We start from the raw sequence: 57,671 nt of genomic DNA, 5'->3' as shown, positions 1-57,671 counted from the left end.
TTCGTGACGGTGCTGCCGCAACTCCAGGCGCTCAACATCATGGGGCTCACGAGCCCGGAAAGTGCCATCCTGTCGGCCGTGATCTTCAACGCGCTCGTCATCGTCGCGCTGATCCCGCTGGCATTGCGGGGGGTGAAATATCGTGCTGTCGGGGCAGGGGCGCTGCTCTCGCGCAACCTGCTGATCTATGGGCTCGGCGGTCTCGTCGCCCCATTCATCGGCATCAAGATCATCGACGTTATCCTGACGGCTTTCGGGCTTGTCTAGGAGGAAATGAAAATGCTCAATCAAGTCAGACCGGCAGTGGTCTCCATGCTGCTCTTTACGCTTCTCCTCGGCGGCGCCTATCCCGCCGTGGTGACCCTGGCGGGTGGGGCAATGTTCCCCGCCCAGGCCGAGGGCTCATTTGTCCGCAACGATCAAGGCGTGGTTGTCGGCTCGAGCCTCATTGGCCAAGCAACGACCAGTCCGCAATATCTCTGGCCGAGGCCTTCCGCGGCTGGGGATGGCTACAATGCCGCCGGCTCCTCCGGCTCCAATCTCGGCCCCCTCAACCCGGCCTTGGCTGAAAGGGGCGCTGCAGACGCCGCAGCCGTTCGGGCCTATGCTCCCCCGGGCGCCGCTATTCCGGCGGATGCCGTGACGACCTCGGGCTCGGGTCTTGATCCGGACATTTCGCCTGAGTTTGCGGACTTGCAGGTCGAGCGGATCGCCACCGCGCGCGGCATCGATCCGGCGCTTGTGCGCGAAGCGATTGCGGCACATACCCAAGGGCGGCTGCTTGGCTTCATCGGTCAACCGCGCGTCAATGTGTTGATGACCAATCTGGCGCTTGATCGCGATCACCCGCTAACCGCAGCAACCCGATAGGAGCTTTCGTGGAAGAGCCGAGACGCCCGGATCCGGAAGCCCTGCTGGCGGAAACGCAGAAGGCCCATCGCGGCCGGCTGAAGGTTTTCCTCGGCATGGCGCCGGGCGTCGGCAAGACCTATGAAATGTTGCGACAGGCTCGCCGCCGCAAGGTGGAGGGCCTCGATGTCGTCGTTGGTCTCGTCGAGACTCACGGGCGCAAGGAAACCGAGAGCCTCCTTCGCGGGCTTGAAGTGCTGCCGCGCGCGCCGATCGATTATAAGGGGCGAACGCTCCTTGAATTCGATATCGATGGATCGCTCAAGCGCCGGCCCGAGCTGCTGATCGTTGACGAATACGCCCATACCAATGCTGCTGGTTCGCGCCACCCCAAGCGCTGGCAGGATGTCGAGGAAATCCTCGCGGCGGGAATCGACGTTTGGACGACGCTCAACGTCCAGCACCTCGAAAGCCTCGTCGATGTGGTGCTCAAGATCACCGGCGTGCGTCAGCGCGAGACGGTGCCCGATAGTGCGCTGTCGCGCGCCGATGATATCGAGGTCGTCGACATCACCCCGGCCGAACTGCGCGAGCGCATGGCGGCGGGCAAGGTCTATGTGCCGGAAACGGCTCGGCTCGCGATCGACAATTTCTTCAAGCCCGAAAACCTGACTGCGCTTCGCGAACTGGCGCTGCGCCGGGCAGCGCAGACGGTTGACGATCAGCTCAACGCCGCCATGCGGGTCAAAGGTCTCGAAGGCCCGTGGGCGGCGGGGGATCGGATCCTTGTTCTTGTGTCCGACGATCCCATGGCAAGCAACCTGGTGCGGCAGGGGCGCCGCCTCTCCGACACAATGGGAGATGCACCGTGGATCGCTGCGCATGTGGCGCGCGGCCGGCGCGACGATGGCGAAGCAGGCACCACCTCGCGGCTGACCGACGCATTGAAACTGGCCGAACAATTGGGCGCGACGACGGTGGTTTTGACCGGCGACGACCTGGTCAAGGCGGTGCTCGCCTACGCCGGCAAAAACAACGTCACCCAGATCGTCATCGGCAAGGGGCCGGATCGGCGGATCCGCGAAATCCTGGGTCTCTCGCTTGCCGCCGAGCTGCTGCGCGCGGCGCGCGGCGTTGCCATCCATGTCGTCACCGAGCCTGGTGAGAGCCAGCCGCGCCAACGCTGGCGCATGGCGCGCAGCTTGCGGCAGGGCTGGACACAGCACCTCATTGGGCTTGTCTATGTCGTGGCGGCGGCGGGGCTAGCCTATCTTCTCGACGTTCGGTTCGAGCGAGCGGATCTGGGCATGATCTTTCTCGCCGCCATCCTTGCGGCAGCGGTCATCCATGGTCTGGGACCGGGTCTCGTTGCCGGCGGCTTCGCGTTTCTCCTTTACAATTTCCTCTTCCTCAGCCCGCGCTACAGCTTTGCCATCGGCTCGCCGACTGACTTGCTGACGCTCTTTGTGTTCCTTGCCGTGGCGCTGGCGACCGGCCTTCTCGCCGGGCGCTCGCGCGATCGTGCCAACGAGGCGCAGCGGCGGGCGGGAGATGTGTCATCGCTGCTTGTCGCCACGCGCGCCTTTTCGCGGGCGCCGACCAAGGCGGATGCGGCGCAGGCCCTTGCCGAACAGGTGACGGCGGCAACAGGGGCGCGCTCCGTCGTGCTGCTGCCGAAGGGAGACGACATTGCGCCCGCGACAGGCGCGCCCGAGCTAACCGCGCTCAACGAGGGTGCCATGGCTGCGGCACGCTGGGCCTGGGAGCGCGGCGATGCTGCGGGGCATGGCACCGGCACGCTGCCGCAGACGAGCTGGACGTTTCGGCCGCTCGACGGCGTGCGCAATCGCACCGGGGTTATCGGGGTCGAGGCGCATTCGTCCCTGCCGGGGTCCGACGAAGAAAAGCTCCTCACCGCACTGGCCGATGGCGGCGCCATTGCCATCGAGCGGGCTGAACTCGCTCTGCAAGCCGTCGAGGGCGAGACCTTGCGCCGTTCCGATCGCTTCCGCTCGGCGTTGCTCAATTCCGTCAGCCATGACCTCCGGACGCCGCTTTCGACCGTGCTTGGCGCCTCTTCGACGCTGATCGAACTGGGCGACAAGCTCGATCCGGCGGTCAAGGACGATCTCGTCGTCTCCATCCGCGAGGAGGCGGAGCGGCTCAACCACTATATCGGCAACCTCCTCGACATGACGCGGCTCGAGGGTGGCGGGGTGACGCTGCGGCTCCAATCTTGCGATGTGGAAGAAGTGCTGCGTGCAGCGGCTGCGCGGCTGAGCCGGCGGCTCGGCGAACATTCGGTGGCTTATGATTTTCCTGCCGCCTTGCCGCGCGTCATCGTCGATCCGGGGCTGCTCGAACAGGCGATCGTCAATATCCTTGAAAATGCCATTGCCTATTCGCCGGATAATACCGAAATCAGCATCGCTGCCTATGAGGACCGGGCCAAGGTCATCATCAGCATCGAAGACGAAGGCAAGGGTATTCCGACCGATGAGCTCGAGCGGGTCTTCGATAAGTTCCGCCGTCTCGAGGAACCGACCGATCGCGGCAAGGGCGTTGGCCTCGGGCTATCGATCACCAAGGGCTTCATCGAGGCGATGGGCGGCACGATCGTCGCAGCCAGCCCCATCCACGGCGACAAGGGCACACGTATGCTGATCGGGCTCAACAAATCGCCGGAAGACGTCTGGAAAGAAAAATGACTCAGGTCAATGCACGGGTGCTCGTCATCGACGACGAGCCGCAAATCCATCGCTTCCTCGGACCAGCGCTCGATGCGGCCGGATTCTATCACCTGCGTGCCGACAACGGCACCAATGGCTTGCGCGAAATTGCGCAGTGGAATCCGGACGTCGTCATTCTCGATCTCGGCCTGCCCGACATGGACGGCAAGGATGTTCTGGCCAAGGCGCGGGCCTTTTATGAGGGGCCGATCATCATTCTTTCGGCCCGCGACAAGGAGGGCGAGAAGATAGAAGCCTTTGAGCGCGGCGCCAATGACTACGTCGAAAAGCCTTTCGGTATCGGCGAACTCCTGGCCCGCATCCGCGTCGCCTTGCGCCAGCGGGCGGGCACGCAGCCGATCGCGACCAAGGTCAGTTTCGGCGATGTCTCGGTCGATCTCGAGTTGCGTTACGTCACCCGGGGCGGCGAACAGGTGCGGCTACCACCCAAGGAATATGCGCTGCTCTCGCGCCTCATCGGCGGGCATGGCAAGGTGTTGACCCACAAGGAATTACTTGTGGCCGTCTGGGGGCCGGCACATATGGACGACACCCAATATCTGCGCGTGGCGGTGGGCCAATTGCGCCAGAAGCTTGAAGCCGATCCGGGTGCGCCAACCCATATCATGACCGAGCCCGGGATCGGCTACCGGCTGATCCTCGATTAAGGTTGCTTTGTGACATGCGCTGAGCGCAGTCCTGCACCCTCAGCCATGCCATTGACCCTATCGCCGGCAAATTTTCCACTCGACGCCACTCCGCTCACCCAGAGGAGATGCGTCGTTGATCAAAATTCTCTATCTCGTACCGAACCTGTCGGACCCGGCTGTGGCGCGTCGCGTCGCTATGCTCACGCTCGGCGGCGCGGAGGTTGAGATCGCCGGTTTCCGCCGGTCCGACGCGCCAGCTGCCGACCTGCCGCTCGATCGCGTCGTCGAGCTCGATATCACTCACGATTCGCGCATGCTGCAGCGGCTCCTGGCAACGCTCAAGGCGCGCTATCGGGTACGCGAGTGGGGTCGGGACTTTTCGCGGCCGGATGTCATCGTGGCCCGCAATCTTGAAATGCTCGCCATTGCCCACGGTCTTGCCCAACTTTGGCCGACACCTCCGGCGCTCGTCTACGAATGTCTCGATATCCACCGGATGATGCTGCGCCAGGACGGTATCGGCCGCGCCATGCGGGCGGTGGAACAGCGCCTCTTGCAGCCGACAAGCCTCCTGCTCACCAGTTCGCCTGCGTTTCTGACGCACTATTTCGACAAGCAGGGCGCGCCCCCGGCGACGCTGGTCGAAAACAAGGTCTTTGCCACCGGCCATGACGGTGTGGGTCGCAATCCGGCGCTCTCGGGTCGTGACAGCCCGATCAGGGTGGGCTGGTTCGGCGCCTTGCGATGTGCCAAGTCGTTGGCAGCCCTCGATGCAGTATCGCGGACTTTGGCGGGGGAGGTAGAGGTCGTCCTGCGCGGCCGACCTGCCCTTGTCGAGTTCGAAGATTTTTATGGCACGACCAACGCGGCGTCGCATCTGTCCTATGCCGGCACCTATCGCTACCCCGACGATCTCGCCGCGATCTATTCGGACGTGCATTTCGTCTGGGCCATCGACTTTTTCGAAGAAGGCCAGAATTCAAGCTGGCTGCTGCCCAACCGCCTCTACGAAGGTTGCCTCAACGGCGCCATCCCGATTGCGCTTGCCGGCACAGAGACAGCCGCCTTCATAGAGCGGCTCGGCATCGGCGTGGTCATTCCCGACATCGCCGAGAAAACGCTCCTCGAGCTCTTTTCCTCGATGACGCCTGAGCTTGTGCGTGAACATGCAATTAAGGTTGGAGCACAGGACAAGCGCAGGTTCCGGTGCGATGCAGCCGAATGCGTGGCGCTCGTTGGGCAACTGGCGCGCCTTGCCGGGGTAAAGCCAGAGCTGGAGATTGCCGCATGAGCGCGCGTGTTGTCATTGTCGTTCCAACGCTCAACGAAAGCCGCCATATCGGGGATTTGCTCGATCGGCTACTCCTCGAAGCCGACGTCCTCGACGCGCGCATCGTCGTTGCCGATGGTGGCAGCACGGATGGTACGCCCGACATCGTCAAGGGGCGCGCCGAGGCCTCCACGCGCATTTTCTTCATCCACAATTCGCGTCGCATCCAGTCGGCAGCGATCAATCTGGCCGTGCGCCAGTTCGGCGACGGCATGGATTATCTCATCCGCATCGACGCCCATGGTGCCTATCCCGAGGCCTATTGCCGGCAACTCGTCGCCGAAGCCGATCGGCGGCAGGCGGGTAGCGTCGTCGTGCCCATGAATACGGTGGGGCAGGCGGCTTTCCAGAGCGCGGTGGCGACGGCGCAAAATTCTCCCATCGGCACGGGCGGCTCCGAGCACCGCATGGGTAAAGGCGGGCACGAGGTCGAACACGGTCACCATGCCCTGATGCGCGTCGACGCCTTCCGTGCCGTCGGTGGATATGACGAAAGCTTCCGTTGCAACGAGGATGCCGAACTCGATTTCCGCCTGCGCGCGGCCGGGCACACCATCTGGCTCACCGACCGCACCGGAATGACCTATTATCCGCGCTCGACCATGTCGGGGCTCTTTCGCCAGTATTTCGGCTATGGCGGGGGCAGGGCGGCCAATATCCTCAAACACCGCATGCGGCCCCGGCTGCGGCAAATGGCGCCGCTCGCCATTCTGCCCGTGGTGCTTCTGGCGGCGCTTTCGATTTGGCACTGGATTTTCCTCATCCCGCTTCTCGCCTGGGGCGTCGGCTGCATCGCGCTCGGCATGGCCGCAGCGAAGAAGCACTATCCCGAATACGGCGTGCCGCTATGGTTCGCGCCGCTCGTTGGCTGGGCAGCGATGATTATGCATTTCGCCTGGTCGTCCGGCTTCTGGCTGCATGTCCTGGCGCGCCCGTTCCGCCGCGAACCCGTGTGAGGCAAGATGGCACGTATTGATATCTGCATCTGCACGTTCCGCCGCCCATTCCTTGCCGAAACGCTGCGCTCTATCGCGGCACTTGAGCGGGGCGCCCATGACGTGCGTGTGGTGATTGCCGACAATGACGAGACGCCATCGGCCAGGGAAATGGTTGATGGGCTAGCCGCTGAGATGCCTGTGCCACTGCTTTATGTGCATGCACCGGCGGCCAACATCTGCATTGCCCGCAATGCCTGCCTTGACGCGGCTGAAGCCGATTTCGTGGCCTTTGTTGACGATGACGAGGTGGTCACGCCCGGCTGGCTCCTGGCGCTTTACGATAGGGCACAGGCGACCGGCGCTGCGGCAGTGCTCGGGCCGGTGCGCGCCATCTATCGCGATGATGCCCCCGGCTGGATGCGGAGCGGGGACTTTCATTCGACTTTGCCGGTCCTCGTCGATGGCACGATCCGCACAGGCTATACCTGCAATGTGCTGATCCGCTGGACAGAGCGGTTCCGCGGCCTCCGGTTCAATCTCGCGCTCGGCAAGACGGGCGGGGAGGACACCCATTTTTTCTATCGCCTGACCGGGCGCGGCGGCACGATCGATTACGCGCTCCAAGCGGTGGTGGAGGAGCCCGTGCCGGCCGAGCGCGCCACGATGGCCTGGCTCGTCCAGCGCCGCCTGCGCTTCGGCCAGACCCACGGCATGCTGATTTCGGCCCCGGCGCTGCGCGCCTTGCCCGTCGTCGGCGCCAAGATCGTTTTTTGCTGTCTCATGACCGGCCTCACGGCCTTTTCACCGGTGCTGCGGCGCCGCAACTGGCTGCGGGCCGTGCTCCATATAGGCGTCGCCGGCGGCATCATTGGCATGCGCCAGGCCGAGCATTATGGCCGGCCGGCCGCCTCCTGAGCCCCCAAAGGCGGAGTAGTCCATGCTCGAAAAATCCAGCTTCCCCGAATCTCTTTCGCCGCAGCCGTCGGACATCAAGACGATCGATCTCGATCGCATTTTCTCCCTGATGCGCCGGCAGGCCCTGGTCGTCGGGCTCTGCATCGCCGTTACCGTTGCGCTGGCCGTGGTCTACTTGACCCTCGCGCCACGCAGTTATCTCTCGGCCGGCCAACTTCTGATCGACACCAAGCTCGAACAGGTGACGAGCGGGGAGGCGGTCGCAACGAGCGCAACCGATCTTGAGGCGAGGGTGCTCAACCAGATCGAAGTGCTGCGTTCGAGCCGCGTCGCCAAGGCCGTAGCACAGGCCGAAAACCTGATGACCGACCAGGAATTCCTCAATCCCCCGCCGAGCTTTTCCGAGCGCGTCAAAAGCCTGATCGGCATGGGACCCGCGCAGCGTCCCTCCATGCTCGAAGCGAGCCTTGACGAGGTCGCCGGCATGTTGCGCGCCAATGTGCAGGTCGAGCGCATGGGGCGTTCTTCCATCATCCGGGTTGGTTACGAGGCAGCAACGCCCGAACTGGCGCAGCGCATTGCGCAAGCCTATGCGGAAGCGCTGCTGCAGGATCAGCTCAATGCCGAGCTCGAGGCTACGGGCGCCGCGGCCGACTGGCTGCAGCAGCGGCTCGCCGAAATCGGCGAAAACCAGCGTCAGGCGATCCTCGCCATTCAGCAATATCGCGAAGAAACCGGGCTTTCGGTAGGCCAGGATCGCAACCTGACCGCGCAACGCATCGAAACGCTATCCAATCAGCTGGCCGAAGCGCAGGCGGAAACGGCGCATCTGCGTGCGCTATCGGCGCAATTGGCAGCGGTGGTTGAAGCGGGACCGGCATCGGCATCGGACTATGTGGCGCTCCTCGGCAATGCCCAATCGGATCCGGCCGAAATCGCGCTTCTGCGTAGCCAGGCTGCGACACTGACGAGCCGGATCGCCGAAGTCGAAGCCAGCTTTGGCGCCGATCATCCACAACTCGCCAATCTGCGCGCTGAGAAGGCTGCGCTCGACAGCCGCATTTTCGCGCTCCTGCAAAATCTCGACGGGCAATATCGCACACAGCTCGCCATCGCCCAGCAACAGGAAGCGGGGTTGCGTGCCGATATCGATGCCGAAGGCCAGAGCGCCGGCGCCATCAGCCAGGAACAGGTGCGCCTTAACGAGCTGCAACAGCGGTCCGATGCGCTTGGCGCGCTCTATAACTCCTACCTGACGCGCTATGAGGAAGCCGTGCAGCGCCAGAGTTTCCCTATTCCGTCGGTGCGCATCGTCACCGATGCGCTGCTGCCCGAAGCGCCCGCGAGCCCACGCACCACGGTGATCCTCGCAGCAGCCATTATCGCGGGCTCCTTTATGGGTGCGGTTTTAGGCCTCCTCAATGAATTGCGTGAGCGTGGCTTCCGCACCGGGGCGCAGGTGCGACAGCAGCTGGGCCTGCGGTTTCTGGGCTATTTGCCAAAGCTTCAACTCGGCCGCGACGATAGTCCTGACCTCCGCCGGCGCACCATTCGCACTCTGGTGCGCGGCGCCCTTGGGACCCGCATGGGACGGCGCTGGGGCGCGCCCTATGCCGAGGCCCTGAAAACCACCCGTCTCGTCCTGCAGCCGGTCGCCGATCGCGGTACGGCGGTGCTGGGCGTTGTTTCAGTGCTGCCTAATGAGGGCAAATCGACCTTCGCGGTCTCCTTCGCCGAGATGCTGGCGGCGATGGGATCGCGCGTGCTCTTGATCGACGCCGATATCGGACCGGAAAAGACCGGCCTGCCGCAGCGCCTCCTGCCTTCGCAGCAAGGCGATTGGCGCGACGCGACCGAGACCGATCCAGACAGTGGTGTCGTTTCCCTTTCGGCGGCAGCGCCGCAGGCGGGTGGTGGCGATCTTTCGAGCATTGCCATGCAAAAGGTCTTTGCCGAAGCGCGCGGCCAGTTCGATTATGTAATCGTCGACCTGCCGGCTCTGGGACCCGTGGTTGACGCGCTGACGCTGCTGCCCTTCACCGATGCCGGCCTGCTCGTCACCGAATGGGGCCGCACCCCCCGGCGTCTCGTCCGCGGCGTGCTGGAGCGCGAGCCGGAATTGGCCGATCACCTCGTGGGCGTTGTGCTGAACAAGGTCGATCTCGGCACTCTGCCCAGGTTCACCGACGTCGGCGGGCTTGAACGGTTTGCCTATCGCGCCGAAGGGAGAGCCGAGCGGGCGTTGGAAACGACGTCCCGGTAATCCCAACTTTCTCCTACAACCGTGTCACCCCCGCGAAAGCGGGGGTCTCTGTTTTGTACAAGAGGTTAACGGTCTTTGCGCGCATGACATGGGCTTAGCGCCACAAGATCGGCAAACCCGGAAATGAAAACGGCGCCCGCAAGGGCGCCGCTTGTTTGTCATGAGCGTTGTTTATTCGGCGGCGACTTTAAATCCGTCCATCAGGGCGGTGTGGAGCCCCATCTTGGACAGCGCCGTTAGGAACTCATCGGCTATGTCGTCGCGGTCTAGCGCATAGGCGACATTGGCCGCTAGGAACCCGATCTTCGAGCCGCAGTCAAAGCTCTGGCCCTCATATTTGACCCCGACGAAGGGCTGGGTGTGCATCAGCGTCTGCATGGCGTCGGTAAGCTGGATTTCGCCACCGGCGCCGCGGGGCTGATCGGCGAGGAGGGAGAAGATTTCCGGCTGCAGGATATAACGGCCGGAGATAATCAGGTTCGACGGCGCTTCTTCCTTCTTCGGCTTTTCGACCATTTCGGTGATGCGGAAGCCGCTGTCGGTGCCGGCCCCGCGGCCAACAACGCCATAGGAGGAAACGTCCTGGTGTGGCACTTCCTCTACGGCGATCACGTTGCCGCCAGTCTCCTCATAGGTTTCGATCATCTGCTTGAGGACGCCGCGCTTGCCTTTAAAGAGCATGTCCGGGAGGAGCAGGGCGAAAGGTTCGTTGCCGACGATTTCGCGTGCGCACCAGACGGCATGACCGAGGCCCAGCGGCTCCTGCTGTCGGGTGAAGCTCGTGCGCCCCGCTGACGGCAGGTCCTTCTGCAACGCTTCGAGGGCAGCGGTCTTGCCGCGCACTTCCAGCGTCGTCTCGAGTTCGAACTGGCGATCGAAATGGTCTTCGATGACACCCTTGTTGCGGCCGGTCACGAAAACGAAATGGGTGATCCCGGCTTCGCGCGCTTCATCGACCGCATATTGAATGAGCGGGCGATCGACGACCGTCAGCATCTCTTTCGGCATGGCCTTGGTGGCCGGCAGGAAACGGGTTCCGAGGCCGGCAACGGGGAAAACTGCAGTCTTGACGCGTTTTACCACGGCGCTCTCCTGATTGAGTGAACAACAGGAGAATAGGATCATGTGAATCTGGTTGCGGCCAGCCGAAACGGCATAATGCTTTGCATGGCTCGATTGCAGATTTGCTATCGACCGCATTTGCCCGATTTTGATGAAATTTGTCATGGTCCGGTCATCTTGCAGGATATCTGTCAGACGAAAGAGAGAAGTATTATTGGCCTCAGCACAGTTTTTTCTCCGGTCGCCACGCGGCAGATAAGTATAAATGCGGTTGTGTTCACACCACCGTTATCGCCCAGAGGCGCAGACGCACTCGTGATGGCGTGGCGTATTTTATTCTCTGGTTGAGGGGTGTATTTACGAAGCGATGATAGGAGCATGGCTGGAACGACTATGCCCCATCCAAACGCCGCCCGAGCGGCAGCACGGAGGACCCCGTGAACGGTGATCGGCCGCAAAAAGGCAGTGCGCAGAAAGCGCCCATCGCCGGGGACACCCCGAGCGAACGCACGGCCTTTCCTTGGCCCTGGGGGCTTGTCGCTATCGGCGTTATGGCCATTGCCTGGGTAGGCATCTACCTGATCTGGCAGGGCGCCGTCTTCCTGTTCAATCTCTGAATTTTTTCGGCTTTTTCGCGCCTGTTCTCTGCGCGAGTACTTACGGGCCTGACCGAAGCGCGCTCTGTCGGCGAAATAGACAATAAATCCTGAACGAGGCGCCGGCACTCAACTTAAGGCACTGATTTGCCTCACGTTGGGCTTGCCTCTTTGGGGTGATTTTGTGTCGGGGCGGCTGCATGACAGCCATGCGCTGCAAACGTTGCCACTCATTTCCGATCATGTTCGTCTTCGCTCATGCCGGCAGCGGATCGTGCTTCGGTCCATCGGCATGCAAAGCGGCGTCCCCGGGCCGGGCTCGGGGTCAAATCAGATTTATGAGCCACAACCCCCGTATGAGCGTCCCGACGCTCTGCGAACCCCTTCGCACGTCCAAGCTCATTCTGCGTGAGAGAACGTCAATGTCGATCATCAATGCCGAAGTCGGCTCCTCCGACTATCCATCCAAGGCCGGAATGCCCCGCGGGGGCTTTGCCAAGCGGACCTTCGACGTGGTCGCTGCTTCGACCATGCTGGTCTTTGCCCTGCCGGCCATGTTCTTTATCGCCCTCATCATGTTTTCGACCGATCGCGGCCCGATCTTTTTCGGCCACGAACGTATCGGTCACAATGGCAGGCGCTTCCGGTGCCTCAAGTTCCGTTCGATGGTGGTCAATTCGCAGGAAGCCCTGCGGCGACATCTCGAGCTCTTTCCCCAGGCGCGCGCGGAATGGGAAGCAACGCAAAAACTGCGCAACGATCCGCGCATCACTCCACTGGGCCGGTTTTTGCGCGTCACGAGCCTTGATGAGCTCCCCCAGCTCATCAATGTCATCCGCGGCGACATGAGCCTTGTCGGCCCGCGTCCGATCGTTCAGGACGAAGTCGTTCGTTATGCTGACGAAATCACGCACTATGCGGCAGTCCGGCCGGGCATCACCGGGCTCTGGCAGGTCAGCGGCCGCAGCGATGTCGACTATGACCAGCGCGTCCAGCTCGATACGCTTTACGTTCGCCAATGGTCGTTTGCCGGCGATTTGCTCATCCTGATCAAGACCGTCAAGGTCGTGCTCTTGCGCACCGGCAGCCGATAGGAGATCGCAATGTCCATTCTTTCCATGCGTCCTCGCGCCTTCCGCACCCGCAATCCCGGGCGTGACGCCGAAACCGATGCCGTGCGCATCGAAACCGTCCGCAATGCTATCCTGATGGCCGTGGCCGATGCACGGCGCGAACGCGAAGGGCTGCAGCAGCGGATGGATATGTATTATGCCCGCGCCGCCACCATGCTCGATGTATCCGCCGAATATAGCTCCCGCCCGGATGCCGACGAGGCGGTGATACGTTCGGCCGAGCAGAGCGCCTCGCATGCGCGGCGCCGGCTCGCCCAGCTCGACGAGCAGATCGGCCGGTTCAACGATCTTCTGGGCGAGCTCGATGGCAAGGCAACGTCCGGATCGTCCGACGATGCGGGCGTCGCCTGAGGCGCCGCAATGGCTTTCGCCCCACTATCCGGCCGGCCACTGATCTCTGTGGTGATGGCCAATTTCGAGGCCGGCGAGAAGATCGTTCATGCCTTGCGCTCGGTTCTGCGCCAGACGGTGGGCGATCTCGAGGTAATCGTCAGCGACGATTGTTCGCGCGATGGCAGCCTCGAGCATGTTCGGCGCCTGATGGCCGAGGATGAACGCATTCGCCTTATCACTGCCGAGCGCAATGGCGGGCCGGCGCAGTGCCGTAACCGCGCGCTCGAACTGGCACGGGGCCATTGGATTGCTATTGTCGATTCCGATGACATCATCCACCCGGAACGCTTCGAGCGATTGCTGGCGGCTGCCGCCGAACATGGCAGCGATATCGTCGCCGACGACCTCCTCTTGTTTTTCGAAGACGGAACGGCGCCGCGCCTGATGCTGGGCGAGGACGTGTCGCACACCTTTCTCGTTTCGACGGAGCGCTGGGTTTTGGCCGGCGTCGATGGAACGCCGGCGCTAGGCTATCTCAAGCCGCTGATCCGGGCCGATCGGCTCCAGGCGCTGCGTTATGACCAGGAGCTGCGCATCGGCGAAGATTACGACCTCCTGCTGCGGCTGCTGCTCGAAGGCGCCAGCATGCTGGTCGTGCCCGAGCCCTATTATCTCTACCGGCGCCATTCCGGCTCGATTTCGCACCGGCTTTCGGTGCCGGATATGGAGGCGATGCTGGAGCGCCAGGTGGACCTGGTCGAACGCTATGGTCCCTTCAACAGCCGATTGACCGCTGCATTCGAGCTGCGTCTTGGGGCCCTTCGCCAGGGCCTTGGCTATGAGTATTTGGTTCGGAATATAAAGACGCGCAATGTTTCTGCCGCACTGGCGCTGCTGCTGCGTCATCCGGGCTATTTCGAAAAACTCTGGGCCTCGTTCGCCGAAGGTCGGCAAAAACGCTCGGCGCCTCCAACTACACCGGCATCGCCGGTCCTCGAACTTGGCGCGAACGGCACCGAGCACCCGGTGCCAGCTTATGTGCCGACAACCTCGACTGATTGGACGGCGCCACGCCAGCGAAAAGTCTGGCGCGATTTGGCTGCGCGTCGCGGGGCCGGCGCGGTCCGCTGCGTCCCCCTCGATGCGGCGGGACGCTACGCGGCAGGATTTATTCCAGAAGCCGAAATCGCCTCTGAACCATTGGTATTCGAGGCCGCGTCGTGAACCGCCTCAGTTTCAACCTTGCCACCATGCTCACCTTCGGCGCTTTTGCAGCGCTCGTGCTCAACGCCATGTTCGGTCCATTGGCGGCGCTGACCTTTATGGCCTGCGGCGCGTTCCTGCTTGTCAGCAATGTCCACCAGAGCCTCGATAGCCTCCAGCGCTGGTGGCCGGTGCTGATCTTGCCGGCCTGGTGCATCCTAACCGCGCTCTGGTCGCAATATCCGGCCAATTCCTTCCGTTATGGATTGCAGCTCACATTCACGCTCGTCGTCGCTATCGCCATAACCGGGCGTATCTCGACCGCGACGCTGATGCGCATGATGTTCGTGGTCTATGGCATCGGGGTTATCGCCAGCATCCTTTTCGGCCGCACCGGCACGGGTGGTGCCTGGCTCGGCGTCTTTGGCAGCAAGAATGCCTTTGCCGCTCACATTGCCGTCTTCATGCTGATCGCTGTGGCTGTCGCGGCGGATCGGTATTCCCCCTGGTTCTTGCGCGCGCTGGGACTTGTCGGCGCTGCGGCGTCCGGCCCGCTCCTCGCGCTGGCGCAATCGGCAGGCGCCATCCTGATGGTCGCCCCATGCCTTGCGATCATTCTTCTAACGCTACTGACCACGCGCCTTAGCGGCATGCAGAAGCTGTTTCTTGCCGTCATGCTCGCCATCGGCCTTGCCGCCATGGCGCTGCTCGTCATCGTTGCCGGCGATACCCTGATGGCGGAGGTACTTGAAGGCTCAGGTAAGGACGCGACGCTCACCGGGCGCACCGACCTTTGGGCAACCGGGCTCGGCTACATCGCCGAGCGTCCGTTCCAGGGCCTTGGCTATCGCTCCTTCTGGGTTGTCGGCTTCGCGCCGGCCGAGGAGCTCTGGGCCATGTTCGACGTGCCCTCCGGCGCCGGGTTCAATTTCCACAACACCTATATTTCAAACGCCGTCGAGATCGGCCTTTTCGGCCTCGGGCTCCAGATCCTGATCATCTATGGCGGCGCCCTGGCGATGGGTGCCTATACCTTCTTCCGCCCCAATGCGCCCAATGCACTGCTCCTTGCGCTGCAGATGCTGATGATCCTGCGCAGTTTCATCGAGGTGGAGGTGTTCTTCGAATTCTCCATCCGTTCGATCATGGGTGTCGCCACACTCATCTATGCCGGCCAGGGCATTTTTGCCCTCCGCGCCCAGGCGCCCAGCCAGACAAAGCCCCGTCCCAGAGGATTACTGAGCCATGTCAGAGTACCAGCCCGGCCTCGTTCACTTCCGCACGCCAACCTATAAGCGCCCCGATGCGCTGCGCCGCGCGCTTTATTCGATGATCGATCAGTCCTGGCCGCATTGGATCTGCGATGTCTATGACGACGATCCGGAGCAGGCTGCACGCAGCGTCGTCACCGCCATTGGCGACCGGCGTATACGCTATCACGCCAATGCGCCGCAGCTTTTTGCCTCGAAGAACATCGACCACTGCTTTTCCGCTGAGAATCCGCATGGCGCGGAATATTTCTGCGTGGTCGAGGACGACAATTTCATCCTGCCCGATTTCTCAACCGCCAATATCGCGCTGATGGCAGAGGAGGGCGTCGAGATCGTCCTCCGCAACCAGGTCTTCGAATATGCGAGTGGCACGGCGGAAGCGCGGCTTTCAACGGTCGGCGTGCTCGATGAGACATTCACTGAAGGCCGCTACGCGCCCGGCGATTTCCGGCTGTCGCTGCTTGCCGGCATCGGCGTTTCCAATGGCGGACTCTTCTGGTCGGTGCGCGCCAAGTCGCCGCTTGAAATCCAGTATCCCTGCACGGCAACGCTGCAGGAATATCTGCGCACCTATTCGATTATCGAACCCATATACGTTGCCATGCACCCTTTGGCGATCTGGGCCGAAAATGCCGAGCAGACCACCCGCAATGCCGAGCTGAAGGCGGGTTATCTCCGCCGCGAGCTCGACCTCAAGCGTGCGGTACAAGCGCTTCGCCGCCGCGTGTGGCAGGAGGCGACGCCGGAACAACGCGCAAGCTTCTTGACCGACCAGCGCTTTGCCACGCCCATGGCCACACGTGCCATGAATGTCGGTAAAGCCCTGATCGATCAGAAGCTCTCCGGCCACGTGCCGGTCCGCGAGGCGGCAAGGCTGCGCCTCCGCGGGCTTATGATCCGTATGCTCGGGCGGATCACGCCGGATTTCAAGCGCTTCGTCGCCTCGCGCGACGTGCTGCGACGGGGCCTGGGCCGGGCATGAGCGTTATTGCTCCGACCGGAAGCGGCAGGCTCGACCACCTCAAGTCGGGCCGGGCATCGGCTGCTATCAAGGGCACGATGTGGTCGCTGGTCAGCAGTTTCGCCCCGGCGCTGCTCGGTTTTTTGGTATTTCTGGCCACATCGCGAGTATTGAGCCCCGCCGAGTTTGGCATCGTCGCCTTTGCCGCGAGCATTGCAACGGTCGGTCTGGCCATTTCGCCTGCTGGCTTTCGCGAGGCACTGATCCAGCGCCAGTCGATCACGCCCGTGCATATCGACACCGTGTTCTGGCTTTGCCTCGGTGCCGGCTTCCTGGTTTTTACAGTTCTCTGTGCCGCGGCGCCGTTCGTTGCGGGCTCCTCCGGCGATCCGCTCCTTGTCTGGCTCATTCCATTCATTTCGGCACGCGTCATCTTTGACATGGCGGCGGCTGTGCCCAATGCGCTCCTCGTCCGCACCATGTCTTTCCGCATGCTGGCGCTGCGCACCACGGCAGCCTCACTCGTAGCGGCCGGTGTGTGCCTCGTCCTGCTCTGGCTTGGCTTCGGATTATGGGCGCTTGCCGCCTCGCAACTGGCGTCCTCGATCGCTACCTGTGTCGGCGCGCTGATTGCCGCACGCTTCCTGCCCGGTTTCCGCTTCGATTGGCGAGCGCTGGGCGACCTCAAGGCCTTCGGTCTCTTTTCGACCGGCAACCACTTCATCACGACGATCAGTGTCGACCAACTCCTCATCGGCGCGCTTCTCGGCCCGGCCGGGCTCGGCATCTATGGCTTTGCCCGCCGCATCTTCCAGATCCTGACCGACCTGATTTCAGGCGCGCTGAATCTCGTTTCCTATTCGCTTCTTTCCTCCATGCAAGGAGAGCCGGAAAAGCTCCGATCCGCCTACCTTCTTGGCACCTTTGCCTCCTCGGTCGTCGCTTTCCCGGTCTTTGCGGGGCTGGCGCTGGTCGCCAAGGACTTGGTGCCCGTCGCCTTTGGCGATCACTGGATCGAAGCAGTGCCCATCGTCCAGGCGTTCTGCGCGCTCGGCATCCTGACCGCGGTCGGCATCCTCCAGGCCTCGCTCATCCGCAGCCAGGGCCAGGCCGATCTCTGGTTCTACTACGTTCTCAGCAAGCAGGTGGTCACGGTGCTATACGTGTTCCTCTTTGCCGGCTGGGGCCTTCTTCCTCTGGCCATTTCGCTCGTTATCCTCAATGTTCTGATGTGGCTCCCGAGCCTCCATATGGTCGTCCGGCTCCTCCGTATCTCGCTCTTGGCCTACCTCGGCTCCTTCGCGCTGCCGGTCCTTGCAACGCTTGTGATGTGGGGTGCAGGCTATCTGGTGCAGATCGAGCTGGCCGATGCCGACACCACCCTCCGCCTCATCACGACAATAGGCGCCGCAGCTCTGAGCTACGGCGCCGTGATCATCGTTTTTGGCCGGGATCGGCTGGTTAGGCTCTTGGGCTTTCTGCGCCGTCGTTAAGCGGCGAGCTGGCGGCTCCGGACAAAGCTTTCGACGGCTTCCTGGGCCCGTTCGGTGACTTCCATGATGCGGGCATCGGCGCTGAGTTGCGGCGGGAGGCGTGCCATGTCTCGAAGATGCCGCGCGGCGATGCTGGTCAGAACGCGGTTGGGAATGGCGGCCAGCGGCGAGGCGTTGAATTTGCCGACCTTGCCCAATCGTCCGCCACGGCCGGTACGTCCGATATAATATTCGAGGACGCTCGTGGGTTTGAGGTCGTTGAGGCGCACGTCAACATCGAGCGCGCCGGCCCAGTCGAGCCACTTCTTGTGGTGCCCGCCATAGATCGGCTTGGCGCCGATCCAGGGCGTGCGCAGCGCATCGGCAACGATAGCGCCGTGCATGGCTTCGGTAATGAGAAGCTTTGCGCCACGGATCTGACTGAGGACCGTCTCGACGGGCGCCGTGGCATCGATCAGTGTCATGCCGGCCTCCTTGCAGGCTTCAGCCCAGAAGCCGCGCTCGAGGCTTTCGTAGTGCGGCATGAAGGCTATCCCGACTCGTTCATCGGGTGCTGGCAGGTCCATGGCGCGGAGCAGGATGGCGCTGTCGCAAACCGAGAGGGATTTGTCGATGCCGAGCGTCTTGGCCGTGTTGGGGCCGCGCACAAAGCGGATGTCCCAAGTGCCGTCGTGCACGTCGGGCAGGCCCATATAGCCGGCGTAGCCCGAACCCATGACGAATTTGCGCGACTGTGCCGGCAGATGGTCCCCGATGATCGAGCCGATGCCGACGAATAGCTCGCTTTCGTCATCGTCGAGGAAGTTTTGCGGCAACAGGGCGGGCCAGACATGAAGGTTCAGCTCGTCGCCGAAATTGGGCACATGGCCGCGAAAGAACACCAGCTTCATCGTGTCGTCCCTATTGTTGGCAGAGAATGGAGGCGTCGAAGGCGCAATTTTCGCCGAGCGGAGTGAAGGCGACCCAATCGACTTGCATGGCTATGGGCGTCGTCACTGGGGTGAACGATCCCATCCAATCGGTCAGCGTGTCGCTTCCCCAAAGGCTGAAGAAGATCCGCTGGGCATTGCTGGGAATGGTTTTGGGGTCGTCCATGGTCCGCACGAGTTCGCCATCGATATAGAAGCGGATTCGATCCGGCTCCCAGGTAAAGGCGAAGGTCGTAAAGTCCGTGTCGGAAGGCTGGGGCAAGGCGTGGGATTGTCCGCTGCCGATTTCGCCATCGCCGCTTACCCCGTTGACGAACGTAGTCGTTTCCACATGGCTCGTGTCGCGGGTCAGAATTTCGAAGTCGATCTCGTCATGCGGCTTGCCCTGCTGAGGGCCGATATAGGTGAAAAATGCAGCGTTGAGCCCGGAACCCGACGGGGTCTTGAGCCGCGCCTCATAGGTGCCGAAGCCGTAGGCTTTTCGGGTCTGGATCTCACCGCACCGATATTGCCGGTTGCCCTTGGGTACGGGCGCAAAGCCCACTTGCAAGGCCCCGTTCTGTGCCTTCACCTGATCGCTCGACCAGGTGCAGTTCTGATGGGCGCCATTGCTCCAGCCGTCCGAGACGTACCAGCGGGCTTGGTCGAGCTTGTCGAAATCGTCAAGAAACGCTTCTTGCGCGAACGCGGGCGAGGCAAGAAGCGCCAGGGTGGCGGCGAGAATTTTAGCGCAGGGCTGCACGATTGCCTCCTGTGGTGGTGCCGAGCGCGAGCTTTGCGACAATGACGTCGCCGGCGCTGACGGGCGTATTGGGTTCGGCGGGAAGCTCTTCGCCATTGCGGATGATGGCGTAGCTGTAGTGTGGGGCATCGTCGCCGGGCAGCGCCACGCCGGTATAGAGCGCGGCTTCTTCGACAAGACCCTCCTGTGTCGCGATTTTCAGCGCCAGCGCACCGATCTGGCCATCGACCGTCTGCCGCTCCTGCGACAGGTCGGAAATCCGCTGGTCGGTAAGGCGCGCCTGTTCGCGCTCGGCGGCAGCGATATCCTGCTGCGCCTGGAGCGTTGCTGTCTCGGTGTCGAGGAGGCGCGATTCGAGATCGGCCACATTGGTCTGGAGCGAGGAAACGCGCGAGGCGAGCGCGAGGCCATCGTCGGAAAGGGCGGTGATCTTGTCGAGCTGGTCGCGCGCGGCTACGAGCTGGGCCTCGGTGCTGGTCTTTTTTTGTCCAAACGCCTCGATCTGGCTGTTGAGCAGACCCACTTCATCGCTGAGCGAACTTGATTGCGCGTCGGCCTGGCGCTTTTGTGCCGCAAGAATTGCCGTTTCAGCCGCAAGCAGATTTTCGAGGTCCGGATTGCCTTCAAGCTCCGGCGGCACGGCGATTTCGGTCTGGTTTGCGAGTTCGGCGTCGAGCCGGGCGCGCCGAACGAGGAGACGATTATATTCGTCTCGCAGCACTTCGAGCGCGCCGCTCGTTGTCAGCATTTCCCGTTCAGGCCGAGCAGAGGCCTCGGCGCTGCGGCGTTCGCCACCGGCGAGCGCTAAGGCTTTGACCACGGTCAGGTTGGGGGCGAAAGGATATTCGCCTGGTGTTGCGACATCGCCGGAAACATAGATCGGGCCGTATTCGGCCACTTCCACGGTAACGGCAGGCGCGGTGGCAAGACCCAGGGATTGTTGCAGCGCCACGCTGAGGCTCGCGGCGAGATCGGTGCTGGTCAGGCCCGCGCTTTCGGTGGGGCCAACCATCGGGAAATTGACGTTGCCATCGGCGCCGACCACATAGTCCCCGCCCAGCGCGGTCCACTCTTCGAACGCCGAGTCGGCAGCCTTCCACTGCACCACCTTGATCGAGAGCTTGTCCGACACGCCGAGCAGATACGGTTCCGCACCATGTGCAGCGGCGGTCGCAGCGACGCTGACGAAACAAAGCGAAGCAAAACGTAGGGCAGAAAAAATCCGGTGGGTGGCGATAGTCATGTCCCCATCCTTGCGTCTGATCATCGAACTAGGATCGTCGCCATCGATCGTGCCCGCAATGGGGCAGGGGCGAAGCGGCATCAGCTGCCTACCGGCAAGGCTCGCGGATCAACTATTTGATTTTATTGCGTCTTCGGCGCCGAGATTAAGGTTTGCCGGCTCACTCAGGGCAGACATGCGCGAGCGGGTCAGCTCCAATCCGCTCTCGCGCCGCGTGCGCTGCCGCGGGCGGGGCATTCCCGAAATCGGAGCAAAGCCGCGCGAGCCGAGCCGGCGCTTCTGCTGAGGCGTGAGAGCGGGCCAGACGGCCATTTTGCCCGCCTCATCCAGTTCGCCGAACTCGTCCTGATGCGCGATGCTTCGCGTCTGGACTTCGAAAATCCGTGGATCGATGCGCTCTTCGAGTTGAGCGATAGCTGCAAAGAGCGGAGCGGCGTAGCGCGGGGACAATTGAAGATTGCGTTCGAAATAAACGACGATTTCGCTGAAGGTCACTTCCGGCAGGGCCGGCTGAACCTGACGAATCGCGTCCTGGCAGGTCTTCTGCTTCTGTCGCGCCGTAAGCCCGTGGATATTGGCCCGCGTCGAACGGAGATCGAGCCGTTCCCCATCGAGAATTCCGCTTACCGGGTACCGCCCGACGCAGCGCTGGCAAATCCAGAGTGTCTCGCCGTTGCGCTCGACTTCATAAGTCAGGCGCTGCCCGTCCTGCCCGCAGAAATCGCAGGTGGCCGACAGGGTTACGTCGTCGGCAATGTCCCAGGTATAGGTCCATTCCTTCGGGTCGCCGACGCATTCGTTCAGCGTATAACGGGGACGGGACATTGGCATGCATTTGCCTCTCAGTGCGTTGCGCGATCCCGATCACGGGAGCGTTACCTACGACATCATAACCGGGGCAACCTCTGGGCAAGATGCCAGACAACTGAGTCAAAACCGGGGTGATTTGGTGGCTTGGCCGCCCTCGAGCCACCGCAACCCGGGCGTAAGGACATGGTGCGCAAGCCAAATGCCAATCGGCAAGCGCTGATCCATTCAGCAGGTGAATGCGGGGCATGAGGTGAGCGGGTTGGTTCTATCTAGCCCGGCTGCGCAGCATTTTCCGGACGACGCGGTTGTCGAGCACCAGTTCTTCGACCACTGCGCCGGCGACGTGAAGAAGGATTGCGGGGATAAGCACCAGCCGCCCGAGTTCGTGCAGAACGCCCGCAAGCTCGATGCCGAAAAACCAGGCCATGGCGCCGGTAACAGGCATCAGAAACATGAATCCATAAAGCAGCCAGTGCGTCGCAAGGCTCAGAAAACCGACCAGTGGACTAAGATTGCCTTCCGGCTCCGGCACGCCGTGCCAGAAGCGGAGGCCAAGGCGGAGAAGCGCAAGAAAGAACACGAGAATGCCGATCACGGCGTGAAAGATTGCGCCGGCATTGTCTGGGATAGTGCCGCTCGATAGCCGCTGCGCGAAGGCCTGCTGCATGTCGGCATTGATCGTGAGCTGGATGACGATCAGCGCCGCGATGGTCCAATGAAGGAAAATCTGCAGCCGCGAATAGGTCTTGATCTGAGCCATGCTGTTCCGCGGCAATATTATCCTCTCAATGGAACTCGCTTGCGGCTTTGGCGTTCCATCGAGGGTAATTTCCGTGGGGGTGCATGGGGCAGGTTTTCGGTCAGCGGTGGTTTGTGCGCGGCGCAACGCTTGTTGCTTCGATACCGCTTCTTGCCGCCTGCTCGAGCGAACAGAGCATGCTGCACCCCGCCGGGGAAGACGCTGCAGCAGTCGCAAACCTGTTTTGGGTCATGGCCGCTGGCACGGTGGTTATCTGGCTCATCATCATGGGCATTACCGTTTATGCGGTTCTGGGCAAGAGGCGGCCCAAGACCGAACGGTTTGCCGATCGCTTCATTCTCGTTGGCGGCGTTGCCTTTCCCACCATCACCCTCGCGGCCCTCCTGATCTTTGGCCTCGCGCTATTACCCGATTGGGTGCGCGCCGAACCACCGGACCTGCGCATCCATGTCACCGCCGAGCAATACTGGTGGCGCGTTGCCTATGAGGGGCCGGGTGGCGAAAGCATCCAATCGGCCAATGAAATCCACCTGCCGGTTGATAGCACCGTGGAGTTCGTGCTCACCTCGACCGATGTCATCCATTCGTTCTGGATCCCTTCGCTCGGCGGCAAGATGGACGTCATCCCAGGCCGCATCAATCTCTGGCGCCTGCGCCCGACCGATGAGGGTATTTTTCGCGGCGTCTGCGCCGAGTTTTGCGGTCCGTCGCACGCACTGATGGCCTTTCCCGTCGTCGTTCATTCAGCGGACAATTTCGCTGCCTGGCGGGAGGGTGAAGCCGCGTCCGGTATCGCCCAGGGCAATGAGGCCTTTATCGCGACCGGCTGTGGCGCCTGTCACACGGTGCGCGGTACCGCGGCGAGCGGACAGGTCGGGCCCGACCTCACCCATTTCGCGAGCCGTCGCACCATGGGCGCCGGCACCATGCCGATTAGCGCGGAAAACCTCGCCCGCTGGCTGATCGACCCCGATCACCTCAAGCCCGATGTGCGCATGCCGGGCTACGAAACCCTTTCCGAAGACGACCGGGCTGCGCTGGTCTCCTACCTCATGGCCCTCAAATGACCGTGGATAAAGACGCCGAAACCGCACAGCTCCAGCGGGTCTGGGATAATCCCAAGGGCTGGCGCGCGCTGTCCGACGTCAACAACTCGGTTATCGGCCTCTGGTATATCGCCACCGCCTTTGCCTTCATGCTGTTCGGCGGCGTGCTGGCGCTGATTATCCGCGTGCAGCTTTTCGTCCCCGATAACACGCTGATCTCGGCTGAACTTTACAACCAGACCTTCACCCTCCACGGCACGGTGATGATGTTCCTCTTCGCCGTGCCGATCTTCGAGGCCGTGGCAATCCTGATCCTGCCCGGCATGCTCGGCGCGCGCGACCTGCCGTTTCCGCGCCTCTCGGCCTTTGGCTATTGGTGTTATCTCATCGGCGGCGTCTTCGTTTGCGGCTCGATCTTCTTCAATGCCGCGCCCGATGCCGGCTGGTTCATGTATCCACCGCTCTCGACCGAACAAAGCGGCATCGGCGCCGATATCTGGCTCCTGGGCCTTTCCTTCATCGAGGTTGCTTCGATCGCAGCGGCCGTCGAACTCATCGTCGGCGTCCTCAAGTGCCGCGCGCCGGGCATGCATATCAACCTGACCCCGCTCTATGGCTGGTACGTGCTGGTGGTCGGCGCCATGATCCTCTTCGCCTTTCCGCCGCTGATCGCCGGCGACATTCTCTTCGAAATGGAGCGGCTTCTCGGCTGGCCGTTCTTCGACGTTACCCGCGGCGGCGACCCGATCCTCTGGCAACACCTCTTCTGGATTTTCGGACATCCGGAAGTCTACATCATCTTCCTGCCGGCCATCGCGCTGCTCGCCATGATCGTGCCCACCTTCGCCCAGCGCCCGATCACCGGCTATTCCTGGATCGTGCTTTCCGCCCTCGGCACCGGGTTCTTGAGCTTCGGGCTGTGGGTCCACCACATGTTCACGACGGGCCTGCCGTCGATTTCGCTCGGCTTCTTTTCGGCGGCGTCCGAAGCGGTGGCGATTCCCACCGGCATCCAGATCTTTGCCTTCATCGCAACGGTCATGCTCGGCAGCGTCGTCCGCTCGGTGCCCATGCTCTTCTGCCTAGGCGCGCTCGCCGTCTTCATTATTGGCGGATTGACCGGCGTCATGGTTGCCGTCGCGCCATTCGATTTTCAGGTGCACGACACCTATTTCATCGTCGCGCATCTCCATTACACCCTGATTGGCGGCATGCTTTTCCCGGTCATGGCGGGCATCTGCTATTATTACCCGCTGATCATGGGCAAGCCGCTGTCGCGAAAGCTTGGCATCTGGTCGTTCTGGCTGATGTTCATTGGCTTCAACACCGCCTTCCTCCCCATGCACCTGACAGGCATGCTCGGCATGCCGCGCCGCGTCTTCACCTATGGCGCCGATCGCGGCTGGACCGAGCTTAACATGCTTTCGAGCGTCGGTGCCTTCGTCTTCGCCGCCGGTTTCTTGCTTCTTGCCTGGGATTGCCTCCGACCCAAAAAGCGCGAGCCGCAGGTCAAGCGCAATGTCTGGAATGCCGGCACGCTCGAATGGGCAGCACGCTATGGCGACACCTGGGGCATGCGCTCCATTCCCGAGGTCAACAGCCGCTATCCGCTCTGGGATGATCCCGATTTCATGCGCAAGATCGATGCGGGCGAGGGCCTGCTGGCAGACGCGCAGGAAGGGCGGCGAGAAACGCTCGTCACCAGCACGCTCGATGCCCGACCGGTGCAGGTGCTGCGTGTCGGTGGTCCCGATTGGCTGCCGATGATCGCCGCCATCGGGCTCGGCGCGGTCTTTATCTTCATGACCTTCAAGCTCTGGCTCCTGACTGCTGCCGGTGGCGTCCTCTTTCTCGTCGCCGTTCTGCGCTGGCTCTGGGTCGGCACAGCCGAAATCCCCGAAAAGGACAGCAAGCATATTGGTCAGGGCATTGTCTTGCCGCTCTATGTTTCGGGCACGCGCTCAACCGGCTGGTGGGCCATGTTCATCACCATGACCGGCGACCTGACGGCTTTTCTCGCCCTGCTTTTCGGCTACTTCTTCTTCTGGACCATCCACCCCAATTTCCCCCCTGTCGGCATCGAAGGCCCGGGTTGGTTCTGGCCGCTCGTTGCGGGCCTTCTGATGGGCCTCTCCTGGGGTTCGACGCTTGCCGCACGCTTCGTCAATGGTTCGGGCAAGCCCGCCACGGCGCGGCTTCTTCTTGTTCTTGGCATGCTCACCGCTATTCTTGGCGGCCTTGCCCTGATGGCCGGCCCATGGACGACAGGTCTCGACCCCACAAGCCATGCCTACCCTGCCATCGTCTGGGCGCTTGTGGTCTGGATCGTCGCACATCTGGCAACCGGCGTGCTGATGCAGGGTTACTGCTTTGCCCGCTCGCTCTACAAGAAGATGACCCCGACCTATGATGCCGACCTGTGGAACGTCACGCTTTTCTGGCATTTCGTCGGGTTTTGCGGCGTTCTCTGTGCTCTCGTCATCGGCGCCTTCCCGTTGCTGACATGAGGGGAAACCGCGCCCACAACGAGATCGAACGCGAGACCGGCTCGGGTACCGATCTTTGGAGTGTCATCATCGCCCCTGGCATCTGGGCGGTGCACTTTCTCGTCTGCTATGTCGCGGCGGCCATCTTCTGCGAAAAGTTCGGACGTGATGCCGATCTTGGCGGCATTCGCCTCACGGTCATAGGCGCTACGCTGATCGCGCTTCTCGGCATCGGCTGGTCGACAATTCGCCTGTGGCGCGTGCGTGGCCGGAGCCTGACCGATGACGATTTTGAGTATGAACACAACACCCCTGAAGAACGGCACCGGTTCCTGAGCCATGTCGCGCTGATGCTTTGCGTCCTCTCGGCCGTCGCCGTGCTCTATGTCACCATTCCCATGCTTTACCTCACGACCTGCCGATGACCGAACCTTCCGGCAAAGAACAGGAGATCAAGCGCAATTGGCGGCCGCTGCTTGGCGGCTTTCTCACAGCGACGATGCTGTTTCTGGCTCTGCCGCTCACTGGTCTACTCGAGATCAATGCGCGGCCGGGCAGCAATGCGGTGGTCGATTGGTATAAGCAGACTGCGGCCCGGCAATCGATCGCCCTGCGCTCCGCCTTTACCGAGGTGCCCCCGCTCGATGATCAGGGCATGGTCATTCGCGGCGCGGGACATTACGAGCTCGTCTGCGCCGATTGCCATGGCAGCCCAGCGGGGCCGCCCGAACAGATCGCGCGCGATCTCTCTCCACCACCTCCGCCGCTCAACCGCTGGCGCCCGGAAGCGCGGCTCTTCGAAACGGTCAAATATGGCATGCGCCATACCGCCATGCCCGCCTGGCCGACGCATCTTCGCGACGACGAAATCTGGGACATGGTGGCCTTCCTCCGGCAGTTGCCCAGCATGGACAGCGCGACCTACGCCGATTTTGCTTATGGCGGTGCCGCGCCCGGCTCGTGCATGGCCTGCCATGGTGAGAATGGGGAGGGCCGAGGCAACGCAATGCCCCGGCTCGACATCCAGACGCCAGCCTATCTTGCACATGCGCTTGCAGCGTTCCGCGACGGCAGCCGCCACAGCGGCACGATGATGGCTGCTGCTCGCCAATTGACGGACGATCAGATCGCCGGCCTTTCCGAACATTTCGGCCGATCGGTCGCCGCAGCGCCCGATGATGGTCCGCAACTGGGGGAAGAAATCGCCACCCGCGGCGTGCTCGAACGCGATATTCCGGCTTGCGACTCCTGCCACGGTGCGTCCGCCCGAGCAGATTTCCCGCGCCTTGCCGGGCAGTCCAAGGCCTACCTCGTCACCCAGCTCGAACTCTTCCAGCATCTCGGCGCCGAGCGTGGCGGCCGTTTTGCCCACATCATGGCCGAGGCGGTCGAAGATTATCTCGAAGAAGGGCCGCACCGCTTGCGGACCGAAGAACTCGAAGCGGTGGCTGACTATTACGGCAACTGATCAGGCATTGGCCCAACCGCCGTCTACGACGAACTGCTGGGACGAGATCATGGCGCTGTCGTCTGCCGCCAGAAACAGCGCCATGCGCGCCACATCGTCCGGACTGACGCGTCCGGCCAGCGCCTGATTGGCATCGATCTGCCTTTCGGCGGCCTCGTCGACCCAATGGGTCAATTGCCGCTCGGTCATGACCCAGCCGGGAACGAGCGAATTGACGCGGATGCCGTGCTTGCCCAGTTCGCGTGCCATGCCGCGTGTAAGGCCATGGGTTGCCGCCTTGGCGGTTTCGTAGACCGGGATTTTCGGGGACATGATCATCCAGGAAATAGAGCCGGTATTGATGATCGAGCCCCGTCCGGCGCGGATCATGCCCGGCGCCACAGCCTGGATGGCAAAGAAGGCGTGCTTGAGATTGACCGCCATACGCTCGTCCCAATAGGACGACGTGACATCCTGCCAATCATGGCGCTGGTCGTGGGCGGCGTTGTTGACCAATGCCAGTGTGTCGCCGTGCGCAGCAGCGAAACCAGCGATCGTGGCTTTATAGGCTTCGGTATCGGTGATGTCGCAGCGCTTGAAAAGCACTGTCCTGCCGGCTCCGGTAAGTTCATCGGCCAGCGCCGTACCGCGTTCGTCCTGGATGTCGACGAAGCCCACCTTGGCGCCCTGTGCCGCGAAATTGCGCACCAGCGCTTCGCCGATGCCGGAGGCGCCGCCTGAAATCACTACGGGCATTCCGGCAAGGCTCGGATAGCGGGCGGTTTCGCTCATCGATCAAGGCTCCGGTCGTTCAGATGAAAAGATTGGCGTGCCGGGTTTCGAGATCCGGCAGGTCGTCGAGAATGCTGCCAAGATGCGTTGTCATCGCCGCCTTGGCGCCCTCGATATCATGGGCATCGATGGCGTCCATGATTGCCTGATGTTCGCGCACGCGGCGCGCCATGTCGGCCTCGCTTTGCAGCGTCATATTACAAACCCGGTCCATATGCGTCTTCATGTCGGCAATGGCGATCCAGGCGATGCCGACCCCGGCACCTGTCGCGATGGCGATGTGGAAGGCTTCGTCATGTTCGCGAAAGCCCGCATGGTCGAGCTTTTCCGCCGCTTCCTGCTGCTTGACCAGAAGGCTGGCGATCCGCTTCCGCTGCCAGGCATCGAAATTCTGCGCCGCTTTGGCCACGACGGCGATCTCGACCGATTGGCGCACGAAGAGCGCTTCGGTCATTTCCTTGGCTGAAATGCGCGCGACCACCGTGCCGCGGTGCGGTCGAATCTCGATGAGCCGGGAATTTGCGAGACGGATCAGCGCCTCGCGCACCGGCTGGCGCGAAACGCCGAGACGGGTGGCGATATCTTGTTCGGAAAGGCGCGTGCCGGGCAGCAGTTCAAGCTCGATGATCGCGCGCCGCAGGTCTTTTTCTATAGACGCGGCAGCACTTTCACCGCTCTCAGCCGTCTGCATTTCCAGAGTCATACTACATCTCGCCCACGCCATTGACAGCTTGGGTCAATGCGCCATACGGTACCATACAATTCCATACAGGACGCGTCGGAACGGGTCCAGCAGTGTTTCGGGGAGGTGGATCAGTCCGCCATGGCCATGCTCAGTCAATCCAGTTTTCAGGACAATTTCGCAGTCCCGAACCTTAGTGATCCGCGCCTTCAGAGTAAACGCGCCTATCGCATGGTGATCGACGGAAAGTCCGTAGAAGCGGTGTCCGGCAAGACCATCGAGCGCGAAAGTCCTGGCCATCGCGGCAAAGTTATCGGCGTCTGGCCAGCCGGCTCGACCGAAGACGCTTCCAGCGCCATCGGCGCCGCCCGCACCGCCTTCGACAACGGGCCGTGGGGTCGCATGAGCGGGGCCGAGCGCTCGACCATTCTCCATGCCATCGCCCAAGGCATTCTGAAACACCAGGAAGAGCTGGCGCTGATCGAGTGCCTCGAAACCGGCAAGCCGCTCAATCAGGCCCAGGGCGAGATCGGGTATTGCGCTGATCTCTGGACTTATGCCGCCGGCCAGTGCCGCGGGCTCGAAGGCGATACGCACAACGCCATCGGCACCAACCGCCTCGGCCTCGTCCTTCGAGAGCCGGCTGGCGTCGTCGGCATCATTACCCCATGGAATTTCCCCTTCATCATCGTTTCCGAGCGCGTGCCGTGGGCGCTAGGCGCCGGCTGCACGGTGGTGGTGAAACCGAGTGAGTTCACCTCGGGCACGACTATTCGTCTCGCCGAGATCGCGCTCGAGGCAGGCCTGCCACCCGGCGTCTTCAACGTCATCACCGGCTATGGCCCCGATGTCGGGCAGAGCCTTGCCGAAGATCCGCGTGTCGACATGGTCGCCTTCACCGGCTCTGTCCGCGTCGGCACGCAACTCGCCGGCATCGCCGCGGCCAACGTCAAGCGCGTCGGGCTTGAACTGGGCGGCAAGGGCCCGCAAATCGTTTTCGCCGATGCCGATCTCGAGGCGGCCGCCGATGGCGTCGCTTATGGCGTCTTCCACAATGCCGGCCAGTGCTGCATTTCGGGCAGTCGCTTGATTGTCGAAAACTCCATTCGTCCCGCGCTGCTCGAACGCCTGCTCGATCTCTCGCGCCGCCTGCCTTTCGGCGATCCGCTCGCTTCGATCACGCGCTATGGAGCCATGGTCTCGGTACCCCACCTCGAAAAAGTCGCGGGCTACGTCTCGGCCGGTCTCGAAGATGGCGCCGAACTGCTGCTCGGCGGCGACAAGATCGACGAGGGCTCGGGCAATTTCTTTGCGCCCACCGTCTTTGACAAGGTGCGCCCCGACATGCGCATCGCCCAGGAGGAGATTTTCGGGCCGGTCCTGGCCACCATTGGCTTCGACACACCCGAGGAGGCGGTCGCTCTCGCCAACGGCACCCCTTTTGGCCTCTCGGCCGGCGTCTGGTCGCGCGATCTCGAAACCGCGATCCAGACGACGCGAAAACTGCGCGCAGGCCGCTGCTGGATCAACTCCGTCATCGACGGAACGCCGGAAATGCCCATCGGCGGCTACAAGATGAGCGGCGTCGGCCGCGAACTCGGCCGCTATGGGTTCGACGAATATTCCCAGTTCAAGGGCCTGCACATGACCCTTGGCCGCGGGGAGCCCTGGTTCAGTCACTGACACCGGGCAAAGCCAGCGGGCCTGAGGAGACCCGCTTCATCTTTCAAGGGAGGAGAACCCAAATGAAACTGACCACGAAGGCCGCCTTGCTGGCCGGTTGCGCATTGTTCGCAATCGTACCCGCCGCCCTGGCGCAGGATCAGGAGCCGGTCAAGGCGACCATGATCATCTATCTCGATCCGAGCGTGCAGTTCTTCAATCCGGTGGTCAAAGGCGCGCAAGACGCCGCCGCCGCGTTCAATGTCGACCTCGACGTGCAGTATGCCAACAATGATCCGGTGCGCCAGAACGACCTGATCGAAAGCGCGGTGGCCACGGGTGTCGATGGCATTGCCGTCGCCATTTCGTCCTCGGATGCCTTCGACGACAGCATCTGCGCCGCGGTCGAAGCCGGCGTCGTCGTCATCGGCTTTAACAATGACGATCTCGAAGGCGCCGAAGGCAATTGCCGCCAGGCCTATGTCGGCATGAACGAATTCGACAGTGGGTATGAGCTTGGTAATCGCATGATCGACAAGTTCGGCCTCAAGGAGGGCGATACGGTCTTCAATCCGCGCGAAATTCCCGAGGCGAGCTTTGCCGTGGCGCGCGGCGGCGGCATCGAAAAGGCCATGGCCGAGCACGGCATCAAGGTCGAGACCGTTCGCGCGGGCCTCGACCCGGCTGAAGCCCAGAACATCATGGCCCAGGCCCTGATCGCCAATCCGGACATCAAGGCCGTCTTCGGCACCGGTTCGGTGACGTCCACGGTCGGCGCCGGTGCCATCAAGGATGCAGGCGTCGACGTGCCCTTTGGCGGCTTCGATCTCGCGGTGGAAATCGCCGATGCGGTGGAATCCGGCGCCATGTTCGCAACCATGGACCAGCAGCCATACCTGCAGGGTTATTATCCGATCGCCCAGATCGCCATGGCCGCCCGCTACGGCCTCACCCCGACCGATGTCGATACCGGCCAGGGCGCCTTCCTCGATCAGGCCCGCATCGCCACGGTGAAGCCGCTCATCGGCACCTATCGCTGACCACTCGGCTCCGGCTCATGGGCCGGAGCCCTTCATCTTTGGATAGAACCGTGACCGAAATGACCCACACGCACGCCGCTGCGCCGTCGCGCTCGGCCCGGGATTGGCTTTATCGCCTCCTCAGCATGCCGGCAGGCGCCATTCTCTTGGTGTTTCTCGTCGTGCAACTCGCCTGTATTCTGGCAGGCCTGTTGTTCCCCGACGACTTCCGCTACCTCTCGTCGGCGAATATGGGCATCATGATGCGCTCGGTGCCGGTGCTTGGCTGCCTCGCGCTCGGGGCCGGCGTCCTGATGATCGCCGGTGAGTTCGATCTCTCGATCGGCTCGGTCTATACGCTTACCGCCGTGATCATGGCCATGCTGGTCGGCCTTGGGGTCGATGCCTTCCTCGCCGCGCCCATGGGCCTTCTCGTCGGAGCCGTCATCGGCCTTGGCAATGGCTTTCTCACCCTCCGCTTCAACCTGCCGAGTTTTATCGTCACGCTCGGGGGCCTTCTTTTCTGGCGCGGTGCGGTGCTGCTGATCAACGGCGCGGTGCAGGTGCGGTTCGATCCCAATCCAGTCTTCAATGCGCTGCTTTCGGGCACGATCCTCGGCATCAATGCCGCCTTCATCTGGTTCGTCGCGCTTTGCTTCGGCTTCTGGGCGGTTATGCATCGTCATCGCCTCGGCAATCATATCTTTGCCACCGGCGGCAATCGCGCCGCAGCGACCGCGATCGGGGTCAATACCGGCCGCATCAAGATGATCGCCTTTGCCATTGCCGGTTTCTTGGCGGCCTTTGCTGGTATTCTCGCGACGACCCGCGTCGGCTCGGTGCAACCGGGACAGGGCGCCGGGCTCGAACTCCAGGCCATCGCGGCCTGCGTCATCGGCGGGCTGTCCCTGCGTGGCGGGCGCGGATCGATCCTCGGCGTTTTCCTTGGGGTGATGCTGATTTTTACCATTACCGACGTGCTCCTGCTGATGCGGGCGCCGGGCTTTTATCTCGATATGTTCATCGCAACGCTTATCGTCGCCGCTTCGATCTTCAATCACGGCCTCGACCGCCGGGGAGCCGAGTCATGAGCCTTCTCGAACTCCACAGCATCAACAAGACCTTTGGTCCGCTGAAGGCCTTGAGCGATCTCTCCTTCGCGGTCGGGCACAGCGAAGTGGTTGGTCTTCTTGGCGACAATGGCGCGGGCAAGTCGACCACGGTCAACATGATCTCCGGTATCCACCGGCCGACCTCGGGCTATATTTCGGTCGATGGAATACGACAGGATTTCGCCAATCGCCGCGACAGCGCCGAGGCGGGGATCGAGACGATCTACCAGAATACCGCGTTGGTCGATTGCCTATCCATTTCGCGCAATATTTTCCTTGGTCGAGAACTGACCGACCGCTTCGGCTTTCTCGACCTCAGGAAGATGCGCGACATCGCCATGCAGGTGCTCGAAAGCGCCGTCCACATCTCGGGCATCGATAGCCCCGACAAAATGGTGGGCGACCTGTCGGGTGGGCAGAAACAGGCAGTGGCCATCGCCCGCGCCGTTTTCTTCAAGCGCCGGGTGCTGCTGCTCGATGAACCCACTTCGGCACTTTCCGTGCGCGAGACGGAAGCGCTGCTCAACCAGGTGCTGAAACTCAAGGCCGAGGGCGTCTCAAGCGTTCTCGTGACGCACAATCTCTATCATGCCTACCAGGTCTGCGACCGGTTCGTGATCATGAGCCATGGCACGAAAGTCTTCGATGTCGCCAAGGCCGATACGACCATCGAGGAGCTGACGCAGCACGTAGTCCTTACGTGATGCGTTGAGTGGGACGCGGCTCCCTCCGAGCCGCGTCCCGTCATGCTTAGGCGACGCCCTTGCCGCCGGTGGCGCCGAAGACTTCTCCGGTGATGTAGCTGCCCTCCTGGGAGGCGAGCAGCACATAGATAGGCGCCAGCTCGACAGGTTGACCCGGCCGGCCAAAGGCGCTGTCCTTCCCGAATTCCTTGACCTTTTCGGGGAACTGTCCGCCGCTCGGCTGCAGCACGGTCCAGAACGGTCCGGGCGCTACGACGTTGACGCGAATGCCCTTTTCGATGAGCTGTTCGGCCAGGGCCTTGGAATAGGCGACGATGCCTGCCTTGGTGGTCGCATAGTCGAGCAGGTGCGCCGACGGGTCATAGGCCTGGATCGACGATGTGGTGATGATCGAGGCGCCAGGAGGCAGATGCGGGACCGCAGCCTGCGCCAGCCAGTGCAAGGCGTAGAGGTTGGTCTTCATCGTCTTGTCAAAATCTTCGCTCGTCACTTCGTCGATCGATTTGCGCGCCTGCTGCCGCGCGGCGTTGATGACGAGAATGTCGAGGCCGCCGAGTTGCTTGACGGCATCGGCGATCAGCGTCTTGCAGAAGCTTTCATCCGTGAGGTCACCGGGCAGAGCAAAACCCTTGGTGCCGGCTTTCTCGATATAGTCGACGACTTCCTGCGCATCGCTATCTTCGGAAGACAGATAATTGATCGCCACATCGGCGCCTTCGCGGGCAAAGGCGATGGCTGCCGCCCGGCCGATGCCGGAATCGCCGCCGGTGATCAGGGCCTTGCGGCCACGAAGACGCCCGAACCCAATGTAGCTTTCCTCGCCATGGTCCGCAGGTGGATCCATTTTGGCAACGATGCCAGGGCTTTGCTGCTCCTCCTGTTTGGGAAAGGGCGGAGCAGGATATTGGTGTCGCGGGTCCTGCATGGTCAGGCGATCGGGCATATTGGCCTCCTTGTGGTTTTCGGGCCAATGGGCATCCGCCGCCGAATGTTCCCTCCGCATTCAAACTCTTTTTGAACCCTTCGGGGGGAGCGACGCTTTTCTCCCTGAACTTGGAGGAGCGCGATGAACAAGGAATATAGCGGGGGCTGCCGATGCGGCGCGGTGCGCTACACCCTGCAGGGCGAGCCGTTCAAGGCCGGGCTTTGCCACTGCACCGAGTGCCGCAAGGAAACGGGCTCGGCATTTCTCTATTACGCAGATTGGCTGCCCAGTCAGATCCTCGTTTCCGGCGACTACGCCACCTATGAAGGCCGCAGCTTCTGCCCCAAATGCGGCAGCACGCTCTTTCACCTGGGCGACAAGCAGGCCGAAATCGCCGTCGGCTCGCTTGACGAAGCACCCGCCGCGCTAATGCCGCTGCGGGAAGGCTGGATCAAGCGACGCGAACCATGGCTGGTCGCGGTGGTCGGGGCCGGTCAGTTCCGTGAAGATACGGACGTTTGAACCGGCAGCCCATCCACTCCGGCAATCACGTTCTTGCGGTACCAGTCCAGCCGCCACCCTCGGACCTGACCCGAGGGTTTTGCACTTCATCCCTGCCGGTAATCGATACCTGCGCGGGTGGACAGGGGGCCCTCGATCAGCGCAGTCCATTCGCTGCAATGAATGAGTCCAGCTTACCCTGCTGCGCTGGCGTCAGCGGCCAGGCTGAGGGCGGCCGCGTCGGGCCGCAATCGCGCCCCAGCGCCTTGAGCGCGGCCTTCACGCCGGTCACGTTGGTGCCGTTCATTTCCTCGGCGCGAATATCTTCAAAGGCGCGCATGCCGGCAACGAGCTGGTTGGCTTCGGCATAATTGCCGGCCTCAAGCGCGGCATGGATGGCGAGGGACCGCTCGGGCCAGACATTGATCAACCCGGATGTAAAACCGCGCGCACCGACGGCATAAAAGCTCGGTGCCCAGACTTCGGCGAGCCCACCGACCCAAACGATCGAGGGATCGCAAGCGGCCTTGGCTTCCGCTAGTTTCAAGGGATTAGGCGTTGCCCATTTGACGCCCTTCACCCCCGGCACGGCGCAAAGATCAGCAATGGCCTTGGTGCCGATGGCATCGTTGCGGAGGTAAAGCATCATCGGCAGTCCGCCCGAGGCGTCGGCCACGGCCTTGATATAATCGACGACACCGCGCGGCGAAACGAAGGGATCGGGCGGCTGATGGATCATCAGCGCCGTAGCGCCGGCATCCGCTGATGTTCTCGCCAATGCCACGGCATCGCGAATGCCGCGGCCGATGCCCGCCAGCACAGGCGCTCGCCCGGCAACGAGACGGACAACCTCGCGCACCATGATCGAGGCTTCGTCCGTCGTCAGCGCATAGAATTCGCCGGTATTGCCATTGACCACCGGCATATGGAGCCCCGCAGAAAGCGCGCGATCGATAATCGGCACCAGCTTTTGCGGCGCCACATCGCCCTTGTCATCATAGGGGGTGACAAGAATGCCGGAAATGCCGGTCAGGGCTTGGTCGAGTGTGAGTGGCATTCCTTTGGTCCCCTTAGTTTAGAGCCGCCCCGTGAATATGAGAGTGCTCAAAATTTTTCCGCCCGTCACCACCGGGCTTGTCCCGGTGGTCCATGCGAAGGCGAGGTGAATTGCCCGGACAAACCGGGCAATGACGGCGGGACGGACTTCTGCGATCTGAACCTCAAATCTATCAGCAGCCCCTCAATAAATATCCGGCTCCCCGGCCGCCGGCCCAAAACCGCGCTCGAGAAAGTCGAAGTCGCAGCCCTTGTCCGCCTGGGTGACGTGCTTGGAATAAATCCATCCCCAGCCGCGCTGGAAGCGCGGTTCCGGCGGCGTCCAGGCGGCGCGACGACGGCTCAGTTCATCCTCCGAGACCAGCATGTCTAGGCGGCGATTTGCGAGATCGAGCTTGATCAAGTCGCCATTGCGAAGGAGCGCCAGCGGACCGCCGACATAGGACTCCGGCGCCACATGTAGCACGCAGGCGCCATAAGAGGTGCCGCTCATGCGCGCATCCGAAATGCGCAGCATGTCGCGATAGCCCTTTTTGATGAGGGCTTTTGGAATGGGAAGCATGCCCCATTCCGGCATGCCGGGACCACCCAGCGGACCAGCATTGCGCAGCACCAGCACATGGTCTGGCGTGACGTCTAGATTTTCGTCGTCGATTGCTGCCTTCATCTCGGGATAGGAATCGAAAACCAACGCCGGGCCTTGATGCTGGTAATATTTCGGGTCGCAGGCGGCCGGCTTGATCACTGCGCCATCGGGGCAGAGATTGCCGCGAAGCACCGCGAGCGAACCCTCGTGATAGACGGGGTTCGAGAGCGGCCGGATCACGTCGTCGTTATAGACCACCGCCCCTTCGAGATTTTCGCCCAGCGTCTTGCCGTTGACCGTCATGCTGGTCAGGTGCAAGCGGTCGGCGATCTGGGTCATCAGCGCGCGAAGGCCACCGGCGAAGTAAAAATCTTCCATCAGGTAGCCCTGGCCATTGGGCCGGACGTTGGCGAGCAGCGGGGTTGTTCGGCCCAGCGCGTCGAGATCGTCGAGATCAAGATCGACCCCGGCGCGGCGGGCCATGGCGATGAGGTGCACGACGGCATTTGTCGAGCAGCCGGTGGCCATGGCAACGATAGCGCCATTGCGGATCGCAGCGTCGGTGACGATGCGGTCTGGGGTAAAGTCCTCCCAGGCCATGTCGACGATGCGCCGCCCGCAATCGGCCGCCATGCGCTGGTGCGCTGAATCAACGGCGGGGATCGAGGAGGCGCCGGGCAGGGTGAGGCCCATGGCGTCGACGATGGCCGTCATGGTCGACGCCGTACCCATGGTCATGCAAACGCCAGCCGAGCGGGCAATGCCGCCCTGAAGGCCCTGCCATTCGTCGTCAGAGACATTGCCGGCGCGGCGCTCGTCCCAAAATTTCCAGGCGTCTGAGCCCGAGCCAAGCGTCTTGCCGGCATAGTTGCCGCGCAGCATGGGACCCGCGGGCAGGTAGATCATTGGCACATTGGCGGTGATGCCGCCCATGACGAGGCCCGGCGTGGTCTTGTCGCAGCCACCCATCAGCACTACGCCATCGAGCGGGTGCGAGCGGATGGTTTCCTCGGTCTCCATCGCCAGCATGTTCCGATAGAGCATGGATGTGGGCTTGGTGAAACTCTCGTCGACCGAGAGCGTCGGCAGCTCGACCGGAAACCCGCCTGCGGCCAGTACGCCGCGCTTTACCGCTTCGACCCGCTCGGGGAAATGGCTGTGGCAGGCGTTGAGTTCGGACCAGGTATTGAGGATGCCGATCACGGGCTTGCCCATGAAATCGGCCTCCGAATAGCCAAGCTGCATCAGCCGCGAGCGGTGCCCAAAGCTGCGCAGATCGTCCGGCGCGAACCAGCGCGCCGAACGCAGCTGATCGGGCGTCTTGCGCATCGCCCGGTCTCCCGCCTAGAGCTTGACCAGCGTTCGCACATCGACCGGCAGGCCGGTCGCGAAGGACTGGTTCGCCGCGATTCCGGTCAGGATCGAGAGCGCGCCATCGCGATGGTTTGCGCCATAGCCGGGGCGGGGCGTCGCATTGCCGAAGATTTCCTCGAGCATGATCTTGTCGCCGCCACCGTGGCCGCCTTCGCCAGCCGGGACGTGCACGACGCGGGATTCGCCGTGGAGCGGGAAGTGGTAGAGATCGACACCCTTGGCCGCGCCCTCTGCGGTCGAGGTCGAGCCGGCATTGATATAGGAGGTTTCGCGCACCATCAGTTCAAGCCGGCCGCCGGTGCCGTTGATGGCGACGTTGAACCCTTCCCAAGGGGCATAGGCATAGAGCGAATAGGTCATCACCGCCTTGTTGCGATAGCGGACCATGACGTTCATCGTGTCCTCGATGGAGATGCCGTCGCCAAAGACGTTCTGGTCGCGCTGGTAGCCGTCTTCCTTTTCGGCATCCCAATAGAGCGCCTTCTGCGTCGGAGTTGCGGTCAGGTCGATGGCGAAGGGATCGTTCTTGGCCGCCTCGACGCCGGTCGTGCGCGTATAGGGCGTGAAGACGCCGCGTTCTTCGGCATTGGCGCGGCCATAGAATTTGAGGTCGCCCATGGCAAAGACCGTGTCGGGCTGCGAGCCGAGCCAGAAGTTTACGAGATCGAAATGGTGGGTCGACTTGTGCACCATCAGGCCACCGGAATTGCGCTTGTCGCGGTGCCAGCGGCGGAAATAGTCGGCGCCGTGGCGCGTATCGAGCAGCCATTCGAAGTGGATCGAGGTTGGCGTGCCGATGGCGCCTTCGGCGATCAGCTCACGCAGGGCCGAATTGTGCGGGGCATAGCGATAGTTGAAGGTCACGCGAACATTGCGGCCGGTGCGCTCGACGGCGTCGAGGATTTCCTGGCACTTTTCCTTGTCGACCGTCATCGGCTTTTCGGTGATGACGTCGCAGCCGAGCTCCATGGCGCGAATGATGTATTTGTGGTGCGTGCGGTCGACCGAGGTGACGATTACATAGTCCGGCTTGGTTTCGGCGATCATGCGCTCGAAGTCCGCGGCCTTGTAGGTCGGCACGGCTTGCCCGCCCAGTTCCTCGACGAAAACGCGGTTGGTGTAGTCCATACGCGTCTGGTTGGTGTCGCAGAGCGCCACCATGCGCGAATTGTCCTTATGGGGTCCCAGAATGGCCTCGTAGAACATCCTGGCCCGTCCGCCCGTGCCCACGATTGCATAAGTCTTGGCCATTTCCGCTCCTCGTAATGCCGTCAAGAACCGCTGCGAATGACTCATCATTTCGCCGCGCGGTTACATGTACCATACAAGATTGGCGGCGTGCACTCGTTCTTTTGGGCAAAAGGAGGCGACATTTCCGGGTCGGCAAATGCGAGCGAAAAGAGTTGTTTACGACCCTCTCAAGCATGGTCATTGCCCGGCTTGTCCGGGCAATTCATCTCTGAAGAAGCATGGACCATCGGGACAAGCCCGGTGGTGACGATGGCGGATGGGATGGTTAGTTGGTGCGCGCCAGGTGCCGGTTGAAGTAAAGCGCGAGCAGGGTGCAGACGGCGCCCGAGAGAAGATATGCGCCCGAGGAGATAAGCCCAAAGGTGCTCGAAAGCGCCAGCGCCACCACCGGTGCAAAACCGGCGCCAAAGAGCCATGCCATGTCCGAGGTCAGCGCCGAGCCGGTGTAGCGGTAAAGGCGCGTGAAATTGGCCGCGACGACGCCCGAGGATTGGCCGAACGAGACGCCCAGCAGAGCAAAGCCGACCACCATATAGATGACTTCGCCCACGGGACCTGCGCCGAGCAGCAGCGGCGCGAAGATCGAGTAGACCCCGATCATGCCCGCCGAAACCCCGAGCAGCCACCGCCGCCCGAACCGGTCGGCGAGGACGCCCGAAAGCACCACCGCGCCGAGCCCGACAAAGGCGGACGCGATTTCGATGATCAGGAAGTTGACCGGCGCGTCCTCGGTATAAAGGAACACATAGGAGAGCGGGAACACCGTCACCATGTGGAAGAGCGCGAAGCTGGCGAGCGGGGCGAAGGCGCCGATAACGATATTGCGCCAGTCATTGCCAATCGTTTCGCGCACGGTCGAGGGGATCAGTTCGCCGCTTTCGAACAGCGTCGTATATTCGGGCGTCACGACGATGCGGAGGCGCGAGAACAGCGCCACGACGTTGATCGCAAAGGCGACGAAGAACGGATAGCGCCAGCCCCAGGCAAGGAAATCCTCGGCGGAAAGCGAAGCCGAGAGATAGGCAAAGAGTGCGCTTGCAACGATTAGGCCGATCGGAGCACCGAGCTGGGGCACCATGGCGTACCAACCGCGCTTGTGCTGTGGCGCATTAAGCGCGAGCAGCGAAGCCAGCCCATCCCAGGCGCCGGCCAGCGCCAATCCCTGGCCGACGCGGAAGATCACGAGAATGACGACGGCAAGCCAGCCCACCTGGTCGTAGCTCGGCAAGAAGGCCACGGCCACGGTGGAAACGCCGAGCAACATGAGCGCGATCGTCAGTTTGACGCCGCGGCCATAATTGCGGTCGACCGAAGAGAAGATGACGGTGCCGATCGGCCGGGCAACAAAGGCCAGTGCGAAGACGCCGAAGGACAGGAGCGTGCCGGTCAGTGGGTCGGCAAAAGAGAAGATCACCGAGGGAAAAACCAGCACCGAAGCGATGGCATAAACAAAGAAGTCGAAGAACTCCGAGGTGCGACCAATAATCACACCGATGGCGATTTCCCCCGCATCGACCGGTCGGTGGCCGATGTTGACGTTGCGTGCGTCGCGCTCGGCGGATGTCTCAGGGACCTCGGTGGTCGAGTTTGCCATGTCACTAAGCTCCTGCTTTCGTTCTGTTTTTCGGCCGGCCCGAAAAATCTGTTGAGCGCGCCGCAGACCCTGATAGGCTCGTCTCGGGGCTTCTCTTGCATCATACAACACTTGCTTGCGAGTGGACAAAATGTCCGATGGCGCACGAATGGCGATGGGAGTAGGCCGCACTCATCGCGCAGTCTTCCTCCCAAGGGCCGCAATGTCACGTCCGATCAAGTTCTCCCTGGTGCCAATTTTGGCACTGCTTCTCGCCGGCTGCAGCTCCGATGTGATCTCGCCCGCCGGCGATATCGCCATGCAGCAACGCGACCTGATTATCATCGCCACGGCGCTGATGCTTCTCATCATCATTCCCGTAATGGTGCTGGTCGTCCTGTTCGCGCGAAAATACCGGGAGGGCAACAAGGCCGCCAAATATGAACCCGATTGGGATCACTCGACCCATCTTGAGCTCGTGATCTGGGCGGCTCCGCTCGCCATCATCATCTGTCTCGGGGCCGTCACCTGGGTGTCGACACATCTACTCGACCCATACCGCGAGCTCGGTCGCATCGCGCCGGGTCAGCCGGTTGCGGCCCAGGTTGAACCGCTCGAGGTCGAAGTCGTCGCGCTCGATTGGAAGTGGATGTTCATTTATCCGCAATACGACCTCGCGACCGTCAATGAACTGGTCGTGCCGGTCGATCGTCCGATCAGCTTCAAGCTGACCTCGTCGACGGTGATGAACTCGTTCTACATCCCCGCCATGGCCGGCATGATCTATGCCATGCCGGGCATGCAGACGCGCCTTCATGCGGTCATCAACGTTCCCGGCGAATATAAGGGCATTGCCGCCCATTATAGTGGTCATGGTTTTTCGGGCATGCACTTCGTCACCAAGGGCGTGAGCGACAGTGAGTTCGATGCTTGGGTCGCCGACGTGAAGGCATCGCCCGACATGCTCGATCGCAACCGCTATCTCGACGTTGCCAAGCCGAGCGAGCATGTGCCCGTCATGCACTTTGCCGGCGTTGAAAGCGGGCTCTATACGGCCGTCGTCAATATGTGCGTCGAGCGCGACAAGATGTGCGTGAGCGAAATGATGTCGATCGATGCCCAGGGTGGTCTCGGCCATGCCGGCGTCGACAATCTCGCGCCCGCGCTCTATGGCGGCGGCGAAAAGAACCGCGCGCCCTTCGGCCCGCAAAAGACCTACGTCGCTGCGATCTGCTCGACCGACGAAGCCATCGCCATGACCGGCAAGCTCCCGGCCATCGCTGCGCCGGACAGCACGCCGCTGCTGGGCCGTGGCCTATCGCGCTCCGAAGCGATTGCGACCGTCAACCAGCCCGCCCTTGCCTGGCTTGCCGGCAAGATCGCCTCCCTCGAAACCATTGCGGCTGAAGCACTATGACAAACGAATTCTGGTCATTCATCTTCGGACGCCTCACCTGGGACGTCCTTCCTCTCCACGAGCCCATCGTCGTCGTCACCTTCATCGTCGTGGCCCTTGCTGGCCTCGCCGTCGTTGGCGCGCTGACCTATTTCAAGCTCTGGGGCTATCTCTGGACTGAATGGTTCACGAGTGTCGACCACAAGAAGGTGGGCATCATGTATATGGTGCTCGGCCTTATCATGCTGCTGCGCGGCTTTGCCGACGCCTTGATGATGCGCCTCCAGCAGGCCATGGCCTTCAATGGCTCGGAGGGCTATCTCAACGCCCACCACTATGATCAGCTGTTCTCCGTGCACGGCGTGATCATGATCTTCTTTGTCGCCATGCCGCTGATCACCGGCTTCATGAACTATGTCGTGCCGCTGCAGATCGGCGCCCGCGACGTCAGCTTCCCGTTCCTCAACAACTTCTCGTTCTGGATGACGGCTGGTGGCGCCGTTCTGATCATGGCCAGCCTTTTCGTCGGCGAATTCGCGCAGACCGGCTGGCTGGCCTTCCCGCCTCTTTCCGGCATCGAGCAATCGCCGGCCTCGGGCGTCGATTATTACATATGGGCGCTACAGATAGCGGGCGTGGGCACAACCCTCTCCGGGGTCAATCTTATCGCCACCATCATCAAGATGCGTGCCCCTGGCATGACGCTGATGAAGATGCCGGTCTTTACCTGGACCTCGCTCTGCACCAACGTCCTCATCGTCGCGTCTTTCCCGATCCTGACCGCCGTGCTGACGCTCCTGGCGCTCGACCGCTATGTCGGCACCAATTTCTTCACCTCGGACTTCGGCGGCAGTTCGATGATGTATATCAACCTGATCTGGATCTGGGGTCACCCCGAGGTCTACATCCTCATCCTGCCGGCCTTCGGCATCTTCTCGGAAGTCGCCTCGACCTTTTCGGGCAAGCGCCTCTTCGGCTATACCTCGATGGTCTACGCGACCGTGGTGATCACGGTGCTGTCCTATCTCGTCTGGCTGCACCACTTCTTCACCATGGGCTCGGGCGCGAGCGTCAATTCCTTCTTCGGCATCACCACCATGATCATCTCGATCCCGACGGGGGCGAAGATCTTCAACTGGCTCTTTACGATGTACAAGGGCCGGATCCGGTTCGAACTGCCGATGATGTGGCTCATCGCCTTCATGCTGACCTTCAGCATCGGCGGCATGACCGGCGTCCTGCTCGCCGTCCCGCCGGCCGACTTCGTGCTGCACAATTCGCTGTTCCTTGTGGCGCACTTCCACAATGTCATCATCGGTGGCGTCTTGTTCGGCATCTTTGCCGGCATCAACTACTGGTGGCCAAAAGCCTTCGGCTACAAGCTCAATCAGTTCTGGGGCAAGATCTCCTTCTGGCTCTGGAATGTCGGCTTCTGGCTCGCTTTCGGTCCGCTCTACGTGCTTGGCCTCATGGGTGTCACCCGGCGCCTCCGCACATTCGATGATCCATCGCTCCAGATCTGGTTCATCATTGCCGGCATCGGTGCGCTGGTCATCGCCGGCGGCATCGCCGCTATGGCCATCCAGTTCGCCGTCTCGATCCTTGGCAAGAACAAGGAATGGGACACGACGGGCGATCCGTGGAATGGGCGCACGCTTGAATGGGCGACGTCCTCGCCGCCGCCGCAATACAACTTCGCCTTCACTCCCGTCATTCACGACAATGACGCGTGGGCGGACATGAAGAAGCATCACGCGCAGCAGCCGACCAAGGATTTCCTCGAGATCCATATGCCGCGCAATACCGGAACGGGCGTCATCCTCGCCGCGCTCAGCGTCGTCCTTGGCTTTGCCCTCATCTGGTACATGTGGTGGCTCGCCATCCTGAGCTTTGTCGGCATCATCGGCGCCGCCATCATCCACACCTTTAATTACGACCGCGACTATCACATCCCGGTCGAGGCGATTGCCGAGGTCGAAGACCGCCGCATGCGCCTCTTGAGCGGAGCGCAGTAACATGAGTTCGCAAGTTCAGACTGCCGACGGCGAAGCGCCGCAGTATTACGAGCTGGTGCCCCAGCACCATTCCGCCCATGGGTCGACCCAGATCGGTTTCTGGATCTATCTGATGAGCGACTGCCTCATCTTCGCTTCGCTTTTTGCCATCTATGGCGTGCTCGGCGCGAACTATGCCGCCGGGCCGTCGCCGGAGCATCTGTTCAACCTGCCGCTCGTCGCGGTCAGCACTGCGGCACTGCTTCTGAGCTCCATCACCTATGGCTTTGCCATGCTGGACATGGAAGAGGGCAAGCAGCGGGGCACGGTCCTCTGGCTCGCCATTACCGGTCTTCTGGGCGCGGTTTTTCTGGGGCTGACGCTCTATGAATTCTACCACATGATCCATGAAGGCGCCGTGCCGCAGCGTTCGGCCTTCCTTTCGGCCTTCTTCGTGCTCGTCGGCACGCACGCCCTCCACGTGACCTTCGGCATCATCTGGCTCGTGACGCTTCTAGCCCAGATCGGGTGGAAGGGTCTTATCCCGGCCAACAAGATCCGGGTGCAGTGCCTCTCGATGTTCTGGCACTTCCTCGACGTCATCTGGATCGGCGTCTTTACGGTGGTTTATCTCATGGGGATGCTGCGATGAACGCTCAAACTACGGACAGCCTGACGGCCGCTGAAATGGCCCATGCCCACCCCAATCCCAATGCCCATGCCTCGGACAGCAATCACGGCACGCGCCGCTCATACCTGATCGGTTTTGCCCTTTCGGTTATCCTGACCGCCATTCCGTTCTGGCTGGTGATGGCCGATGTCATCGCCGACACCATGATCGCTACCCTCGTGATCATGGGTTTTGGGGTGGTGCAGATCCTCGTCCACATGATCTACTTCCTTCATATGAACACCAGGTCCGAAGGCGGGTGGACCATGATGGCGGCGATCTTCACCATCATCGTTATCGTCATCGCCCTCTCGGGCTCGCTGTGGGTGATGTACCATCTCAACACCAACATGATGCCGGGTCACATCATGAACCCTGCGGATATGCTTTGATCCCATGACCGATCAATTGGACCAGGGAGGCAAGAAGAACTCCCTGGGCCTTCTTGCCTTCGCGCTTTTTGCCGGCCTCTGCGCCGTGCTCTTTACCGGCCTCGGCATCTGGCAGGTCGAGCGTCTGGGCTGGAAGAACGAGCTGATCGCAGCGGTCGAAACCCGTGCGCATGCGGCGCCGCTCGATCTCAACACCGCCGATTGGTCCGCCATCGATCCCGAGACGATCCAGTATCAGCGCGTCTCGGTCAATGGCACCCTGTTGACCCCAACCATTCTGACGCAGGCCGTTACGGCCGAGGGGCCCGGCTTCTGGGCGATGACGCCGCTACGTCTTCTCGACGGCCGCACCGTCCTCGTTAACCGCGGCTTTGCGCCCAAGGACACCGACGTGTCTCTCGAAGCCGAAACACCTGCGACGATCACCGGCCTTCTGCGCGTGACGGAACCCGAAGGTGGGTTCCTGCGCACCAATGACCCGGCCGCCAATCGCTGGTTCTCGCGCGATGTCGCCGCCATCGGAGCAACCCTGGGGCTCGAAAACGTCGCGCCATTCTTCATCGACGCCGACAGGGCAGGGGATGACTATCCGCGCGGCGGGCTGACGGTCATCAGCTTTTCCAACAATCACCTGATCTATGCGTTGACCTGGTTCGGCCTCGCGCTCCTCTGCCTCTTCGCGCTCGGCTATCTTGTCCGCGAGCGGCTTCTCAGGCGGCCTTGAGGAGGGGCAACGTCACCTCGAACAGCGCACCACCCTCGGGAGCGCTGGCAACGCTGATGCGTCCGCCATGGCGCTTGACGATATCCCCCACAAGGCTCAACCCCAGCCCGGCCCCCGTCGGCGATTGCGAAAGGCGCCGGAAGGGCCAGAAGATTTCCTCGCGATGCTGCGGCTCGATGCCCGGCCCGTTGTCCGAGACGCAGATGCGCCCGTCCGCGGTCACTTCGACGCGGATCGCCACCTTGGGCCCGCCATGGGACATGGCATTGTGCACGAGATTGGCCACCGCGCGCGACAGCGCCGACGCATCGCCGCGCACGGTCACCGGCGCCTCGGGCGCGACGAATTCGATATCGTCGCCCGCATCGATCGCGAGCGGCGCCAGGTCTGCGGTCACTTGTGCCGCCATGTCGACGAGATCGACCGTCTCGAAACTGTCGGGTGATTGCGCCATCCGATGCAGGTCGAGCAATTCGTTGGCCATGCCCGCAAGCCGCGCTGAATCCCGCTGCAATTGCCGCTTCTCCGGCCCATCAGGCAGGCTTTCGAGCCGCGTCTGTAAAATGGCGATCGGCGTGCGCAATTCATGCGCCGCATCGGCCAGAAACCGTTGCTGCCGCGCGATGCCGCCGTGGAGGCGATCGAGCACGTCGTTAAAGGCCCGCACCAGCGGCACGAGCTCGAGCGGCACCTCTTCATATGAGAGGCGCACATCGCTCTGCCCGATATCGATCAGCGCCGCATCCTGGGCGATCTTCTCCGTCCCGCGCAGCGAGCTGCGAATGAGCGAGGGAATGGTCAGGACAGTCGTTGCGGAAAGCAGGAAGATCAGTCCCAGGAACGCCGGATTGCCGAAAGCTTTGCCGACGATACCAAAACTCAGCGTCGGTCCCCCACCCGTCATGACCCAAAGCCGCCCGATATCGGTATTGCGCGAGCGCACGATGGCATAGGGCGAGTTCGGATCGCCGATATCGTTGATATTGGCCGAGGCGACATGCACCAGCGTTTCCGGATGCTGCATGGCCGGCGGCGGCACATCGCCATTGGTCAGCATGTTCCCTTCGCCATCAACGACCAGGAACCAGAACGCGGGGTATTTCCCGATGGTTTTTTCGAGGTCGCCGGTTGGCGCCAGTTCAAAGCCGCCATCGGTCCCGCGCTCGATCGAGCGTGCAATGTCATCCACCGCGCTTTCATCGAGATTTTGCTGCACGCCCATGGCGAGCAAAAGCGGCACGGCGGCAAGACAGGTGAAGCCGACGAGCACGGCGATCTGGATGCTGATCAGCCCCTTGGTGAGGACGCGGCGCAGCGACAGCGGATGACGCTTCATGCCACGGCCCGCAAAAGATAGCCGATGCCGCGGATCGAATGGATTTCGACGCCCGCCGGGGAAAGCTTGCGCCGTAGCCGGGAAATATGAGCATCGAGCGTATTGGAGGCGATTTCGTCGTCAAAGCCATAAACAGCCTCTTCGAGCGAAGAGCGCGCAACAGTCCGGCCGGCGCGCTTGACCAGCACTTCGAGCGCCAGCACTTCGCGCCGCGTTAGCGTCAGCGGTTCGCCGGCCGCCGTTGCCGTGCCGTCGCCGAGATTGAAACTCAGCTTTCCGACGCTGATGGCCATGTCGGCGAGCACCGCCGGGCGACGCATCAGCGCCCTGATGCGGGCGACCAGTTCGTCGACGAGAAACGGCTTGGCGAGATAATCGTCGGCCCCGGTTTCGAGGCCTTCAATCCGCTGCTCGGGCGCGCCGAGCGCGGAAAGCACGATGATCGGCAGACCCGCCTGGGCGCGCCGCACATCGGGAATGATCCTAAGCCCATCCCCGTCCGGCAACTTGCGATCGAGCACGACGACGGAGTGCACGCCGCTCTGCACCGCTTCCAGCGCCATTTCGAGGGTCGAAACATGATCGACCAGAATATCGTGCCGCTCGAGCGCGCTGATCAGCGCCCTTGCCAAATCGAGCTCGTCCTCGACGAGAAGAATTCGCATTGCTACCTCTAACTGGCCTTGCTTATGCATCCCATTCATTGCCATTGCATTGCGTGAGGCAACAAAGCGCGCTCGCAATGTTGCGGCAATATGCGAAATGGAAAAGGAGCGCCATGCGCGCAACTTTACCGTTCCTTGTCACAAGGGGTGGGGCAGCGCTGACCACTTCCGACTAGGCCACCGACAGGCCGATGACCATCGATCGACCCGCTAACCAGCCAGGATCAGAATGACGACAGCCCACGAAAAGCCCGAATGGGCGCAGAGCAAGCGCGAAAAAGCCAATGCACGCCGGGTTGCCGAAGGGCTCAAGCCCAAACGGCGCATCCTGCCCTGGATCGTGCTGGCGCTCGTGGTTGCAGGCATCGTTGCCTTCTTTGTACTCCGTCCGCCCGCTCCCGCGCCGGTCACCGAGACGGCTGATACAGCGCCGACAGTGCGCCAGATTCTCAAGTCCGAAGTCACCGAGATCGCGCCGACAACGCTGCGCCAGACAGCAAAAGTGACAGGCTCTCTCGTTCCTGCCGAGCAGTCTGTGGTTGCCGCAGAAGCCGCAGGTCGGGTGTTGAGCGTTTCCGTGCGCCCGGGCGATAGCGTCCAAGAGGATCAGACGCTCGTTGAAATAGATCAGGCCAATCTTGCATTGCAGCTCGACCAGCAGCGCGCCACGGCCGATGCGACCCGTGCCCAGCTCGTTTCCTCCCAGCAGCAGCTCGAACGCACCGAAGAACTGGCCCGTCAGGGGCTTGCAACACCCTCCGCGCTCGAACAGGCGCGGTCCGCTACGGCGGCGCTGCAAGCCAATCTGGCGGCCCTCGAAAGCGCCGTGCAAACGGCCGAACTGGCGCTCAACAATACAACGGTTCGCGCCCCGATCACCGGCATCGTTTCCGAGCGATCGGTCGATCCGGGCCAGACGATCAGCGCCGGCACGCCGCTCTTCACCCTCGTCAATCTCGACAATATGGAATTTCAGGCCTCGGCTTCGGTCAATTCGAGCGCCCTTGTTTCGCCTGGCCAGCCGGTTACCGTAAGTGTCACCGGTCTCGACAATGAAACTTTTGACGGCGAGGTCACGCGCGTTAATCCTGTAGCCCAGGCGGGTACGCGAACGGTACCGATCTACATTTCGCTCGAAAACAGCCAAGGCAAGCTGCGCGGCGGCATGTTCGCCACTGGCGAGATCACCGTTGCCGAAAAAACCGATGCCATCGCTGTGCCCGCGACGGCGCTGCGCGAAGATGCCGAAGGCTCGTTCGTCCTCAAGCTCGACAATGGCACACTCGTCCGCCAGGCCGTCACGCCAGGCACGACGTGGGATCGCGGTGCTACGGTTGAAGTCGAAGGTCTTGCCGCCGGCGACGTGGTCGTCACCGCGCCACTGACCGAACTTTCTGCCGGCGAAGCCTATGAACAGATCGAGGGCTAGACAGTGTTTCTGACCCGCATCAGCGTCAATCACCCCGTGTTTGCCACCATGATCATGGTGGCCATCGTGGTCTTCGGCTTCTACTCTTATCAGCGCCTGCCCATCGAACAGATGCCGGACGTCGATTTTCCGGTCGTCGCCGTGGTCGTCAGCTATCCCGGCGCCTCGCCCGAAGCTGTCGAAGCCGACATCGTCGAGCCGATCGAAGAGGCAGTGAACACCATTGCCGGTCTCGACACCATCCAGTCGACGGCCCAGTCGGGCCAGGCTCTCGTGCTGATGATCTTCAACCTCGAAGAAGATTCGCAGCAAAAGGCGCAGGACGTTCGCGACAAGCTCGATCCGGTCAAGGCCAATCTGCCCGACGGGGCAGGGGAGCCGCAGGTGCTGCGTTTTGACCCGTCAGCCCTGCCGATCCTGTCGCTCGCCGTCAGCTCGACGACGCTTTCCGACCGCGACCTCACGGCGCTGACCGAAGACGTCATCGTCAAGCGCATTTCCAATATTGCCGGCGTCGGCAGCGCCAGCGTTGTGGGCGGCGTGCCGCGCCAACTCAATATCAATATCGATCCGGACCGCTTGACGGCCTTTAACATCACGCCGAGCGCGGTGACCCAGGCCCTGCAAGCGGCCAACAAGGATCTGGCAGCCGGCTCCATCACGCAGGGCAGTATCGTCCAGTCCATCCAGGTTCTGGGTCGCCTCGAAGACCAGCAGGACTTTTACGATATCGTCGTCGGCAACCAAGAGGGCCAGCCGGTTACCCTGCGCGATGTCGCAACCATCGAAGATGGTACCGGGGAAGCCTCGAGCCTTGCCATCCTCAATGGCGAGCGCGCGTTGGCGGTCGATATCCTCAAAACCCAGGGCGCCAATACCGTCGGCGTTGCCGAGGAAATCCGCCACACCATCGATGACCTCCTCGCCAACGAACTGCCTCAGGGTGAGGTCAAGATCGAGGTCGTGGTCGATAATGCCAAGCCCGTGGAAGATTCCTTCCATGCGGTGCAGAACATGCTGATCGAAGGCGCGCTGCTCGCCGTCGTCATCGTGTTCCTCTTCCTCAATTCCTGGCGCTCGACCGTCATCACCGGGCTTACCCTGCCGATTTCGATCATCGGCACCATGGTGGCGCTCAGTTTTCTGGGCTTTACGCTCAACATGATGACGCTGCTGGCCCTGTCGCTCGCCGTCGGTATTCTCATCGACGACGCCATCGTGGTTCGTGAAAACATCACGCGGCACCTGCACATGGGCAAGAGCCATAGGCAGGCGGCCTTCGACGGCACCAATGAAATCGGCCTCGCCGTCATGGCAACGACGCTCTCGATCGTCGCTGTGTTCTTGCCCGTTGCCTTCATGGACGGCATCATGGGCCGGTTCTTCCTGCAGTTCGGCGTCACCGTTTCCGTCGCTGTCTTGATCTCGCTCTTCATCGCTTTCACGCTCGATCCGATGATGTCGAGCGTCTGGTATGATCCTGCCGCCAATCCCAACGCCAAGCGCGGCCCGATCGGCAAAGCGGTGCAGCAGTTCGATCGCTTGTTCGAGTGGATCACCCAAGGGTATCGCCACGTCATCCGCTGGGGTCTCAAGTGGCGCAAAACCGTGCTGCTGATCGCGCTTCTATCCTTCGTTGGCAGCTTCTTCCTTTTTCCCCGCGTTGGCGTCGAATTCATTCCCGCGACGGACAATGGCAATTTCACCATCAACGTCGAAACGCCGGCAGGTTCGAGCAAGGAATATACAGCTGCAAAGATGCGGCAGGCCGAAACCATCATTCGCGCCTTCCCCGTTGTCCAGACGACCTATTCGACCGTCGCCGGTGGCCTTCAGGCCTCCGGCCAGAATTCGGGCACGATGACCGTTACCCTCGTCGACAAGGAAGAGCGGGACATCACGCCGATCGAATTCATGCCCGAGGTGCGGCGCGCCCTTGAAGCCGTGCCCGGCGCCACTTTCGAAGTGGCAGCGGCCTCGGGTCTCGGCGGCTCCTCAGCCCCGGTCTCGATCACGCTTTATGGCGACAGCTTTGTTGTCCTCAAGCGTCTCGGCGACCAGCTGATGCGCGAACTGGGCAAGATCGATGGGCTGATCGACATCAAGTCCAGCCTTGATGACGCGCAGGCCGTCGTGGGCATCAATATCAATCGCGACCTTGCCGACAATCTCGGCGTGTCGATCGCCCAAATCGCCTCGACCATGGCGCCCCTCATCAGTGGTGACGATGTCTCCGATTGGACCGCACCAAATGGTCAGGTCTACTCCGTGGTGGTTCGCCTGCCGGAAGCCTTGCGGAACGATATCGACGCCATCGGCAACCTGCCGATCGCCACCGGCCAGAACGGCACCATCACCTTATCCCAGGTCGCCGATGTGGTCGAAAGCACGGGCCCGGCAACGATCAACCGGCAGGACCTGCAGCGCGGCGTCACCATCGAGGCCAATGTCGAAGGCGTTGAGCTGGGATCCATAACGCCGCAATTGCAGCAGGCGATCAACACCCTCGATTTCCCGACGGGCTATCGTTCATCCTTTGGCGGCGACGTCGAGCAGATCCAGGATGCGGCCGGTGCGGCGGGGTCGGCATTGCTTCTGGCGGTGATCTTCATCTATCTGGTGCTCGCCAGCCAGTTCGGCAGCTTCCTGCAGCCGATCGCCATCATGGGCTCGCTCCCCTTGGCGCTGATCGGCGTCATGGTGGGCCTTCTGGTCGGTGGCTCGACGCTCAACATGTATTCGGCCATCGGCTTCATCATGTTGATGGGTCTTGTCGTGAAAAACGCGATCCTGCTCGTCGACAATGCCAATCAGCATGTGCGCGATGGCTGGAATCTCTATGAAGCGCTGGTCGAAGCGGGCGTTACCCGCTTCCGCCCGATCATCATGACGACCCTCGCCATGATCTTCGGCATGCTGCCGCTGGCCCTGAGCCTGCATGAAGGCTCAGGCCAGAACGCGCCCATGGCCCATGCGGTGATCGGCGGGCTCATCAGCTCCACCGCTCTCACCCTCCTCGTCGTGCCGGTGCTCCTCACCTATATCGACAGCTTCAGCCGCTTTACCCGCCGCTTCACGCCCAGGGCCCCGGATGACCACGAGCATGAACACGCCGAGGCCAAGCCGGCGGAGTAGTTTTTGGGACACACTGCTCCCCACATAGCCCGGCGAAAGCCGGGCTATTTAGTTTTGGGCTGGATCAGCTCCCAAACTCGATGCAACCCATCCCCCTTTGGGGCGAGGTTGGGAGGGGGCCTTACACCCGGCCCGGAACCTTGAACGCCGCGCGTTCCGCCGTCGCCCTTTCCCGGCTCACGCAGCCCAGCGCATGGTCATTGACCAGCCCCATGGCCTGCATGAAGGCAAAGGCCGTCGTCGGCCCCACAAAGGCCCAGCCGCGCTTCTTCAGCCCCTTCGACAGCGCAATAGCCTCCGGGCTCGTCGTCTGGCTCTGCGGGGGAGGGGCCTCGCCTTCGGGCACCTCATAGCGCCAGACGAAAGCCGCGATCGACCCCGCCTCGGCAATCAGCTCCTGCGCGCGCTTGGCATTGTTGATCGCGGCCGCAATCTTTCCCCGGTGCCGTACGATGCCCTTATCCTGCAGGAGCCGCTCGACATCGGCTTCGGTAAATTGCGCCACCGCATCGATCTCGAAATTGGCAAAGCCAGCGCGAAATGCCTCGCGCTTGTTGAGGATCGTCCGCCAGCTGAGGCCGGATTGGAATCCCTCGAGGCAGAGCTTTTCGAAAAGCCGGCGATCGTCGCTGACCGGAAAGCCCCATTCGTGATCGTGATAGGGCACAAATTCGGGTGCCCCCGCGCACCAGCTGCAGCGCTCATGCCCATCCGGGCCGGGCAAGGTTCCGCTCATTCCGTGTTCCCCGATCGATAACCTATTCCGCCCGAAGGCTATCTCAATGCTAACGTGATGCTACCCAAAGAGCATCCGAAACCCCGTTGCACAACGCGCCCCCTTCGACTAGTTTGCGCCCATTCCTCGGGGCCCGTCCCCGAATCCGGCCTGCACCCGTAGCTCAGCTGGATAGAGCGCTGCCCTCCGAAGGCAGAGGTCATGAGTTCGAATCTCGTCGGGTGCACCATACTTTCAATGACTTAGCGGACCGAACTGTTTTCGGCGCACATTTTCCGCACAGTTTCATGTTCACGCTTCGGCCGCACGTTTTTGGAAATGCGGGCTCCGATGCCAGTAAACCTTCTCCACCATCTCTGTCGTCATGCCTGCCGCGTCGGCAACTTCCTCGATCGGCAAACCGGCTTCCACCCACCATGTCACGCGCGTGTGGCGCAAAATGTGCGGGGTGAAGGTGCGGGACAACCCCGCATAATCCAGAGCAGTGACAAAGAACTTGCCGATATCCTTGATCGGCCTCCCCTTCCGATGAACCACGGCCAGGAAATTGTTCGACGGCTCGCCTGTGCGCTCCGTCTCTTCCTGTCGAGCGCGCTCATCCATTGCGCGCCATCTGCGCATGTGGGCAAGAAGCGCCCGCCCCATGCGAACTGACGGCTGACGCTTCTTCGTCTCAGCCCTATCGGCGCTCTTCCTGAACATAATCTCTCGCTCGAGATCGGGCCACCCGCCAACGGTGTTCGCCATCCAGTGCAGCTTGAGCGTTGCACCTGGGCGATTGGCCGTGTAGCGCCCGATGACGATAAAGCGCGCGGTGTGTCGATTGATCGCCTCGCGATCCCGGCGCCATTGCCGGTGTTCTTTGTGCGTCTGCAAGTCCGTCCAGCGCAATTCATACCAGCCCAAGGCGCCGGCCAATAGCCGCGCCATTTCCGACCGGTTGCGGACGACATCGGCCTTCGGCTCCGGCGGCTGTGGGCGCGTCACAACCGGTACGCTATCGAGCGGGCCGTGCTCCTTATGCCAATAGTTGATGGCGGCGGACAAAACCCCCAGCTCGCGCCGAACCGTGCCGATCGACACGGTACGGGAGCGCTTCGCCTCAGTCTTGGCGTGCTCCATGTTCGATCGCGCCGTGCTGGTCCGGAACTCGGTATAATCTCGGCATGATGAGCCGCGGATAAGGACCGCTCCGGACTGCGCCATCGGATCGTACGAGACGGCTTTGCGAAAGCCATCGTTCAAAGCGCGCCCGCTTATCGGCATGATTGGGCCGTTAGCGGTCTGTCCGCTTTCAGGCACATGAAGCGAGATAACTGCCGTTCAATCTCGGATGTGCAACGGCAGCACTCGACCCCATTTCGGTCACGGAGAGCAGCTGGGAAAATTTCCGAAAGCAGACGCTCAGAACGCGCCTGAGCCGTTCAGCCCAGGGGCGTGACAGGATTATGGCGCGGCGACCAGCGCCAGCGAAGTCACCGGTCACCCCTAACGTCCAGTAGATCGCGGCTCAGAGCCATATCTCCACTCCGACCGTAATGACAAGCCGAAGACCACTGCGGTGAGCAGGACGATTTTGGGCAGCTGTCCCAACCGCTCGACGTCCACCAATGAAGTTGCGCGGGAGAGTGCCAGCAGACCGGAGACGTGGATCAGAACGGTGCAGCAGATGACCAGACTTCCGACGATCAGGTTTAGCCACATGGGTTCTTCTCCCCGAACGGGTCGAGACTATCAGCAGTACCGGTGCGTTGTGGAGAATGGGCAATATCGGCCAGAGTGGCTTTGTCGGTAACGCGCAGGAACGTCATGAGAGCGGTGTCGAGAACGGGAGCGAGACCACATCCGGGAGCAAGTGAGCAGTCTTGACCCGCCATGCATCCAACCAGTGCGAAGTCAGGTTCCGTGACGCGCACGACCTGGCCGACAGTTATGCTTTCCGCCGGTCGGGAAAGGGCAAGTCCTCCCAAACGCCCCCGGCTCGTCTTGAGTAGGTTCGCCTTGGCGAGACGATGCGCGATCTTGGTGAGATGGTTGATAGGGATGTCGAGGCGCCGGGAGGCTTCCGCTATGGTGGTCCGCTTCCCGGAAGTCTCCCGCGCCAGATCGATCAGGAGCCGGAGCGCGAAGTCGGTGAATTGGGTCAGACGCACGAGATACTCCCTGATGGGAACGGCCCCGCCGAAGCGGGGCCGTCGTCCTGACTACTGCGCGGTGATCTCGGGGACGGCCATGCCGTGCGGATGCTCCGCGTTCGGCATATGCGTCAGCAGTTCGCCGTCGGGCGCGGTGACGACGGGCTGGGCGGCTCCGTAGTCGTAGAAAGCGCCGTGCAGGGTCCAGTAGCTGCCGGCGATGATCACCAAAGCGGCGAGTAGGCCTGCAGGAACGCTGCCGATGGCCGGCACCAGGCCCTTGAGCTTGAGGCCCGACGGGGTCGGATCGGCGGCGATCAGGAACAGCGTGCCCATGATCAGCGCGTGGCCGACGAGGTCGATGCGGCCGAAGGGATAGACGGCGGCCGTGAAAATGATGATCAGCGCGATCGCCGACAGCCGGCGGATGAGTGCCGTCCAGAGGAGACCGAAGCCCATGGTGAACTCGGCGACGCCGGCCATCGGGATGAAGGTGTCACGCGGCATGCCGAAGGTCAGGAACGGACGCTCTTCCACCAGCGGGTGGAACCACTCCGCATAGGCGAACTTCTCGAGACTCGACCACATAAGGGCAATGGCCACGCCCCAGCGGAGCACCGCGAAGCGGTATTGGTAGTACTTGCTCTCGGGGAAGGCTGCCAACGCCAAGTAGCCGGCCACGCCCACGCCCAACGCCAGGTAGTCGAGCAGGTGGAAGAAGTCGTAGTCGCGTAGCGCGATGACCCAAAGCCCGATGATGCCGGCGGCGGCCAGCGGCATGGTCTTACGCGAGAACACCAGGAGGGCGATCAGCAGCTGGAGCCACGATACCCATTCGTTGGGCGTCTGCAGGTCCGGCGTGAGATATACGCCGCCGACCGCGAAGACGGCAACAAAGAAGGCGCCGATGATGGCCCTCATGAAGTCGTCCGAGCGGAGCCACAGGGGACTCGTGAAGCGATCCAGCACTGTACCGATCGTCGTGCCTGCCGGGCTGCGTTCCACCACGACGGTCACCGCGAAAAAGACGAGTACCAGCACGATGCCCATCCAGAACCAGCCGTTGGCCAAAGTCTCGGAGATCGGTGCCGGCGCCGCGCCGACAACATATGGCGCGAACCACTTCACGTGTGCATGCGCCGGCGTCGCGGCGAGGAGGGCCGCCACCGTGGAAACGATGGGGGCACCGACAGCAAGCCGGCCAAGCCGTCCCCATCCCGTTCCCTGCGTACCACTTCTATCGAGAGTCACTTTAAGCTCCATCTGTTGCTGCATCCCTGCAGGTGTGGACACTTAAACATGCACTGCCGATGCATGTTTGATCTGGATCAAGCGCAAATCCCTTTCGTTGGTGCAGGGTTGCCGAAGTGAAGGAAGGACCGAAGAGATGAACTACCTGAGTTGGGCTGCGGCAGCCGTACTCGCCGCGGCATTCGTCGGCGCGCTGGTGGTGCGCGACCAGCCCGCCAACGTCGCGGCGGCCCTGCCGCTTCCGGACATCTGCGGCGACGCGCATGCCGACCACGGCGGAGCCTCCATGCAGGAGCACATCGACATGATGGCGACTTCCGCGGACGAGGGCCATGCCGCCCTGCTGCAGACCATGGAGCCGATGCACTCCGATATGATGCGCGGCATGACAGCGGAAGACTTCCAGACGGCGTTCGTCTGTTCGATGATCCCGCACCATCAGGGAGCGGTCGAGATGGCGCAGGTCGCCCAGCAGTTCAGCGACGATCCCTGGATTAGGATGTTCGCGCAGGAGATCATTACCACCCAGCAGGTGGAGATCGCCGAGATGCAGGCGTGGCTGACCCGGGAAGCTGCAGGTGCCGGCGCCGGTCGGACCGAGTAATCATCCATACCCTCGAAGAAAGGACAGGCAGCAATGTTCGCACACATCATGATCGCTTTCGACGGATCGGACCTTGCCGGGAAGGCTTTGGACCTTGGCCTTCAAATGGCGAAGCCGAACGGCTCCAGGGTGACGGTCGTCACTTCCACGGATCCGATCGAGACCGGTCTCGGTACCGGCGGCTTCGGGACGATCGACGCCAAGTCCCTGATCGACAAACTGGAGGTGGCCTACTCTGCGGAGGCCTCCGGCATACTAAAGGCCGCCCGTGCCAAGGCGGTCGCCGCTGGTATCGAGATGAACGATGCCTACGTCCCCGGGATGCGCGCATCCGATGCCATTCTCGAGACGGCAGAAAAGCTTGGATGCGACCTGGTCGTGATGGGCTCACACGGGCGGCGCGGGCTTCAGCGGCTCATACTTGGAAGTCAGGCGGCGGCGGTGTTGGCGGCGTCCAAGGTGCCGGTGCTCATCGTGAAATAGGCATGCGGTCGACGCGCGTTCCGCACTCCGCACAGCAGGGGATGCTGATAGATCGCGGCCTGACGGCGGAACGGCTCTTTGTGTCGCGCGGGCGCTACGTCCGCTCGCACAGATTACGCCAAAACGGACTGGCAGAAAGTCACCCTAGAGTGGTGGTCTGCATCCGACCCGAGGCTGTGTGAGAACTCGGCGCGGCTGATGGCTCAGCTTGTTTTGCGACGGCGCGCGTCAGCGCCCTTCATCCTGTTATCGCCTTGAGGGTGGAGGCAACACCAGCCACGGCGATGGCGCGCTT

General features: G+C 62.1%; 52 protein-coding genes and 1 tRNA gene (1 of these 53 running past the window's edge). 34 read left to right on the top strand and 19 right to left on the bottom strand.

Features of this window, described 5'->3' with window-relative positions:
- The 8 genes from kdpB to VW35_RS18760 form a co-directional block, all read left to right on the top strand.
- A protein-coding gene (kdpB, locus tag VW35_RS18795; RefSeq protein ID WP_152662676.1) for a potassium-transporting ATPase subunit KdpB crosses the window boundary here: on the top strand, window positions 1–267 show its final stretch. It extends 1,791 nt beyond the left edge of the window; 267 of the gene's 2,058 nt are visible here — the last part of the coding sequence; its start codon lies beyond the left edge, outside the window; the stop codon is at window positions 265–267.
- A gap of 12 nt (window positions 268–279) precedes the next feature.
- Entirely contained in the window at window positions 280–870 is a 591-nt protein-coding gene (gene kdpC, locus VW35_RS18790; protein ID WP_046144891.1) for a potassium-transporting ATPase subunit KdpC, read from the top strand.
- Window positions 871–878: 8 nt separating this feature from the next.
- A complete protein-coding gene (locus VW35_RS18785; protein ID WP_046144638.1) occupies window positions 879–3,557 on the top strand; it encodes a sensor histidine kinase in 2,679 nt (892 codons plus the stop codon).
- Window positions 3,554–4,246: a response regulator gene (locus tag VW35_RS18780; RefSeq protein ID WP_046144637.1), complete on the top strand. Its 693-nt coding sequence runs from the start codon at window positions 3,554–3,556 to the stop codon at window positions 4,244–4,246. The genes VW35_RS18785 and VW35_RS18780 overlap by 4 nt, the downstream gene beginning before the upstream one ends.
- Window positions 4,247–4,361: 115 nt before the next feature.
- Window positions 4,362–5,519 (top strand): glycosyltransferase family protein, encoded by a 1,158-nt coding sequence (locus VW35_RS21710; protein WP_046144636.1) that lies wholly within the window; start codon window positions 4,362–4,364, stop codon window positions 5,517–5,519.
- Window positions 5,516–6,514: a glycosyltransferase family 2 protein gene (locus tag VW35_RS21705; RefSeq protein ID WP_046144635.1), complete on the top strand. Its 999-nt coding sequence runs from the start codon at window positions 5,516–5,518 to the stop codon at window positions 6,512–6,514. Before VW35_RS21710 ends, VW35_RS21705 begins: the two co-directional genes overlap by 4 nt.
- A 6-nt stretch (window positions 6,515–6,520) precedes the next feature.
- Window positions 6,521–7,411: a glycosyltransferase family 2 protein gene (locus tag VW35_RS18765; protein ID WP_046144634.1), complete on the top strand. Its 891-nt coding sequence runs from the start codon at window positions 6,521–6,523 to the stop codon at window positions 7,409–7,411.
- 22 nt (window positions 7,412–7,433) lie between these two features.
- A complete protein-coding gene (locus VW35_RS18760; protein ID WP_046144633.1) occupies window positions 7,434–9,674 on the top strand; it encodes a Wzz/FepE/Etk N-terminal domain-containing protein in 2,241 nt (746 codons plus the stop codon).
- A 171-nt stretch (window positions 9,675–9,845) separates the two neighbouring features.
- On the opposite strand, the gene galU is transcribed toward VW35_RS18760, so the two are convergent.
- A complete protein-coding gene (galU, locus tag VW35_RS18755; protein WP_046144890.1) occupies window positions 9,846–10,799 on the bottom strand; it encodes a UTP--glucose-1-phosphate uridylyltransferase GalU in 954 nt (317 codons plus the stop codon).
- 374 nt (window positions 10,800–11,173) lie between these two features.
- Between galU and VW35_RS18750 the strand changes: the two genes are divergently transcribed.
- From VW35_RS18750 to VW35_RS18720, 7 genes are all read left to right on the top strand, one after another.
- Window positions 11,174–11,353 (top strand): hypothetical protein, encoded by a 180-nt coding sequence (locus VW35_RS18750; RefSeq protein WP_046144632.1) that lies wholly within the window; start codon window positions 11,174–11,176, stop codon window positions 11,351–11,353.
- Window positions 11,354–11,754: 401 nt separating this feature from the next.
- Complete coding sequence (locus tag VW35_RS18745; RefSeq protein WP_046144631.1) at window positions 11,755–12,426, top strand: sugar transferase; 672 nt, start codon at window positions 11,755–11,757, stop codon at window positions 12,424–12,426.
- A gap of 9 nt (window positions 12,427–12,435) precedes the next feature.
- Window positions 12,436–12,816, top strand: coding sequence for a hypothetical protein (locus tag VW35_RS20810; protein WP_052951874.1), 381 nt, complete (start codon window positions 12,436–12,438; stop codon window positions 12,814–12,816).
- Window positions 12,817–12,825: 9 nt separating this feature from the next.
- Window positions 12,826–14,022 (top strand): glycosyltransferase family 2 protein, encoded by a 1,197-nt coding sequence (locus VW35_RS18735; RefSeq protein WP_083983039.1) that lies wholly within the window; start codon window positions 12,826–12,828, stop codon window positions 14,020–14,022.
- Window positions 14,019–15,296, top strand: a complete 1,278-nt coding sequence (locus VW35_RS18730; RefSeq protein ID WP_046144630.1) for an O-antigen ligase family protein — start codon at window positions 14,019–14,021, stop codon at window positions 15,294–15,296. Before VW35_RS18735 ends, VW35_RS18730 begins: the two co-directional genes overlap by 4 nt.
- Window positions 15,247–16,254, top strand: coding sequence for a glycosyltransferase family A protein (locus VW35_RS18725; protein ID WP_046144629.1), 1,008 nt, complete (start codon window positions 15,247–15,249; stop codon window positions 16,252–16,254). Before VW35_RS18730 ends, VW35_RS18725 begins: the two co-directional genes overlap by 50 nt.
- Complete coding sequence (locus VW35_RS18720; RefSeq protein ID WP_046144628.1) at window positions 16,251–17,726, top strand: lipopolysaccharide biosynthesis protein; 1,476 nt, start codon at window positions 16,251–16,253, stop codon at window positions 17,724–17,726. Before VW35_RS18725 ends, VW35_RS18720 begins: the two co-directional genes overlap by 4 nt.
- Here VW35_RS18720 and VW35_RS18715 read toward each other — a convergent pair.
- The 5 genes from VW35_RS18715 to VW35_RS18695 all read right to left on the bottom strand — a co-directional run bounded on the left by VW35_RS18715 (window position 17,723) and on the right by VW35_RS18695 (window position 22,210).
- Entirely contained in the window at window positions 17,723–18,616 is an 894-nt protein-coding gene (locus VW35_RS18715; protein WP_046144627.1) for a polysaccharide pyruvyl transferase family protein, read from the bottom strand. The two genes, VW35_RS18720 and VW35_RS18715, sit on opposite strands and share 4 nt — an antisense overlap.
- A 10-nt stretch (window positions 18,617–18,626) precedes the next feature.
- Complete coding sequence (gene exoK, locus VW35_RS18710; protein ID WP_244465945.1) at window positions 18,627–19,397, bottom strand: endo-1,3-1,4-beta-glycanase ExoK; 771 nt, start codon at window positions 19,395–19,397, stop codon at window positions 18,627–18,629.
- Window positions 19,381–20,640 (bottom strand): polysaccharide biosynthesis/export family protein, encoded by a 1,260-nt coding sequence (locus VW35_RS18705; RefSeq protein ID WP_046144887.1) that lies wholly within the window; start codon window positions 20,638–20,640, stop codon window positions 19,381–19,383. Before VW35_RS18705 ends, exoK begins: the two co-directional genes overlap by 17 nt.
- 108 nt (window positions 20,641–20,748) lie before the next feature.
- Complete coding sequence (locus tag VW35_RS18700) at window positions 20,749–21,465, bottom strand: hypothetical protein (protein ID WP_046144625.1); 717 nt, start codon at window positions 21,463–21,465, stop codon at window positions 20,749–20,751.
- Window positions 21,466–21,715: 250 nt separating this feature from the next.
- Window positions 21,716–22,210, bottom strand: coding sequence for a cytochrome b (locus tag VW35_RS18695; RefSeq protein WP_046144624.1), 495 nt, complete (start codon window positions 22,208–22,210; stop codon window positions 21,716–21,718).
- Window positions 22,211–22,293: 83 nt separating this feature from the next.
- Here VW35_RS18695 and coxB point away from each other — a divergent pair, with 83 nt between their 5' ends.
- The 4 genes from coxB to VW35_RS18675 are packed head-to-tail and all read left to right on the top strand — an operon-like array spanning window position 22,294 to window position 27,210.
- Window positions 22,294–23,277 carry a cytochrome c oxidase subunit II gene (gene coxB, locus VW35_RS18690; protein WP_052951870.1) on the top strand — a complete coding sequence of 328 codons (984 nt, stop codon included), beginning with the start codon at window positions 22,294–22,296 and terminating at the stop codon, window positions 23,275–23,277.
- Window positions 23,274–25,763 (top strand): cytochrome c oxidase subunit I, encoded by a 2,490-nt coding sequence (gene ctaD / locus VW35_RS18685; RefSeq protein ID WP_046144623.1) that lies wholly within the window; start codon window positions 23,274–23,276, stop codon window positions 25,761–25,763. Before coxB ends, ctaD begins: the two co-directional genes overlap by 4 nt.
- Window positions 25,760–26,167, top strand: a complete 408-nt coding sequence (locus tag VW35_RS18680; RefSeq protein ID WP_046144622.1) for a hypothetical protein — start codon at window positions 25,760–25,762, stop codon at window positions 26,165–26,167. The genes ctaD and VW35_RS18680 overlap by 4 nt, the downstream gene beginning before the upstream one ends.
- Window positions 26,164–27,210 carry a c-type cytochrome gene (locus tag VW35_RS18675; RefSeq protein WP_052951869.1) on the top strand — a complete coding sequence of 349 codons (1,047 nt, stop codon included), beginning with the start codon at window positions 26,164–26,166 and terminating at the stop codon, window positions 27,208–27,210. Before VW35_RS18680 ends, VW35_RS18675 begins: the two co-directional genes overlap by 4 nt.
- Here the strand turns inward: VW35_RS18675 and VW35_RS18670 are convergent, their stop codons facing one another.
- Both VW35_RS18670 and VW35_RS18665 read right to left on the bottom strand, forming a co-directional pair.
- The gene (locus VW35_RS18670) at window positions 27,211–27,981 is read right to left on the bottom strand and encodes an SDR family NAD(P)-dependent oxidoreductase (RefSeq protein ID WP_046144621.1); all 771 of its coding nucleotides are present in this window, start codon (window positions 27,979–27,981) and stop codon (window positions 27,211–27,213) included. It lies immediately after the preceding gene.
- Window positions 27,982–28,000: 19 nt separating this feature from the next.
- Window positions 28,001–28,684 carry a GntR family transcriptional regulator gene (locus VW35_RS18665; protein WP_046144620.1) on the bottom strand — a complete coding sequence of 228 codons (684 nt, stop codon included), beginning with the start codon at window positions 28,682–28,684 and terminating at the stop codon, window positions 28,001–28,003.
- Window positions 28,685–28,804: 120 nt separating this feature from the next.
- On the opposite strand from VW35_RS18665, the gene VW35_RS18660 reads away from it, so the two are divergent.
- The 4 genes from VW35_RS18660 (at window position 28,805) to VW35_RS18645 (ending at window position 33,160) form a co-directional block, all read left to right on the top strand.
- On the top strand, window positions 28,805–30,346 hold the full coding sequence (locus VW35_RS18660) for an aldehyde dehydrogenase family protein (protein WP_244465944.1): 1,542 nt from the start codon (window positions 28,805–28,807) through the stop codon (window positions 30,344–30,346).
- 62 nt (window positions 30,347–30,408) lie between these two features.
- Window positions 30,409–31,365: a sugar ABC transporter substrate-binding protein gene (locus VW35_RS18655; protein WP_046144619.1), complete on the top strand. Its 957-nt coding sequence runs from the start codon at window positions 30,409–30,411 to the stop codon at window positions 31,363–31,365.
- Window positions 31,366–31,415: 50 nt separating this feature from the next.
- Entirely contained in the window at window positions 31,416–32,435 is a 1,020-nt protein-coding gene (locus VW35_RS18650; RefSeq protein ID WP_425283796.1) for an ABC transporter permease, read from the top strand.
- Window positions 32,432–33,160, top strand: a complete 729-nt coding sequence (locus tag VW35_RS18645; RefSeq protein ID WP_046144618.1) for an ATP-binding cassette domain-containing protein — start codon at window positions 32,432–32,434, stop codon at window positions 33,158–33,160. The genes VW35_RS18650 and VW35_RS18645 overlap by 4 nt, the downstream gene beginning before the upstream one ends.
- A gap of 46 nt (window positions 33,161–33,206) precedes the next feature.
- Here the strand turns inward: VW35_RS18645 and VW35_RS18640 are convergent, their stop codons facing one another.
- Window positions 33,207–34,103, bottom strand: coding sequence for an SDR family oxidoreductase (locus VW35_RS18640; RefSeq protein ID WP_046144882.1), 897 nt, complete (start codon window positions 34,101–34,103; stop codon window positions 33,207–33,209).
- A 123-nt stretch (window positions 34,104–34,226) separates the two neighbouring features.
- Here VW35_RS18640 and VW35_RS18635 point away from each other — a divergent pair, with 123 nt between their 5' ends.
- On the top strand, window positions 34,227–34,607 hold the full coding sequence (locus tag VW35_RS18635) for a GFA family protein (protein ID WP_046144617.1): 381 nt from the start codon (window positions 34,227–34,229) through the stop codon (window positions 34,605–34,607).
- Between the two features lie 136 nt (window positions 34,608–34,743).
- On the opposite strand, the gene VW35_RS18630 is transcribed toward VW35_RS18635, so the two are convergent.
- The 4 genes from VW35_RS18630 to VW35_RS18615 all read right to left on the bottom strand — a co-directional run bounded on the left by VW35_RS18630 (window position 34,744) and on the right by VW35_RS18615 (window position 40,447).
- Window positions 34,744–35,643, bottom strand: a complete 900-nt coding sequence (locus VW35_RS18630; protein WP_046144616.1) for a dihydrodipicolinate synthase family protein — start codon at window positions 35,641–35,643, stop codon at window positions 34,744–34,746.
- A gap of 183 nt (window positions 35,644–35,826) precedes the next feature.
- Window positions 35,827–37,557, bottom strand: coding sequence for an L-arabinonate dehydratase (gene araD, locus VW35_RS18625; protein WP_046144615.1), 1,731 nt, complete (start codon window positions 37,555–37,557; stop codon window positions 35,827–35,829).
- A gap of 15 nt (window positions 37,558–37,572) precedes the next feature.
- On the bottom strand, window positions 37,573–38,853 hold the full coding sequence (locus VW35_RS18620; protein WP_046144614.1) for a Gfo/Idh/MocA family oxidoreductase: 1,281 nt from the start codon (window positions 38,851–38,853) through the stop codon (window positions 37,573–37,575).
- Window positions 38,854–39,118: 265 nt separating this feature from the next.
- Complete coding sequence (locus tag VW35_RS18615; protein ID WP_046144613.1) at window positions 39,119–40,447, bottom strand: MFS transporter; 1,329 nt, start codon at window positions 40,445–40,447, stop codon at window positions 39,119–39,121.
- A gap of 202 nt (window positions 40,448–40,649) precedes the next feature.
- Between VW35_RS18615 and cyoA the strand changes: the two genes are divergently transcribed.
- Genes cyoA through VW35_RS18590 form a run of 5 tightly spaced genes read left to right on the top strand, consistent with a single transcriptional unit; the run spans window position 40,650 to window position 45,602 of the window.
- Window positions 40,650–41,843, top strand: a complete 1,194-nt coding sequence (gene cyoA, locus VW35_RS18610) for a ubiquinol oxidase subunit II (RefSeq protein ID WP_046144612.1) — start codon at window positions 40,650–40,652, stop codon at window positions 41,841–41,843.
- A complete protein-coding gene (gene cyoB / locus VW35_RS18605) occupies window positions 41,840–43,837 on the top strand; it encodes a cytochrome o ubiquinol oxidase subunit I (protein ID WP_046144611.1) in 1,998 nt (665 codons plus the stop codon). Before cyoA ends, cyoB begins: the two co-directional genes overlap by 4 nt.
- Before the next feature lies 1 nt (window position 43,838).
- Window positions 43,839–44,468: a cytochrome o ubiquinol oxidase subunit III gene (gene cyoC / locus VW35_RS18600; protein WP_046144610.1), complete on the top strand. Its 630-nt coding sequence runs from the start codon at window positions 43,839–43,841 to the stop codon at window positions 44,466–44,468.
- On the top strand, window positions 44,465–44,878 hold the full coding sequence (cyoD, locus tag VW35_RS18595) for a cytochrome o ubiquinol oxidase subunit IV (RefSeq protein WP_425283795.1): 414 nt from the start codon (window positions 44,465–44,467) through the stop codon (window positions 44,876–44,878). The genes cyoC and cyoD overlap by 4 nt, the downstream gene beginning before the upstream one ends.
- Window positions 44,879–44,882: 4 nt before the next feature.
- Window positions 44,883–45,602, top strand: coding sequence for an SURF1 family protein (locus tag VW35_RS18590; protein WP_046144609.1), 720 nt, complete (start codon window positions 44,883–44,885; stop codon window positions 45,600–45,602).
- Here VW35_RS18590 and VW35_RS18585 read toward each other — a convergent pair.
- A complete protein-coding gene (locus VW35_RS18585) occupies window positions 45,589–46,938 on the bottom strand; it encodes a sensor histidine kinase (protein ID WP_046144608.1) in 1,350 nt (449 codons plus the stop codon). The two genes, VW35_RS18590 and VW35_RS18585, sit on opposite strands and share 14 nt — an antisense overlap.
- Entirely contained in the window at window positions 46,935–47,603 is a 669-nt protein-coding gene (locus VW35_RS18580; RefSeq protein WP_046144607.1) for a response regulator, read from the bottom strand. Before VW35_RS18580 ends, VW35_RS18585 begins: the two co-directional genes overlap by 4 nt.
- Before the next feature lie 229 nt (window positions 47,604–47,832).
- Between VW35_RS18580 and VW35_RS18575 the strand changes: the two genes are divergently transcribed.
- The gene (locus VW35_RS18575) at window positions 47,833–49,032 is read left to right on the top strand and encodes an efflux RND transporter periplasmic adaptor subunit (protein ID WP_046144606.1); all 1,200 of its coding nucleotides are present in this window, start codon (window positions 47,833–47,835) and stop codon (window positions 49,030–49,032) included.
- A 3-nt stretch (window positions 49,033–49,035) separates the two neighbouring features.
- Entirely contained in the window at window positions 49,036–52,167 is a 3,132-nt protein-coding gene (locus tag VW35_RS18570; protein ID WP_046144605.1) for an efflux RND transporter permease subunit, read from the top strand.
- Between the two features lie 121 nt (window positions 52,168–52,288).
- Here the strand turns inward: VW35_RS18570 and VW35_RS18565 are convergent, their stop codons facing one another.
- A complete protein-coding gene (locus VW35_RS18565; RefSeq protein ID WP_046144604.1) occupies window positions 52,289–52,903 on the bottom strand; it encodes a DNA-3-methyladenine glycosylase I in 615 nt (204 codons plus the stop codon).
- 152 nt (window positions 52,904–53,055) lie between these two features.
- On the opposite strand from VW35_RS18565, the gene VW35_RS18560 reads away from it, so the two are divergent.
- Window positions 53,056–53,132 (top strand) — tRNA-Arg (locus VW35_RS18560).
- A gap of 62 nt (window positions 53,133–53,194) precedes the next feature.
- Here VW35_RS18560 and VW35_RS18555 read toward each other — a convergent pair.
- The 3 genes from VW35_RS18555 to VW35_RS18545 all read right to left on the bottom strand — a co-directional run bounded on the left by VW35_RS18555 (window position 53,195) and on the right by VW35_RS18545 (window position 56,289).
- Window positions 53,195–54,148: a tyrosine-type recombinase/integrase gene (locus VW35_RS18555; RefSeq protein ID WP_152662663.1), complete on the bottom strand. Its 954-nt coding sequence runs from the start codon at window positions 54,146–54,148 to the stop codon at window positions 53,195–53,197.
- A 449-nt stretch (window positions 54,149–54,597) separates the two neighbouring features.
- Window positions 54,598–55,056 (bottom strand): RrF2 family transcriptional regulator, encoded by a 459-nt coding sequence (locus tag VW35_RS18550; RefSeq protein ID WP_046144603.1) that lies wholly within the window; start codon window positions 55,054–55,056, stop codon window positions 54,598–54,600.
- Window positions 55,057–55,107: 51 nt separating this feature from the next.
- Window positions 55,108–56,289, bottom strand: coding sequence for a hypothetical protein (locus VW35_RS18545; protein ID WP_244465943.1), 1,182 nt, complete (start codon window positions 56,287–56,289; stop codon window positions 55,108–55,110).
- Window positions 56,290–56,425: 136 nt separating this feature from the next.
- Here VW35_RS18545 and VW35_RS20805 point away from each other — a divergent pair, with 136 nt between their 5' ends.
- Both VW35_RS20805 and VW35_RS18535 read left to right on the top strand, forming a co-directional pair.
- Window positions 56,426–56,893, top strand: coding sequence for a DUF305 domain-containing protein (locus tag VW35_RS20805; RefSeq protein ID WP_052951867.1), 468 nt, complete (start codon window positions 56,426–56,428; stop codon window positions 56,891–56,893).
- 33 nt (window positions 56,894–56,926) lie between these two features.
- Complete coding sequence (locus tag VW35_RS18535; RefSeq protein ID WP_046144602.1) at window positions 56,927–57,376, top strand: universal stress protein; 450 nt, start codon at window positions 56,927–56,929, stop codon at window positions 57,374–57,376.
- The last annotated feature ends 295 nt before the right edge of the window (window positions 57,377–57,671 follow it).

Source organism: Devosia soli (genome assembly GCF_000970455.1).
Lineage (GTDB): Bacteria > Pseudomonadota > Alphaproteobacteria > Rhizobiales > Devosiaceae > Devosia > Devosia soli.
Note: the sequence above shows the minus strand (reverse complement) of the source record. Positions and strands in the feature narration are given on the sequence as shown.

Coding starts and splice junctions, on each gene's coding strand:
- kdpC (WP_046144891.1), top strand. CDS start 280: ATGCTCAATCAAGTCAGACCGGCAGTGGTCTCCATGCTGCTCTTTACG.
- VW35_RS18780 (WP_046144637.1), top strand. CDS start 3,554: ATGACTCAGGTCAATGCACGGGTGCTCGTCATCGACGACGAGCCGCAA.
- VW35_RS21705 (WP_046144635.1), top strand. CDS start 5,516: ATGAGCGCGCGTGTTGTCATTGTCGTTCCAACGCTCAACGAAAGCCGC.
- VW35_RS18765 (WP_046144634.1), top strand. CDS start 6,521: ATGGCACGTATTGATATCTGCATCTGCACGTTCCGCCGCCCATTCCTT.
- VW35_RS18760 (WP_046144633.1), top strand. CDS start 7,434: ATGCTCGAAAAATCCAGCTTCCCCGAATCTCTTTCGCCGCAGCCGTCG.
- galU (WP_046144890.1), bottom strand. CDS start 10,799: ATGATCCTATTCTCCTGTTGTTCACTCAATCAGGAGAGCGCCGTGGTA.
- VW35_RS18745 (WP_046144631.1), top strand. CDS start 11,755: ATGTCGATCATCAATGCCGAAGTCGGCTCCTCCGACTATCCATCCAAG.
- VW35_RS20810 (WP_052951874.1), top strand. CDS start 12,436: ATGTCCATTCTTTCCATGCGTCCTCGCGCCTTCCGCACCCGCAATCCC.
- VW35_RS18735 (WP_083983039.1), top strand. CDS start 12,826: ATGGCTTTCGCCCCACTATCCGGCCGGCCACTGATCTCTGTGGTGATG.
- VW35_RS18725 (WP_046144629.1), top strand. CDS start 15,247: ATGTCAGAGTACCAGCCCGGCCTCGTTCACTTCCGCACGCCAACCTAT.
- VW35_RS18720 (WP_046144628.1), top strand. CDS start 16,251: ATGAGCGTTATTGCTCCGACCGGAAGCGGCAGGCTCGACCACCTCAAG.
- VW35_RS18715 (WP_046144627.1), bottom strand. CDS start 18,616: ATGAAGCTGGTGTTCTTTCGCGGCCATGTGCCCAATTTCGGCGACGAG.
- VW35_RS18705 (WP_046144887.1), bottom strand. CDS start 20,640: ATGACTATCGCCACCCACCGGATTTTTTCTGCCCTACGTTTTGCTTCG.
- VW35_RS18700 (WP_046144625.1), bottom strand. CDS start 21,465: ATGTCCCGTCCCCGTTATACGCTGAACGAATGCGTCGGCGACCCGAAG.
- VW35_RS18695 (WP_046144624.1), bottom strand. CDS start 22,210: ATGGCTCAGATCAAGACCTATTCGCGGCTGCAGATTTTCCTTCATTGG.
- coxB (WP_052951870.1), top strand. CDS start 22,294: ATGGGGCAGGTTTTCGGTCAGCGGTGGTTTGTGCGCGGCGCAACGCTT.
- ctaD (WP_046144623.1), top strand. CDS start 23,274: ATGACCGTGGATAAAGACGCCGAAACCGCACAGCTCCAGCGGGTCTGG.
- VW35_RS18680 (WP_046144622.1), top strand. CDS start 25,760: ATGAGGGGAAACCGCGCCCACAACGAGATCGAACGCGAGACCGGCTCG.
- VW35_RS18675 (WP_052951869.1), top strand. CDS start 26,164: ATGACCGAACCTTCCGGCAAAGAACAGGAGATCAAGCGCAATTGGCGG.
- VW35_RS18670 (WP_046144621.1), bottom strand. CDS start 27,981: ATGAGCGAAACCGCCCGCTATCCGAGCCTTGCCGGAATGCCCGTAGTG.
- VW35_RS18665 (WP_046144620.1), bottom strand. CDS start 28,684: ATGACTCTGGAAATGCAGACGGCTGAGAGCGGTGAAAGTGCTGCCGCG.
- VW35_RS18660 (WP_244465944.1), top strand. CDS start 28,805: ATGGCCATGCTCAGTCAATCCAGTTTTCAGGACAATTTCGCAGTCCCG.
- VW35_RS18655 (WP_046144619.1), top strand. CDS start 30,409: ATGAAACTGACCACGAAGGCCGCCTTGCTGGCCGGTTGCGCATTGTTC.
- VW35_RS18645 (WP_046144618.1), top strand. CDS start 32,432: ATGAGCCTTCTCGAACTCCACAGCATCAACAAGACCTTTGGTCCGCTG.
- VW35_RS18640 (WP_046144882.1), bottom strand. CDS start 34,103: ATGCCCGATCGCCTGACCATGCAGGACCCGCGACACCAATATCCTGCT.
- VW35_RS18635 (WP_046144617.1), top strand. CDS start 34,227: ATGAACAAGGAATATAGCGGGGGCTGCCGATGCGGCGCGGTGCGCTAC.
- VW35_RS18630 (WP_046144616.1), bottom strand. CDS start 35,643: ATGCCACTCACACTCGACCAAGCCCTGACCGGCATTTCCGGCATTCTT.
- araD (WP_046144615.1), bottom strand. CDS start 37,557: ATGCGCAAGACGCCCGATCAGCTGCGTTCGGCGCGCTGGTTCGCGCCG.
- VW35_RS18620 (WP_046144614.1), bottom strand. CDS start 38,853: ATGGCCAAGACTTATGCAATCGTGGGCACGGGCGGACGGGCCAGGATG.
- VW35_RS18615 (WP_046144613.1), bottom strand. CDS start 40,447: ATGGCAAACTCGACCACCGAGGTCCCTGAGACATCCGCCGAGCGCGAC.
- cyoA (WP_046144612.1), top strand. CDS start 40,650: ATGTCACGTCCGATCAAGTTCTCCCTGGTGCCAATTTTGGCACTGCTT.
- cyoB (WP_046144611.1), top strand. CDS start 41,840: ATGACAAACGAATTCTGGTCATTCATCTTCGGACGCCTCACCTGGGAC.
- cyoC (WP_046144610.1), top strand. CDS start 43,839: ATGAGTTCGCAAGTTCAGACTGCCGACGGCGAAGCGCCGCAGTATTAC.
- cyoD (WP_425283795.1), top strand. CDS start 44,465: ATGAACGCTCAAACTACGGACAGCCTGACGGCCGCTGAAATGGCCCAT.
- VW35_RS18590 (WP_046144609.1), top strand. CDS start 44,883: ATGACCGATCAATTGGACCAGGGAGGCAAGAAGAACTCCCTGGGCCTT.
- VW35_RS18585 (WP_046144608.1), bottom strand. CDS start 46,938: ATGAAGCGTCATCCGCTGTCGCTGCGCCGCGTCCTCACCAAGGGGCTG.
- VW35_RS18580 (WP_046144607.1), bottom strand. CDS start 47,603: ATGCGAATTCTTCTCGTCGAGGACGAGCTCGATTTGGCAAGGGCGCTG.
- VW35_RS18575 (WP_046144606.1), top strand. CDS start 47,833: ATGACGACAGCCCACGAAAAGCCCGAATGGGCGCAGAGCAAGCGCGAA.
- VW35_RS18565 (WP_046144604.1), bottom strand. CDS start 52,903: ATGAGCGGAACCTTGCCCGGCCCGGATGGGCATGAGCGCTGCAGCTGG.
- VW35_RS20805 (WP_052951867.1), top strand. CDS start 56,426: ATGAACTACCTGAGTTGGGCTGCGGCAGCCGTACTCGCCGCGGCATTC.
- VW35_RS18535 (WP_046144602.1), top strand. CDS start 56,927: ATGTTCGCACACATCATGATCGCTTTCGACGGATCGGACCTTGCCGGG.